Consider the following 57,671-nt stretch of genomic DNA (forward strand, 5'->3'; position numbering starts at 1 on the left):
ACATCCCGTTCTACTCGCTGTGCGAGCACCACCTCCTGCCGTTCTTTGGCGTGGCGCATGTCGCCTACCTTCCTGGGGAGGATGGGCGCGTCTGTGGCATCTCCAAGCTGGCCCGCGTGGTAGACGTCTTCGCCAAGCGCCCCCAGGTCCAGGAGCAGCTCACCCGACAGGTCGCCGACGCCGTGATGGAAGGTGTGGGTGCCTCGGGGGTCCTGGTGGTGATGGAGGCCGAGCATCTGTGCATGACCATGCGCGGCGTGAGGAAGCCCGGGGCCAAGACGACCACCTCGGCTGTCCGCGGCGCGTTCGAGCGTCACGACGCCACCCGCGCCGAGGCCATGAGCCTCATCTTCAACGGCACCAAGTAGCGGCTACAATCGTGGGGAGCAGGTGCGCGGCACAATCCGCGCACGTCCCCAGCACCTTGGGAGGTTCCACCCATGCTACGAGAGGACTACGCAACCTGGCGTTGCGGCAACCACGAGATATCGCTGGCCCGCCCACGCGTCATGGGCATTCTCAATGTGACCCCCGACTCCTTCTCGGACGGGGGAGAGAACCTCGATCCCCAGAAGGCCGTCGACCGTGCGCTGCAGATGCTGGACGAGGGTGCGGACATCATCGACGTGGGCGGGGAGTCCACGAGGCCGGGCCACACACCCGTCTCGCCCGACGAGGAGGCGTCCCGCGTCGTGCCCGTGGTGCGTGGGATCCTCGCCGCCGCGCCGTCAGCCGTCGTCTCCATCGACACCCGTCATGCCGGCGTCGCCAAGATGTGCGTGCGCCTGGGTGCCTCGGTCGTCAATGACGTGAGCGGCTTCACCGATTCCCAGATGGTCCAGGTTGCAGCCGAGTCTTCCTGTGGTTGCGTGGTCATGCATTGGAACAAGCTCAGCGGCGCCAGCTCGCGCCGCTCCGTGCAGCTCGATTCCGCGCGTCCCGTTCGGACCCGCGCGGCGCGCCCGGTGCCCACCAGCACCCGTCGCTTCACGCTGCCGGAAGAGGCGCCCATCATGCGCGAGATCATGGGCTTCTTGGGAGACCAGGCGCGCACGCTCATGCGTGCGGGGGTGAGCCACGATCGCATCTGCGTCGATCCTGGTCCTGGCTTCGACAAGAGCGCGGACCAGGACGTCGTGATCCAGCGTGCCACGAGCAAGCTGGTCTCCATCGGCTATCCCGTGCTGTGCGCCGTGTCGCGCAAGCGCTTCGTGGGGGCCGTCTCCGGCATCGCCACGTCCGACCAGCGCGATGCCGCGACCGTGGGCGTCACGCTCTCGGCCGTCGAGTCCGGCGCGCGCATCTTGCGCGTCCACGACGTCGCGGGAACGGCCCAGGCCCTCGACGCCTATTGGTCCGTCGCGAAGGCCGACGCACGCCAGGGCTTCGTGTCGCTGGGGTCCAACGTGGGAGATCGCCTGGGCAATCTGTCCCGAGCCGTTCGTCTGATGAGCGAGATCCCCCTGACGCGCGTGGTCCAGGTCAGTCGTGCCTACGAGACCGAGCCCGCCTATGGCATCGCGACCCCCGTGGCAAACGCTGTCGCCGAGATTCGCACGGAGCTGCACCCTCTCGTGCTGGTCGATGCCCTGATGGGCGTCGAGCGCCAGCTCAAACGCGTGCGAGACTCCAAGCAGGCTGGATGCGGACCCCGTACGATCGACTGTGACCTCTGCTGGGTCGAGGACGAGGAGCATGCTGGTCACAAGCTCACGCTTCCGCATCCCCATCTGGGCGAGCGCGACTACGTCCTCGTCCCCATGGAGGATCTCATGCACGACCCCGTCCGCTTCCTGATGCATGTCGGCGTCCCCGTCTATGCACCCGAGGACCGTGTCGGTCACGTGATCGGCGAGCTTGGCGACCTCGACTGGGAGTAGCTCCTCATGGGTGATGGTGCGATCGCCATGGCGCGTGGCGATTCGGGCGATGGCCACCAGGTGAATGCGGAGCGGAGGGACGAATCGGCCGGTCCTCGGAGCCTGTCGCTGGTGCTGCGCCTCGATGTACCGATGCAGATGTATGCCTGCCTGCCGGCCGTGCTGGCCCTCGCCGCTGCTCGCATGCTGCGGTCCGACGGCGTCGACGCCCGCGTGCTCTGGCCATCCGGCGTATCCGTCGCGGGCACCCCCGTGCTGCTCGTCTACGCGCATGCGGGCTATGACCAGGGGGTGTTCGCAAAGGTCGAGCTTGTCCCCCAGGGCATCGAGGGCGTTGGCCTTCTCGCCCGAGGGAAGGGCATGCTGCGCGATGCCCTCAGGGAGGGCGCCCGCGGCTGGGAGGTTGCGCTGCAGCGGGCGCGGGTGGTCGCCGGTCCCCTCGCGCCGCTTCTGGGTGACTACTTCGACCTGCTGGAACATGCTGGCGGTGAGGTCGAGGTCATCTACCCCAACGGTCGCCCTGCCGCGCGGGGCGTGCTTGCGGGTGTCGACGTCTGGGGCCGCGCGAACGTGCGCATCGCCTCGGGGCGTGTGCTCGAGCTCTCGCCGGAGCAGGCCAGCCTGCATGTCGCACGGGGGTGACGTCAGGGCGAGGGCGCGCCAGGATGACGCAATGCCGGGTCGCTGCATGCGCATCGCATGGCCCGACGATGGTCCAACCCGACGGCACCTAACCCCTTGCAGCCCGCTTCGCTGCGCGGTGGCACCAGATGCTGTAGATGCCACGGAGCGTGAGGTCGGGATCGATGGTGTCGAAGACCTTCGTCACGTGGGATATCTCTCGGACGAAGCCCCCCGTCCCCACCACGGTCGCGTCGGGCTCTCCCAGCTCCTCTCGTATGCGTGCGACGAGGCCCTCTGCGGCCGCTGCCGCGCCGATCACGATGCCTGACTGCACGGCGGTCTCGGTGGTCTCGCCCAGGGCGTGGTCGGGTGCGACCAGTGGTACGCTCGAGAGCTTTGCCGCGCGCGAGAACAGGGAGTTTGCAGAAAGCAGGAGTCCCGGCATGATGACGCCCCCGCGAAACGCGCCTCGGGCGTCCACGACGTCGACGTTGGTGGCGGTCCCAAAGTCCACGACGATCGTGGAGGGCCCGTAGGTCTCCAGGGCGGCGACCGCGTTGGCGATGCGGTCAGCACCCACCTGGTGGGGGTCGGGCATGTCGACGACGATGCCGCAGTCACGCGAGGCATCCACCAGGAGGACGTCCTCGGCGTTGAGGACGTTGGCCATCATGTACTGCCATTCTTGCGTGAGGATGGGCACTACGCTCGATATGGCGACGTCCGTGACCGAGCCCAGCGTCAGACCGAACATCAGGAAGTACCCAAATAGACGTTCGTGGAGCTCGTCGGCCGTGTCGGTCCGATCGGTTGCCATGCGCCATTGGCGTTGGCAGACGCCGCCCTGGGAAAACAGGCCGAGGGTCGTCTGCGTGTTTCCGACGTCGATGGTCAGGAGCATCTCGTCCTCCGGGAGCATGGTGGGACCGGCCTCCGCCGGGTGCGCGCCCCCAATGGACGCCGTGCCGATAGTGTAGCCAACGTTGCCGAGAAGGGCCCTCTCTCTTTTTGCTGAGGCCTTCCATTCCCCGTCGCGTCGTGCCAAAAGGCATCGTCCAACCGTGTGGGGGTCTCCATCCCATCACCACAAAAGCGCTCGTTGTGCGTGCCCGTGCATCTTTCCGAGCTGGTCCGTGCTACTATTCAAAAACTTGAGGCTCTGGTCAGAAACCAGGGCGTACCATCATCGGTCTGGTCGGAAACCAGACAGGCAGAAGGAGTCCCGACATGAAGCAAGGCATCCATCCCAACTACGTCGAATGCACCGTTCGCTGCACCTGTGGCAACACCTTCACCACGCGTGCCACCGTGTCCGAGATGACCATCGACCTCTGCGACAAGTGCCATCCGTTCTACACCGGTCAGCAGAAGCTCGTCGACACCGGCGGCCGTGTCCAACGCTTCTCCGACAAGTTCGGTGGCGCCGCTCAGGCCAGGCTCGATGCAGCCAAGGCCGAGAAGGCTGCCAAGGCCGCTAAGGCCGCAGAGCAGGAGGCCGCCCGCAAGGCCACCAAGGAGGCCAAGGCTGCCGAGAAGGCCAAGCGTGCCGCCGAGTACGCCAAGAAGGCCGAGGCAAAGGCTGCTAAGGTTGCCGAGAAGGCCGCCGAGGCTCCCGCTGAGCCCGAGGCCACCGAGGCCGTAGCCGAGACTCCCGCAGCTGAGTAACGCTCGCTCATAGCGCACCGCAAGAACGGGGAGGTCGACACCAGTCGGCCTCCCCGTTGCGTTGCTTGTGCGATTTTCTCCTGGGCTCGGAAATGGCGTCGGTCGTCGGTAAGGGACCGTTGAGCATCAGGAGCCTTCGACATCTTGGCATTCAGCCCTCTAGTCGTGGCATGAGTGCTCCATGCAGTAATTGAATCTTAGGTAGAGCGACCAACGACTCAAAATCTTTGTTGGAAACATGAAGGTGGTTCTGGTGCGTTCTCCCCTATAGTCTGGGGATATCATGTTCAAAACTTGTCCACTTCTCTATTGTTTGGCAGGCGTTCATGGCCACAAGAAGCCTTCTGGGAGATAACGATTCAGCTACGTTGACAGAAGCGCTCTTTACCCAGTTGGCATCCATTCTCAGGGAGAAGATTTATTCCCATGAATGGCAAAGTGGATCTCGGATACCTTCTGAGCACGACCTTATGCGCGAGTTCAGGCTGTCTCGTGGCACTGTTCGCCGGGCGATAGGGGTTCTAATCGAGGAGGGCAGACTCGTCCAACGGCGTGGCAAGGGCACATTTGTCACCGGGCCGGGCATTTCACACCCGGCAGGTGTAAGGCCGATTTCCTTTGCAGAGTCCTTGAGACGTCAAGGCAAGGATTTCGTTACGCATGTTCTAGTCAAGCAGGTAACATCTGCGCCCGAGAGCGTGGCGAATGAGCTAGATATTAAGGTAGGTGACCCTGTCATGTACATGCGCAGGGTTCGAACGGTGGAAGACACGCCTGTCATATGCCAGGAAAGTTGGACGAATCTCAACGAGTGCGAGGGCATCGAGGACATTGACTTCACTAAGGTCTCGCTATTTGATGCCGTCGAGAAGACATCAAAGCGTAAGGTCAAATACTCCGAAATGAAGTATGAGGCCCTGGTTGCGGGGTCTGAGCACGGCGCGCTGCTCGGCTGTGACGAGAATACGGCTGTTCTCCACCTTGAGCAGGTCATTCACCTTGAAGATGACGCCAAGATAGAGTGGAGTGTCACATGGCTGACTCCGGGCCAATCAATCGTGGGTACCGCATATCAGCCTGAGAGCTATAGCTAAGCTCCCCTACTAAAGGGCCTCCGCACCATTTGTCGGCACATACATGCCGTTCATGGACTCTTCATATCTATCTTAACTTGTACATTCAATACTGGACAAGAAGCGTGTTGTCCACTTTTTAGAGGACAACTGTTTGCTTCTGTGTCGTTGCAATGGTGAGTTGAGGAGAGAGTTTCATGGACAAGATTGTTCTCAGGCGCCCGTTTTTCGTCGTCAACCCCAAGTCCTACCTGTACGGAGAGAAGCTCCGCAGGCTCGCTCGCAAGACGGATGGGCTCTGCGAGCGTTACGGCTTCCAGTCCCTGTTCACCGCACAGCTCATCGATCTCGCTTGGGTTGCGGACAACTGCCCGCATCTCATCCCGTGCGCTCAGGCCATGGAGAGCCTCAGGCCCGGCCGCGGCATGGGGCACGTCCTCCCGGAGGCGCTCGCCGCCGCAGGGGTGCGCGCAACGTTCCTCAACCACGCCGAGAACCCCATGACGGTGGGCGAGCTCGCCAGGACCGTCGCGCGTGCCCGCGAGGTGGGCATCCTCACCTGCGTGTGCGCCGACTCCGTCGAGGAGGCCAAGGCCATCGCCGAGCTCCACCCCGACATCATGACGTGCGAGCCCAACAGCCTCATCGGCACCGGCCGCATCGCCGGCGGGGACTACATCCGCGCCTCCACCGAGGCCGTCAAGTCCGTCTCGCCCGGGACAATGGTCCTGCAGGCCGCCGGCATCTCCACCGGCCAGGACGTCTATGACGCCATCCACTACGGCGGCGACGCCACGGGCGGCACCTCGGGCATCGTCTGCGCGGGGGACCCCGAGGCGAAGCTCGAGGAGATGTTCGAGGCGCTCGGCCGCGTCCGCGCCGACATCCAGGGGGAGGCCCGGCCATGACGGTCTACAAGGGGCTGGTGAGGGTCGAGACGCTCGCCGGGAAGCCGACCTACGTCGACGTCACCAATGAGGTTGCCGACATCGTCTCATGGAGCGGCATCAGGGAGGGCGTCGTCCACTGCATCTCCTGCCACACGACCTGCGCCGTCTACTCCCAGGAGTTCGACCACGACATGACCCCGGCCGGCGACACCTTCATGCAGGCCGACCTCTCGGACGGCCTGGACAGGGTCTTCCCCGAGCAGCGCGACTGGAAGACGTACCGCTACCCCGGCCTTCGCCACTTCGAGGAGGTCGAGGGCTGGCCGGACGCGGAAGCCTACCTCCCAGGGGGCGACCGCACCCTGCTCTGGAACGGCGACGCGCACCTGCGCTCCGTGCTCGTGGGTGGCAGCCAGACCTTCGAGGTGGCCGGCGGCAGGCTCGAGATGAACGGCCTCGCGAGCATCTTCTTCGTCGACTTCGACCGCACGCGCGAGCGCACCCGCAAGCTTCGCGTCGTGGTGATGGGGGAGTAGCTGTTTCAAGTCTGTCGGTAGCGGAGCGAGTTATTCGTTCCTAGGTGAATTGGAGGATTACGATGGCAAAGATGAAGCACATTCTTCTCTCCTGCGGTTCAGGAATCGTCACTTCGACGGTAGCGAGGAAGAAGGTCGAGGCGCTTCTTGACAGCCATGGCTATAAGGGGCAGTACGAAATTACTCAGATTCCCTTGGCTTCGGCTCCGGAGAAGTCTCGAAACTACGACTTTATTGTTGCGACTTCGATAGCCCCTACTGAGCTCCACTGCCCCTATGTGAATGGGGTCCCGTATCTGATGGGCCGGGGGGCTGAGGAGACTGACGCTCAGATTCTAAAGCTCATGGAAGAGGATTAGCGGCTGCGCTTCTCTGCTCTCCAACAATTCAGATTGCTTATTTCACATTCCTCAAGGGGTATGTTGGGTGTTGCTTGCGCTGATGGGCGCATAGACGTTGGGCTAAGTATTTGAGGAAAGGAATGGAGATGAATGCTTTTCTTGGATTCTTCCAGTTTATTTCGGGACTGGGAGTGTCGGTAATGATGCCAATCGTGCTCACCATCTTGGGGTGTTGCTTGGGGGCCGGATTTGGTAAGAGTCTCCGCGCTGGTTTGACTGTCGGCGTTGGTTTCATCGGCCTTAACCTTGTCATTAACTCGCTGCTCGGCACGACCCTTTCTCCTGCCGTCCAGACCATGGTCGAGCGCTTTGGCCTGTCCCTTACGGTTGTGGACGTGGGTTGGCCTGCTGCTGCTGCAATCGCCATGGGTTCCACTGTTGGAATCATCATCATCCCGCTTGGCCTTGCAGTGAACATTGTGATGCTTCTTACCAATACGACCCAGACTGTTGATGTTGACATTTGGGACTACTGGCACTTTGCTTTCACAGGTGCCCTTGTCGCGATTGTTACCGACTCAATCGTTTGGGGCATTATTGCTGCCATCCTCAACATGATTATCATCATGGTCCTTGGCGACTACACGGCTCCTCTGGTTGAAGAGTCTCTCAACATGCCCGGTGTCTCTCTGCCTCACGGTTTTACGGCAGCGTATGCGCCAATCGCCATGCTCTTCAACTGGATTTTTGACAAGATTCCCGGCCTTCGTGATATCGACATCAACACGGATACCCTGCAGAAGAAGTTCGGTGTCTTTGGTGAGCCAATTCTCGTTGGTACCATGATTGGCCTTGTTATCGGCTGCCTCGCATATTGGGATCCCAGTGACATTGCCACTTCAATCACTCAGGTTCTGACCCTTGCTGTGTCCCTTGGTGCTGTGTTGGTTCTCATTCCCAAGATGGCCGCGCTGCTCATGGAGGGCCTGCTTCCAATTTCCGATGCCGCATCCACCTTTGTAGAGAAGCGTTTCAAGAACCGTGGCAAGATTTACATCGGCCTCGATTCCGCCGTAGGCGTTGGTCATCCCGTGACGCTTGCCATCTCGTTCGTCCTCGTTCCGCTCTGCATCTTCCTCGCCGTCATCCTGCCGGGCAACAAGGTGCTTCCCTTTGCTGACCTAGCTGTGATTCCGTGGATGTTCGTTCTCATCACCCCTGTCGTGCACAACAACGGCTTCCGCGGCATCATCATTGGTATCATCGTTCTTACTGTTGGTCTTTACATTGCTACTGACCTTTCGCCACTGATTACAACCGCAGCCGCAAACGTTCAGTTTGACATGGGTACCGCAACCGCAATTTCCTCTATTTGTGACGGCGCAAACCCGCTCACGTGGCTCATCGTCCGCATCGGCTCCTTCATGAATGGTATCGGCATGATCGTGATTGCGGTCCTGGCCATTGCCCTTGCTATCTGGAACCGCAAGCGCATTCTCAAGGAGGCTGCTGAGCTTCACGCTGCCAAGAGTGAGGAGTAAGTAGACAGCACGAGGTCTTGGTCCCCTGGGTCATTTCCTAGCATTCCTAACGCCGGGGCCACACTTACCTTTGTGCGGCCCCGGCGTGTTTGGAGAGTCATGAAGAAGTCTTTTGTCTACGAGCCACCATTTTACAAGATCGAGGTGACTTTCACTGGCGTGTTTTGCGCCGTGGTTTGCATCGCTTGCATCGCGATTGCGGTCCTTGATGCCTTCATCCCTCGTGGTCTCGCATTGATTTTTGGCGCTGTCGCATTCTACCAGGTATGGAATACGTTTGTTTCGCTTTCCAACCCAGAGCGAGTGGAGATTGATGAGGAGGGCGATTCCATCTCGTTCTCTGGCCTTGGGCGCGTGGACTCCTACAAACTCTCTGAGCTTTCGACTTTTCTAGTGAGGCCTTTTCCAAGTTCAGGAAAGACATACATACGCGTCCAGGACCACAACATCTTTAAAGGACGATACTGGGTCCCCACAAAGATGTTCTCAGATGGGGGAGAGCTCTTTGCTTACCTCGTCAATTTGGGCAACAAAGTTCACCCTAATTCGCTTCTTGCCCGTGCGCATGATGTAAATAAGGACTACTTAGAACATGCTGACCAGATTGAGGCCATCCGTTCACGGGAGAGGTCTGCGCAGCGGAGCAGAAGAACCACCAAGGCGAAAAAACTTTGATTCAGGCAGGCGAACACTGAGAGGAAAACCGGTGCCCACAACAAATCAGGGAGGCAAGTTCACAGTATGTTTGAATCTGAAAAGAAGGAAATGCTGGAATGTGCGCTCAAGCTCGATCGATATGGGCTAATCGCACTGTCTGGTGGCAATGTAAGCGTGCGTGCGGGTGATGACCTTTTCATCGTTACGCCGTCAGGTATGGTTTACGACGAGATGGTCCCCGAGGACATGCTTGTTGTTGATGGAAAGGGAAACGTCGTCGAGGGAATGCGAAAGGCTTCGGTTGACACTGCAGCGCTTCTCTACATCTTCCACCATATGCCTAAGGTCAACGCTGTAATTCATACGCATCAGCCCTATGCAACTGGTCTCGGCTTGGTTATGGATGAGATACCATGCAACCTCTCCACGATGGCGAATGCCGTAGAAGGGCCCTGTCATGTTGCTAACTACGGCAATCCGGGGTCACTGTCTATGGGTGCACAGGCGGTTGAATCCATTGGTGATCAGCTTGCTGTAGTGCTCAAGCATCATGGAGTCATTGCAGTTGGCAGGGACCTTCGCCAAGCGATGTTCTCTTGCGTCTACCTCGAGGAGGCAGCGAAGACCGTTTCCGTGGCGCTTTCTACTGGCAGGCCGATGGCCGAGATGACACAGGTGCAAATTGACGAGGCGGTCTCCGTTTTTCATCGGTATGGTCAGCATACGCTTGACGAGCAAGATGCAGAAGAGGCTGCAAGGAACTGAAATGGCCGACAGTACGATTGTCGTCAGGAGTAACAATGATTATTAATCTTCGTGATATATGCGCTGTGGCTGAACAGAACAATATGGCCATTGCATCCTTCAACGTCCCGAGCTTTGAAGCCCTGAGGGCTGCTATTGATGTTGCTGAGGAAACTGACCATCCCGTTATCCTGAGCCACGCTGAAGGACACGAACCTCTTGCGCCCCTAGATTCCATTGGGCCTGTCATGGTTGCACTTGCGGAGCGTTCGAGTGCCATGCTGTGTGTCCACCTGGATCACTGCGAGCATCTTTCTTACATGCGGCGCGCCCTTGAGATTGGCTTTACCGGCGCTATGTATGATGGGTCCTTCGAGCCGTATGAAGTCAACCTTGAGAATTCTCAGCGTGCCGCAGAAATGTGCTCTGGCTTTGACTGTGGTATCGAATGCGAGCTTGGCTCAATGGGATCGCGAGAGGCAGGTCAACGCGACGAGGGTGGCACTGCCGAGGAGTCGGGCGCAGTATACACAGACCCTGACCAGGCAGCAGACTTCATCGCATCAACGGGCACGGATATTCTTGCCTGCTCGTTTGGCACGGTACACGGGATTTACAAGGGTGAACCGCACCTTAACTTCAAGGTCCTTACTGACATCCGGGACCGCGTAAAGATTCCACTGGTCATGCATGGAGGCTCGGGCGTATCGGACGAGGACTATAAGAAGGCGATTGACTCGGGAATCCGCAAGATTAACTACTACACCTATGGAGTGAAGTATGCCGGCGAAGCCGCTTGTGCTGAGATGGAAGCCAAGCGCTCCAAGAGTGCTGACGCAATAGTGTACTGGCACGATTTAACAAGCGCTGCATACAGCCGTCTGGTTGAAGACTTCGACCACGTTGTTAAGGTTTTCGCAAACGGCGCCAAGCAGCTTGCTTAGTAGGACTCATCAGCAGCAAGCGAAGGGAATTCAATGGCAATACTCGACACTTCGCTCTTCAGCCCGGAGCTCGTGTTCTTTGATGCCACGGCGACCACTGGGACAGAGCTATTTTCTTGGCTTCGTGAGAAGCTGGCACCCATGGGGTACCTCGAGGACAGTTGGCTCCAGGCCATAATCACCCGTGAGAACAATTACCCAACGGGACTCGAGTCGGATAACATTTCTGTTGCCATTCCTCACGTCGAGCCCGAGAACATTGCTAAGCCCTACATTGCCGTAGTTAAACCCAAGAAGCCGGTGGCGTTTGAGCCTATGGCTGCCATGGTTGACCATCCCGTGCAGGCTGAGCTGATCATCAACCTTGGGCTTAAAGCGCATGATGAGGACCAAGTGGCAGTGCTTCAGAAGCTTATGAATGTGTTCATGGACGCGAGTGCGTGCGAGAACATTCTTTCTCAGACCACGGGGAAGGGGATGGTTGACACCATCGTAAAGCACTGCAAGGAGTAATCCCAGTTTTTCATCTTGGTGGCAACGGCCTTGAATGCCGTTTGGTTGGGGTCCCGATATGCGGGTTGGGCTTACTATCCGGTATCCAGCCAAGCGGCATTCTCGTCATTCCAGCAATACCTAGGTTCTCGGTAGTGTATACCCTCGGCGCCCCGCGCTGCAGAGCCTGCTGCTGCGCGCATCATCTCCTCTCGATGGCGCATGACCTCCACGACCTCCTCCATGCGCTTCTTGGCCTCGTCCTCGGTTGCCTGCACGTAGGTGCAGTTGCACTCAGCAACCACTGCCTCGAGAGCCTTCGTACGACGGGCCGCCTCAAATAGCTGATCCATCTGGCTCACCGCCTTCGCACGGGCGATGAGGGCCTGCGCGTCGGTGGGGGAGAGCTGCAGCAGGTGTGGCAGCTCGGTCTCGTCGACCTTGATGTTCTTCTTGCTTGTATAGGCGTCAAGCGCCGCCTCGTGCTTGACCTCCTTCGTGGCCACGGCCTGGAGCATCGCATCGAGCTGGTCGGACCGCACGCCCATCTGCGCGAGAACGGCTTCCATGGGCTGGCCGGTCGTGGCGACTTTCTGCGCGATGTCCTGGAACAGCGTGTCTTTCACCTGCGCCACCTGGGATGCCGGGACCGACTGGCACAGGCGCTCGGCGAGCGCGTCGAGACACGTGTCGGCCTTCTGCTCCTCGGCAGAGTCCTCGCTCAGGGAGCTGAGATACGCGCGGGTCTGCTCGCGCAGGCGCCGCTCGTTCTCGATGCCATCGAACTTGTCGGCTACCCATGCGGGATCGGCGAGGTCCTACTCGGTTCCGACGGCCTCTCGCACCAGGCTTCGTACGGCAAGCTCGACCTCCTCGTCCGTGGTGTGGACAACGTGCACCTGCACGTCAACCGGTCCGTACGAGGTGAGGGTGTAGAACGCCCTGTTCCCAATGACAAGCGGCTCGGACTTCTGGATGGTCATGAATCCTCCTGGCTGCGCGGTTGGCTCATGCGCGCAACTGACTTCTGGGCTGTATGCCCAACCAACGCCGAGAAAATCCGCGGCACCCCTTGACGCAACCCCTTGCCACCCCGCGCTCACCAGCTGCGCGAATTGGAGCAGAATGGGAGCGCGAGGATAACATGCCCACAAGAAGTGGCACCTCGTGGAGAGGAACAAGGGGAGCATGGCAGACACAACCACCACCATCCACACGGACGTTGCGATTGTCGGTGCGGGACCGGCGGGCATATTCACGGCGCTGGGGCTTATCGGCAAAGGGGACACGCGTTCCATTACCATCGTCGAGAAGGGACTGCCCGTCGAGAGGCGCAGCTGTCCCAAGGCCAAGGTGGGCCACTGCGTCCACTGTCAGCCGTGCCGCATTACCACGGGCTTCTCGGGTGCCGGTGCCTTCTCGGACGGCAAGCTCTCGCTTTCACGCGAGGTGGGCGGCGACCTGCCCGACCTTATCGGTCATCAGTTCGCGCAGGACACCATCGATCGCGTCGACCAGATGTACCTCGACTTTGGGGCCGATCCGCACGTCGAGGGCCTCGGACATGCAGATGACGTTGTCGAGATTCGTCGCCGCGCGATAAGCGCAGGCCTCAAGCTCGTGGACTGCCCCATCCGCCACCTTGGCACCGAGAAGGCCCAGCAGCTCTACGCGCGCATCGAGAAGCACCTGCTCGATGCCGGCGTGAACGCCCTCTTCGAGACCGAGTGCGAGGAGGTCGTGATCGAGGGCGGCGTATGCCATGGCCTTGTGGTGCGCAGTCGCGACGGAGAACGGCGCATTGTGGCTGGCGAGACGATCGTCGCCACGGGGCGCCGTGGCGCGAGCTGGTTTGGCACCATGTGTGACGAGCACGGCATTGGTCACGTGGCCGGCCCTGTGGACGTGGGCGTGCGCGTGGAGGTGCGCAACGAGGTCATGGAGCGCGTGAACGACGTGCTCTACGAGTCCAAGCTCATCGGCTACCCCAATCCCTACAAGAACAAGGTTCGCACGTTCTGCCAGAACCCCGGTGGCTTCGTGAGCCAGGAGAACTACGACGGAGGCCTTGCGGTGGTGAACGGCCATTCGTTCAAGGACCGCAAGAGCCCCAACACCAACGTGGCCGTGCTCTGCACGCTCAACTTCAAAAGCCCCTTCGACAAGCCCATCCTCTATGCGCAGCGCGTGAGCGAGCTCGTCAACATGCTGGGGGCCGGCCACATCTTGGTGCAGCGCTTCGGCGACATTCTCGACGGCAAGCGCACCTGGCCCAAGGAGCTCTCGCAATCCAACGTGGTGCCCACCCTGCCCGATGCCGAGGCCGGAGACATCACCGCCGCCATGCCCATGCGCCCCATGGTCGAGATCATCGAGTTCATCAAGGCCGTCGACCGCGTGGTTCCGGGATTTGCCTCCTACGAGACGCTGCTCTACGCGCCCGAGGTCAAGTTCTACAGCAACCGCGTCCAGATGGACGAGAACTTCGACACCAACGTGCAGCACCTCCACTGCCTGGGCGACTCTTCCGGCTGGACCCGCGGCCTCATGATGGCTTCGGTGATGGGCCTGCTCATGGGCGAGAAGCTTGCCGACAGGGGCAAGTAGGGTAGGGCGTAGGGCCCTCGCTGCGTTCGCCGCCACGTTGCTACCGCTTGCCGGCCAACCACGTGGCGGGGTTTCTCCACCCTAACTGTATTAAACTCACTAATACAGTTAGGACGGATGCCAAACGGCCGAGCGGCTCGGCCGTGCTGCCGTCCGATTGTCCACCGCGGGGACGGGAGGTGCCGTGATTCAGATTAGCTACCAGGACCCGCGTCCCATCTATGAGCAGGTGCGCGACGCATATCGCCAGCAGATCCTGGCGGGAGTGCTTGAGCCGGGGGTGCAGCTCCCCTCGGTGCGCGAGCTCTCCTCGCGCCTCGCCGTGAACCCAAACACCATCCAACGTGCCTACCGCGAGCTGGAGCAAGAGGGCTGCATCTCGTCGGTGCGGGGCAAGGGAAGCTTCGTCGCAGACGTCTCGGGCGCCGCGGAGGCGCGTCGGCGTGAGCTATTTGAGCGGTTCGACCAGCTTGTCCATGAGCTCGAGTCCCTGGGCGTGACGCCCGCGGAGCTTGGGCAAAGAGTCGGGGGAGGCGAGGGGTGATGACATCGGCCATTGAGGTCAGAAACCTACGGAAGGTCTTCGACGGCACGCCTGCACTCGACGGGGTGGGTCTCACCGTCCCCAAGGGCGCGGTCTTTGGGCTTGTGGGGCCAAACGGTTGCGGCAAGTCCACGCTCATCTCGCACCTTTGTGGTGTCATGTGCCCCACCTCCGGCGACGTACGTCCTGGGCGAGAAGGTCTTCGAAAACCTAGGCATCAAGGCTCGCATCTCCTGTGTTCCCAGCGAGCCCTACTTCATTGGTTCCGAGAGTGCGGACGGCATGGCGGGCTTCTACCGTGCGATGTTCCCCGCCTTTGACCTCGCACGCTACTTCGAGCTGGAGAAGCGCTTCGAGGTCGACCACACGAAGCCGCTCCGCAAGCTCAGCCGCGGCATGCGCGCGCAGGCAGCCATCTGGCTTGCGCTCTCCATTCACGCGGACGTCCTGCTGCTCGACGAGCCTATGGACGGTATCGACCCCCTCGCCAGAAGGCGCATGTGGCGCCTGGTGCTCGAAGAGGTCGCGGAACGCGGCCTTACGGTGCTCGTTACCAGCCACAACCTGAGCGAGCTCGAGGGCGTTTGCGATCACCTGGGGATTATGGCCAAAGGCACAATGCGCGAGGAGATCGACCTGTCCCAGCCTTTGGAGAGCGTCGCAAAGGTGCAGGTGATTCTGCCCGAAGGCGCATCCCTGCCTGCCGGCTTCAACGTTATCAAGAAGTCCAACGAGGGGCGCGTGCTCACGCTGCTCGTCCGCGGAAGCGTGGGCGAGGTGCGAGAGGCGCTTACCGCCCTGCACCCGTCCTATCTCGAGGTTCTTCCACTCTCGCTTGAGAAGCGGTTCATCTGCGAGCTTGGAGGCGATGACGATGGCATCATGTGAGATGTACGAGGGGCATCGCGCTCCCTCACCGGTGGTCGGGCTCTTTCTCGACACCTGCCAGCGGTATGCATACTTGGGGGGTGGGCTACCTTATCGTCTGGCTCTTCTGGCTGGTCGGTCTGGCGCTGAGAATTGCTGGGCATACACCGCCCGCAGACCCCGCGCAGGAGCTTGCGCAGTCCGGCGTGGGTGTACTGGTTCTCTCCGTAGCCGTCTCGTTCGCGGCTGAAAATGGGGCCTTCTCGTGGATCTTTGACCGCAGGGCGGTGCAGCTCTATGGCATGCTTCCGGTGCGGAGAGAGGCGGTCTTCCTGGCAGTTGCCCTGGCGGGCGTGATTCCTCTCCTCGTCGCGGTGGGCATTTCGGGCTTTGTGTTTGCCGCGATACTCGGCTTTGGGCAGGACGCGGCCGCGATACTGCCTTGGATGGCAAGACATGCCCTGCTCATCGTGGCCTTTGGTGGCATTTCTGCCCTGTGTCTGCAGTTGGCGGGCTGGCCTGCCTTTGCCCTGCTGTGCTACCTCCTGGCAAATCTCTACGCGTTTGCCGCGCAGCAGATTGCGGAGTCCCTCTACGCCATGGTTGCGCCAATGGTGGTAAACGCATCCATTGGAGGGATTGATTGGGCAAGTCCGCTGGTGCATCTCTTGAGGGTCGCCATCTCGTGGTCGAGCACATGCCCCTTCCCAGACCCTGGTCTTGACGCGGCGCTGACGCAGGCCGTGACCGTATATGCGCTTGTGGGGCTCGCGTGCGTGGCGCTTGCGATGCTGCTCTTTGCCCGTCGCAACCTTGAGCGCGCAGGCGACCCCTTTGTGAGTCCTGTCGTGCGCAACGTGGTGAATGTGCTTGCCAGCGCGATTGTGGGATTTGCCATTGCAGGACTTGTGCTCGCGAGAACATCCCCGGTCCGTTATGGGGCATCTCCTCAGCTGGCATGTTCATTGCCCGTGGTCTTCTCGGTATTGGTGTATGCGGCGACCGAGGCCATCATGGGGCATGGCCTTGCCGTCCTGCGCAAGCGTTTTCCAGCGCTTGTGGTGATGGCAGGGGTGGCCCTTGTGGCGAGCATTGCCTGCGTTGCCCCAGCCGCAGGGGCCGCAGCCTTCATACCCAAGCCTGCAGACGTCAAGAGTGCGGCCATCTCTGACATCTCCGTGCCCTTTGAGGATGAGGAGGGCATCGGGCGCGTGTGCCAGCTGCACAGCGAGCTTGCAGACATTGCCGCTGCTGGCGGCGAGCCAATGGGTTCGAGCGTCTACACGGTGACTCTCACATACCAGATGAAGGACGGCAGGATGGTGCACGCAGTCGAGAGCCCTCTCCAAGATCCCATAACCGAGGAGGTGCTTCGCGGTCAGGTAGATAAGGTCTTGCGCAGCGCAGGCTCGTCGTATGTGGTCGTGAGCTACCAAGAGTGCGCGCCGGGCTTTCAAGGGGATGCACCCTGGCGGAGCGAGGTCGTCTCGTCCGGGGACTGCGTGGCGCTTCGCGAGGCGCTCGATGAGGATATCGCTGAGAACGGCGTGATTTGCGCGATGCCTGCATACCAGTTGACGGGAAGCCTTTACTACTCCGGCTACACCTACCAGGGCCAGGCTAGCTCGGGAAGCCTCTTGGGCGTGGCGGTCGATACGCCGTACCGTGCCAGCATTGGCCTCTATCCAACTGCAACGCTTGACGAAAACTCCAGCGACACGACCATCTACCTCAGCGAAGGTGCGACGTCCCACACCGTTGCCTGGCTGCGCTCCCGCTACGGCCTCGAGTTTGCCGAGTGGTGAGACAAGGGTGGGACAAAGGGACTGTCCCCTTGTCCCACCTGAATCGAAGCACCCCTGTGGTGGTAGACTTTGCAATGCTGACTAATCATGCCGCGTCACCGTACGGCATTCCGTACGCCGCGGCCCACTTGCAAGGAGAACTACCATGCGAGACAAGCTAGAGAAGCTCATCGCCGCGTACGAGGAGCTCGAGAAGAGGATGGTCGATCCCACCGTCGTCTCTGACCCCAAGGAGTACGCGCGCATCGCAAAAGAGCATGCCAGCCAAGCCGAGCTCGTCGCCAAGGCGCGCGAGTACGTCGGTGCCCTCGATGACATCGAGGTTGCCAAGGAGATGCAGCGCGAGACCTCGGATGCGTCCGAGAAGGAGATGCTCCAGGAGGACATCGGTGCCAATGAGGCCAAGCTGCCTGCCCTCGAGGACGAGATCAAGGTCATGCTGATCCCGGGCGACCCCAACGACGAGAAGAACACCATCGTCGAGATCCGCGCCGGCGTCGGTGGCGACGAGGCCGCCATCTTCGCCGGTGACCTCTACAACATGTACGCGCGCTTCGCCTCGACCCACAAGTGGAAGACGGAGGTCCTCTCGTCCAGTCCCTCCGAGGCCGGTGGCTTCAAGACCATCGAGTTCAAGGTCACTGGCGACAAGGTCTTCTCGGTCATGAAGTTCGAGAGTGGCGTGCACCGCGTCCAGCGTATCCCCAAGACCGAGTCCCAGGGCCGCATCCAGACCTCAACGGCCACCGTGGCCGTCCTGCCCGAGGCCGACGAGATCGACATCGAGATCAAGGACGAGGATCTGCGCATCGACACCTACTGTGCCTCGGGCCCCGGGGGCCAGTGCGTCAACACGACGTATTCGGCCGTTCGCATCACGCACCTTCCGACCAACACCGTCGTCCAGTCGCAGGACCAGCGCTCCCAGATCCAGAACCGTGCCGTCTGCATGGAGATGCTGCGCGCCCGCCTGTACGAGGTGGAGCTCGAGAAGCAGCAGGCCGAGCAGGGCGCCGCACGCCTGGGCCAGATCGGCCACGGCAGCCGTGCCGAGAAGATCCGTACCTACAACCAGCCGCAGGACCGCGTGACCGACCATCGCATTGGCTTCAACAGTACCTACAACGGCGTGCTCCTGGGGGACCGCCTGCCCGAGGTCATCGACGCCCTGGCTGCGGCCGAGCGTGCGGAGAAGCTCGCACGGGCCGTCTGATTATGGCCATGGAGCCCGAGGCCTGGACCATACGTCGCATGCTCGACTGGACCATCGGCTATCTCGAGCGGAGGTCCGACGGGCGACCCCGCCTCTCTGCGGAGTGGATGCTCTCCAACGTGACGGGCCTCAGCCGCGTCCAGCTCTACACCAGCTTCGATCGTCCGCTCTCTGCCGACGAGCTTGCGCGCATGCACGATGCGGTCGTGCGTCGTGGTGCCGGGGAGCCACTGCAGTACGTGACGGGCGAGATGCCGTTTCGACATATAGTCCTGCATTGTGAGGGGGGCGTGCTCATCCCGCGTCCCGAGACCGAGGTCCTGGTGGATGCCGTGCTCGCGCATGTGGACGTGGCCGCCGCAGCCGGCCATGACGCCCAGGTCCTCGAGGTGGGGACGGGAACCGGCTGCATAGCCTGCTCCATCGCGTCCGAGCGGCCGGGATCCCACGTCGTTGCCACGGACCTCTCGCCTGCGGCCGCTGCCCTTGCCATGCGCAACCGTGACGCCCTGGGGCTTGCCCGCGCGGTCGACGTCATCACGTGCGACCTCGCCTCGGGGGTTGACCCTGCGCTGAAGGGGACCTTCGACGTGCTGGTGTCCAACCCCCCCTACATCCCCTCGGATGTCGTGCCCACCCTGCCGCGCGAGGTCGTAGGCTTCGAGCCCCACCTTGCGCTCGATGGCGGTGCCGACGGCCTCGACGTCTTTCGCCGCCTGCTTGAGGTTGCACCGGACATGCTGCGTCCCGGCGGCATGCTCGCATGCGAGTTGTTCGAGACGAACGCGGAAGTCGCGGCCGAGCTCTGCCGTCGGCAGGGTGGCTGGGCTCGGGTGGAGGTCCGAGAGGACCTCACGCATCGACCACGTGTCCTCGTGGCCGTCCGCGAGGGCGACCTTGCGGCAGGGGGTGTCATGGTCCGGCCCCGCAAGCTGCTCGCGGTCGACCAGGACCGGCCGGAGCGCATGGTCGTCAGGGATGTCGCACGCGTCCTTCTCGATGGGGGCGTCATCGTGGTCCCCACGGATTCCGTCTATGGGATCGGGTGTGCGGCGACGCCGGGCAACCCAGGCCATGCCCGCACGTTTCAGATCAAACGCCGCGCCCTGTCCCAGACGCTGCCATGGCTCATCGCCGACGTGCAGGACCTGGAGCGCTTCGGCCACAGGGTGCCGAAGTGGGCCTACGCCCTCGCGCGGGAGTTCTGGCCGGGCGCGCTCACGCTGGTCGTGCGCGCAAGCCCACTGGTGCCTGCCGAGTACCGACGCTCGGACGACGGTACGATTGCGCTGCGCCTGCCCGACTCGAACCTGGTGCGCGAGATAGCGCGCGAGGTGGGTGCGCCCTTGGCGATCACCAGCGCCAACACGCACGGCGCCTCCTCCGCCACCAGCGGGGAGGGCATCGAGGGCCGCATCGCGGGCGAGGTCGACCTTGTGCTGGATGGTGGCCCGTCACCCCTCGCCGCCGCATCGACCATCGTGGACTGCACCGGGGCGGATCCGCGCGTCCTGCGGGAGGGGGCCATTCCAAGCGTGGGGATCATGCGTGTGGCGGACCCTGACGCCTGGGCGTAGAGCCCAGGGTCCGGGGACGGACGTCGATGGCGCCGCGGACAGCCCGAAGTGCGCATCGTCGGCGGCAGGACCATCGGAAGTGTGTGCCAGTGCACACCTCCAGAAATCTCAGCAAGCCCTGTACCTGCGGTGATGCCGAGAGTAGCGCGTCTGCCGGGTGCCAGGGGTCCCGGGGAGGCCAAAAAAGTACTCACTTCCAGGGGTGTGCGCCTCGGATGACCGGAAGCGTGCGCTTCTGCCGGCCGGAACTGCCGGCCGGAGTCGGCAGTTGGGAGCTGCGGCCTTCCTCCGCGCCGCACCCCTCCCGTCTGCCGTGCCATGTCCCTAATGCCCGCTGCCCGATGCCCGCAACGCCATGGGAGTGCTGACGGGACCTTGGGTGATAGACTGCCAGAGGACATCACGTTCCTAGATGAGACCACGGAACCTCTAGCACCGTTCAGAGAAGGGACCTCGCGCATGAAGATTGCCATGGCCTCCGACCACGCCGGCTTCGACCAGAAGCCCGCCCTGGTTGCGTACCTCGCCGGCCTCGGCCATGAGGTTGTCGACATGGGTCCGGCCTCGGCCGAGCGCTGTGACTACCCTGACTATGCCGACAAGGTCGCGCGCTACGTGGCGGCCGGCGGGGCCGAGAGGGGAATCCTCATTTGTGGCACGGGCATCGGCATGGCGATCACGGCCGACAAGGTCTCGGGTATCCGTGCCGCCGTCATCCAGACGCCCCAGTTCGCCCATCTCTTTCGCGAGCACAACGATGGAAACGTCCTGTGCATCTCGGGACGCTTCACGAGCCTCGCGACCAACAAGGAGATAGTCGACGAGTTTCTTGCCACCGAGTTCGGCGGGGGTCGCCACGAGGGTCGCGTCGCAAAGGCCATGCGCGAGGACGATCCCGGTTTCCAGGGCGTGGGGGAGGATCCCATCCCCGTCCGGTAGCCACTGGGACGGGCTGCGAGGGGGAGTACGACCGTCAGCACCACGCGCCGCCGCGCCGTGGCGGGGGGTCCTCTGGTATCGGCCGTGCAGCTGCTCCTGCCGGGTGCGGCCCGCTTTCTCCCCGTAGTGCGATACGGTAGAATCGGCCCGAATGACAGAGGGCGATGCACGCGAGCCGAGGAAAGGGATCCTGAATGGAGTTTGACGAGAAGCGCCTTACGGTTATCGATCATCCGCTGGTCCAGCACAAGCTGCATATCCTGCGCGACAAGTCAACGGGTACCAAGCAGTTCCGCGAGCTCGTGACCGAGCTCGCCATCTTCGAGGGCTATGAGGCCATGCGCGACTTCCCACTCGAGGACGTCGAGGTGGAGACCCCGCTGGAGAGGACCGTCTGCAAGAAGATCTCCGGCAAGAAGGTCGCCATCATCCCCATCCTACGCGCCGGCCTGGGGATGGTCGAGGGCATCCTCGAACTCGTGCCCTCGGCTCGCGTCGGGCACGTGGGCATGTATCGTGACCCAACAACCCACGAGCCCCATCAGTACTACTGCAAATTCCCGGATGACATCGAGAACCGCATCTGCCTCATCGTCGACCCCATGCTCGCCACGGGCGGCTCGTTGACGGCTGCCATCCAGTTCCTGCGGGAGGCGGGCGTCAAGGACGTGCGTGCCCTCACGTTGGTGAGCGCGCCCGAGGGCGTCAAGACCGTGCTGGATTTCGATTCCGAGGTCCGTCTCTACACCTGTGCCCTTGACCGTCAGCTCAACGAGAGCGCCTACATCCTTCCAGGGCTGGGCGACGCTGGCGACCGCATCTACGGCACGAAGTAGACCGGACGCGCACGATTCCGTAGGCGCACTCCAATAGATTGACGACATTCGTAGCGGCGAGGCCGTGCCTTGCCGTGTGGCCGTGCGTATCGCGATAATACGAAAGTCCTATCCCCCTGATGGCCCGTATTACTTTCTCAGGGGGAAGGGGACCGTGGCCTCGAAAAACCGTGAGTTCGGCCAATGTCGCTTTTCCTCCGAGCCGGATAGATTTGGCACCAATAAAGGCCTGTCGATCATCAGAGACGGTCGGCAGGCCGTGCCCGTTTATATCGGCAGGTAACTTGAAGGAGGAAACATGGAGGAGTCTCTGGTTCTCGAGATGCTGCAGACCGGTAAGACGGCCACGTGGCCGGCAAAGAATCAGCTGCAGGAAAGCGGCGAGGTCGTCGACAAGGAGGTCAAGGGCACTCCTTCGACCGACCGCACCAGGCGCATGAAGGAACGCTTCATGAATGCCAAGTGCAAGATGGACATGGAGGCGCCCATCGCATATACCAAGGCATGGCGCGAGCATGAAGGCAAGCCGCTTTATGTCCGCAGGGGGCTTGCCTATAAGTATATGCTCGAGCACCTCACGCCGGCTATCCGTGAGGACGAGCTCATCACCATGTCCAAGACGCGCTATGACCGTGGTGCCACCCAGGTCCCCCAATTCGCCACTGACTTCATGATCTCCTTCCTCACCCAGGCCGAAGACCAGAAGGAAGAGGCAAAGCTGTATTCCGTCGAGGGCAAGGATGAGGCCCATACGGTCGAAGAGGAAGGGTGGACCAAGGTCGGCCAGCTGTTCTCCATCCGCGAGGAGGAGGTCAAGCCGATGCTTGAGGTCCTCGAGTATTGGAAGACGCGCTGCGTTGAGAACGTGTCCGACGATTGGATGAAGACCTCCTTCCCCTACTACCAGGACTACGTCAACGCAAAGAAGGTCGGCCTCTTCCCGGGGTCGGGCCTGCATGCCGGCTGTGACGGCCGCTGGATTCCCGCCTATGACGTTGCCCTCGGGGGCCTCAACAGGGTAATCGAGGAGTGCCGCGAGAAGATCGAGAAGACCGTGGTGACCACCAAGGAGGTCGCCGACAAGGTCTTCTTCTGGCAAGGCTGCATCTATGCCTGCGAGGGCGCGATCGCCTGGGCCCACAACTATGCGGTCGAGGCCCGGCGCCTTGCCGAGACTGCGGTCGAGCCACGCAAGACCGAGCTTCTCGAGATGGCAGAACGCCTCGATCGCGTCCCTGCCGAAGCACCCCGCAACTTCATGGAAGCCGTCCAGGCCCTTTGGACCACCCAGATCCTCGTCATCTCCGACTCCCTTGCCCTCGGCGTCTCCCCGGGCCGTTGGGGCAAGTTCCTTGAGCCTTATTACGAGAAGGATCTTGCCGAGGGGCGCATCACCAAGGGACAGGCCCTTGAGGTCATGGAGCTGCTCCGTATCAAATTCTCGACTGAGGAGTACATCACCCCGTCCCTCTGGGCGGCCATGGCCTCCTCGAACTCGTTCATGAACCTTGCCGTTGGCGGCCTCGATCCCAAGACGGGCAAGTGCACCGACAACGAGATCGAGGACCTCATCCTCGAGGCCGGCATCAACATGCCCACCCCGCAACCGACCCTCTCGATCCTTCTCTCCGACAAGACGACAGACCATCTCGCCATCAAGGCCGCCGAGTGCACCAAGGCCGGCAACGGGTATCCCGCGTGGTTTAACTATGACATGATGGTCCAACACAACCTCGCTATGTATCGCGACGAGGGCATCACCCTTGAGGACGCCCGCAACTGTGCGCTCTCCGGCTGCGTCGAGAACGGCCTCGCCGGTACCGGTCACCCCATCGCCCACCCGGCCTTCTACAACGAGGGCAAGACCATCGAGCTTGCCTGCAACGAAGGCGTCGACCCCCGCACGGGCATCAAGGTCATGGATGGCATCGTCCCCATCAAGACGTACGAGGACCTTTGGGACAACTTCATCAAGATCCGCGAGCACTTCATGCATGTCTACATGCAGTACTGGAATGAGGTCGTCGCCTGCCAGCGCGACATCCACCCCAAGATCATGGGCTCCGTCCTCATGCATGACTGCATCGAGTCCGGCCGCCCGGTTGACAATCTCGGCTGCCGCTACAACGGTTCCGTCACGCTGCTCGACTCCGGTACAGTTAACGTGGTCAACGGTCTCGCGGCCATCAAGAAGCTCGTCTTCGAGGACCACAAGTACACTTGGGATGAGTTCAAGGAGGCCATGGACAATAACTTCGGTTTCGTGCTTGGTGCCGAGAAGGGCAACTTCTCCATGCTCAACCAGGAGATCGACCCTGAAAAGCACATGAAGTACGCCCATATCCACCGAGATGTCCTCAACGCACCCAAGTTTGGCAACGACGATGACTTCGTTGACGACATCTTTGTCGACCTCTGGCATGACTACGACCGCGTTACCGCGTCCGAAACCACCTACAACGGCTACCGCTGGATCACCGCCGCGCTTTCCATATCCGCCCATGGCCCGCATGGTCGTGTGACCGGCGCTACCCCTGACGGTCGTCTCTCCGGAGTGACGCTGTGCGACGGCATCCTGTCCGCCTCGCCTGGCACCGACGTGAACGGTCCGATCGCCCTCATCCGCTCCGGCGTGAAGCTGGATCCGACCGAGTTCGCCTCGGTGCAGCTCAATATGAAGTTCCATCCGACTGCCATCCGCGGTGACGAGGGCTCGAGGAACTTCGTGGACTTCATCCACAGCTACTTCCAGATGGGCGGCTATCACGTCCAGTTCAACATCGTGGATTCGAAGATGCTGCGAGACGCCCAGGATCATCCGCAGAACTATCGCGACCTGATGGTCCGTGTCGCCGGCTTCTCAGCCTACTGGAACGAGCTCGGCAAACCCATCCAGGACGAGGTCATTGCTCGTACCGAGTACGACGCTCTCTAGCAAGCATCTCCGCGCTTGATCCCCTTGAGGATTTAGTGACTCGGGAGGGGAAGGTGCCTAGCGGGAACCTTCCCCTCCGGTCTTGTACAGGACGCACGTCATGGACGTGCGCTCATGCGGCGCCCCTGCCGCTCCGTTGCCTTCATTTGTTTCATATCAAACGGCTAGAGGTGAAAAAAGGTGAATACGAATTCTGAGCATGACGCCGGAACCGCCAGGTTCTCCGGTTGGAGTGTGACCACTGCTGCCGTCGTCATTGTCCTCTGCCATATGATGGTGCGCGGCTCATTTGCCACGCTTATCCATGGCATGGTTGCCAGCACCGGTTGGTCCACCGGCGTCGTCTCGCTCGGCAGCTCCATCTTCATGGTCTTCTACGGGCTGTTTGCCTTCTTGACCGGTACGTATATCAACAAGCTGGGATGCAAGAAGACGTATCTGCTCCACGGCTGCATAATGGCCCTCGGGCTATTCCTCTGCAGCTTCGCTCAGGAACCGTGGCAGTACTGGCTCTTCTACGGCGTTATCGCCGGTATCGGCTCTGGTGCGTTTTGGGCACCCGTCACCTCAATGGTCCGGCAGTGGTTCATAGACAAACTTGGCATCGCCATGGGTCTTACTACGGGTGCCGCCGGCGTTGCCATGTGCCTCGGCCCCATAGTGTCCATGAATCTCATCGCAGGCCAGTCATGGCAGACAATGATGAGGGTCTTCGCAATCATCCTGATCGTGGGCATCGGCGTTGCGTCGCAGTTCACCGTCATGAGGCCCGAGGAGGTCGGTCAGAAACCGCTTGGCTACGACGCCTTTATGGAGCGCCAGGCCCGCAAGGCGGCTGGTGGGGATGATAAAAAGGCCGATGAGTTCTACGTGCCCTTCAAGTGGGCCGTTCGCCATAAGGCATTCTGGCTCCTTTCCCTCCTGTGGTTCTGCTCGAACTTCGCCGAGTTCATCGTCTTTTCCCATGCGATCAACTACACCACCACTGACTTGGGGTACGACAAAGTCCAAGCCACGTACATCTACTGCCTCATAGGTCTGGTCTTCATCTTCAGCGCAATCGGCATCGGAGGCTTTACCGACAAGCTCACCAAGCGTCTCGGTGATCCACTCAAGGCCCGCAAGCGCGTTCTGACCGTCTCCTATATAGGCTGCGCCGCCATGGCGCTCTGGCTCAACTACGGGGTCCGGCTCACTGCCGGTGGGGGAGAGACCATCTGGGCATTCATAGTCTATGCATTGGTCTTCGGCTTCTTCTACGGCATGTACATCCCGTCTGTGGCTGGCGTGGTGGGCGTAGTCTTCGGTCGTAAGGAGATGCCCCAGTGCTGGGGGCTCATCTCGCTGGTTGGCATGGCTGGCGGAGCAGGGCTCGGGCCGTATATCGCCGGCGCCCTCCGCGACGCCACGGGAAGCTACTTCGTGGCCATCTGGCTGGCTGTCGTTTTCTATCTGCTGGCATGCCTCTTCATGAACGTCGTCAGGCAGCCTTCGCGTGAGGAGGTCTGGGGTCGTTAGGGACCTATCTCATATGGTCATGCCCAGGTAAAGAGTTGATACCTGGGCATGACCCCATGTCGGAGTCGGGCCCTCTCGATGGGGGAGCCTCGAAAAAGAGACAGTCTACGTAGGGCATGTGGGTTTCGAAGGAAGTGAGCCGAAGCATGGACGGCAAGGGCAAAGAGCTCAGGGCCGTGATTTTCGACGTGCAGAGCTTTTCTACGCATGATGGACCTGGGATCAGGACGAACATCTTCTTCAAGGGGTGTGCGCTCAGGTGCCCTTGGTGCGCCAACCCCGAGTCGCAGAAGTTCAGCCCGCAGCTCCTTTACACAAAGATGAAGTGCATAGGGTGCATGTGCTGTGCCAGGGCATGCCCCCATGGGGCCGTGACGGCCTATACTGCGCCAGAGGACATCGAGCGTTATGGACACGTACGGTATGACCGTGGCAAGTGTGATAAGTGCACCACGCATGAGTGCGTGGACGCATGCTTCCAGGAAGCCCTCGCCGTCTCCGGGAAGGAAATGACCGTCGATGACGTAATGGATAAGATTCGTCGCGACTCTCCTGTCTTCCGGGGTAAGGGAGGCGTCACCGTATCCGGTGGGGATCCGCTGCTCTATCCTGAGTTCTTGGCCGAGCTGCTTGGTAGGTGCCGAGATGAGGGGTATAGCGTTGCCCTTGAGTCCGAGCTCTGCGTTCCCACGAGGAACCTCGAGACGGTCATGCCGTTCGTAAGCTACTACCTTACCGACTGCAAAATTATCGACTCCGCCGAGCACCGCAGAATCACTGGTGTGGACAATGAGATCATCCTCAGGAACCTGCGCCTGATTGGCGATGTATGCCCAGAGCGCATGTGCCTGCGCATACCGATCATACCTGGGTACACAGACTCCGACGAGAACGTTGGCGGTATCGCCGCGTTTGCCGCGTCGTGTCAATTCACAAAGATAAACATCCTGCCGTATCACAAGCTTGGCGTGCCCAAGCACGAGCGCCTTGGCACCGTCTATCAGCTACCTCATGTCCAGCCACCCGACGATGGGCATATGAGGCACTTGGCTGACGTCATAGAAGCCCATGGGATCGAGTGCGTTATCAACTGATTGGACCTTGATGGACTGCCGGATTGGAGGAGCCAGGGACCATCGTCAGCAAGCACGGCGGCGGTAATGCCATCGAATGGCAAAGCCATTGAGGAGACTGTGGCGCCCGCCCATACGACACTTCGGAGACAATCAACACCTCCTTAAACCTCTCGGCAATTGGAGCAGGTCGATGTCGCATCTTGAGGAAAATTCATCGAGTGCAATGGCGAAACTGCAGCGCCTGCAAGACGAGCTGTCCCAGTTCTTCTCCATCAGCATCAGGATTCTCAGTCGGGATGACCTCAAGTCGCTCACCGTGGAATCCAATGGGCATACGCGTTGCCTGACAAACCGAGGGGCACATCCTGACATCTGCGAACGATTCATACTCAGGGTCATCGACCTAGATCCGGGTGACGTCATGGTCTCGATGTGCCCCTTCGGCCTGCTCAGCGCCATCGTCCCGCTTGGCAAGTCAATGTGGGCGGGCTTACATGAAGAGAAGGCTCGCTATTTTTTTCTCGCCGTGCACAATCCGGCGTATGAAGGGGCGGGTGGCGTCGAGGTCGAGCAGAAGCGCACGGTCACCTCGATCGTCAGTGGCATGGACCTTCATGACAAGATCGAGTTCGAGGAGAAGGTACGTCTTGTCGCGAGCGTATTCGATCTGGTCTTCTCGATCCTTACAGAACAGGAGCAGCAAGACCTCATTGCCACGGGTGCCGTCGGCATGGCAGAGCTGAGAAGGCTCACAAAACGAGAGCGAGAGGTGATGCGCCTTGTGTGCGTGGGCATGTCGAACCAGCGAGTGGCCGAGGAGCTTTTCATCAGCGAGCATACAGTCAAGCTGCATGTGAGCAGTATTCTCAAGAAGCTCAACCTTGCGAACCGGACTCAGCTGGCCATCTATGGGGCTAAGGTGCTCTGAATGAAGCAACGGAAGATATCCACATACTTCAATACGGGCATAACGTGCATTCTCGCGACCATCTTCATACTGGTGATCGTCATCGGTGTGTGGCTCGCCCGTGATTCGACCATAAGCAGCGTGGTTGCCCGTTTGGATGTCTGCCTGCAGACGGCATACGACCGTCTCGATCTTGAGGACGCCATCGGACGCGCGAGGCTTCTTGAGGTAATCGAATACGAAGGCGTGGCCTCACTGATCGAAAACAGTGACGTCTCGCAGTTGAGCCGCGTGCTTGAACGCTGCAAGTTCGATATGGGGGAGAGCTATGCGGTTGCCGTTGACTCCAACGGAACGGTGATCGCCAGCAACGTACATGTTGCGGGAAGCAGCTGGCCCCTCGCGTACCTGCTGGATTCCGTAAAGCAAGAGGGCGAGACGATAACGACAACCGAAGTGATCGCCGCGGACAGGCTCAAAGACAGCCGTCAGTCACTGCGGGATGGAGCGCGAGTCATCATTGACCGAACAACGGCGAGAAGCCTGAATGATGCCTACGTGCACATTACCGTATGCCCCATATACAGCGGCGAGACCTTTGTCGGGGCCGTCGTCGAGGGCTATCTTCTCAACAACAACCATGAGTTCCCCACCGATTACACCAACGCCGTCCCAGGAACCTATCTCTCTGTGGGAACTACGGATGGGGTACGCATCTGTTCAAACATATCCTCCAATGGCTTCTCGTATCCTGCGGGAACCACCCAAAGGCGCGACTTCGTAGACGTCATCAACAAGGGAGGCATCTGGCGCGGGCAGGTATCCATGGTGGACGGTGGCGAAGGCGTCGTCGTTGCCGGCCCAATAACCGATTATTCCGGCCGAGTGATCGGCAACATCGGCGTAGGCTCGCCCATTTTCATGATCTCCGGTCTGTCCGCCAGCCACTACGTCCTGTTTGTTCTCGTCGCGGCCGCGTTCTTCATATGCGCGGCCCTTTTGGGACGCAAGCTCACCGCCATGATCACACGCCCCATTTCCGATCTTCAGGATATCTCGCGGACCATCACCAAAGGGGAGCTGCCCTCCTCTGACATGCTTCGAAGCAGGTCGAGCGTGCCCTCGGAGATCGTCTCCTTGGCCGATGACATGTATGTCATGGCCCGCAAGCTCACCGACAAGAACCAACGTCTTGAGGAGAAGGTGTCTGCACGTACCGCCCAGCTCGCCAATACGGTCGACGAGCTCAGGGCAGCCAACCGTCACAAGTCGCAGTTCCTGGCCAATATTTCGCATGAGCTGCGCACGCCGCTCAACTCAATCATCGGGTTCGCCTCTCTTCTCCAAGAGAATGTGGCGGGCGATCTGAACGCGACGCAGACGAGGTACGCAGAAATCATCATTGAGAGCGGGGGGCATCTCCTCGACCTCATCAACGACATCCTCCAGCTCGTAAAGCTCGACACAAGCGTTGACAAGCTCAAGCTCTCTCGGGTAAGCGTTATCGAGGCGATCAGGAACCCCGTCGATTTGATTCGTCCGCTTGCAGACGAGAGAGGGCAGGGACTCGAAGTCATCGTCGCGGACGAGCTGGATGGATACACGGCTTATTGGGATGAGCAGAAAGTCCATCAGATCCTGCTCAACCTGCTTTCCAATGCGGTGAAGTTCTCCCCTGACGGAGGCCGCATCCGAGTCAAGGCCTCCCTTGTGGAGGAGAACTTTGTGTTCATACACGTCATCGACAACGGCATCGGTATCAGCAACGACATGAAAGAGCGCGTCTTTCTGGCCTTCGAGCAAGCTGACAACAGCTATACGCGCATCTACAAGGGCGCCGGTCTCGGCCTTGCCATCACAAAGGACTTGGTCGAGATGCACAGCGGCCGCATTTGGCTTGAAGACGCGCCGGGGGGCGGCCTGGACGCATGCGTCGTACTTCCACTCTGCTCGAATAGGAAGCCTGACAAAAAGGATGGACAGGAGGCGGACTGATGAAGAAGATCCTGGTCGTAGAAGATGACCCTGCGAGCCTAACGCTTATTACCGAAATCCTGAAGGGGTACGACTACACTGTGGTTTCCGCGCTGGACGGTCGGTCCGCGCTGGACGTGAGCAAGCGCGAGAACCCGGACCTCATCATCCTCGACGTGATGCTCCCGGCCCTTAATGGCTATCAGGTCTGCGAGCGTCTGCGCAGCATGTCCCAGTTTCGCAACACCCCCATAATCATGCTCACCGTCCTCAATGAGGATTCCCAGCGCATCCGCGCCCTTGAGGCCGGTGCCAACGGGTTCCTCAGCAAACCGTTCAAGCGCGTGGAGCTCCTCACGCGCATCAAGGCGTTGCTGTCGGCGCAGGTGAACTCCGACGAGATGGTCTCGTTGAACACGGTGATCTCCTCCATGCTCACAGCCCTTGAGCTTAGGTGCGCGGGCTCGACCATGAGCAGCCGCCGATGCGCCGACCTTGCCGAGCGCCTGGCTGTGGTGATGGGCATTCCAAGCGGAAATGTCCGCGACCTGCGCAGGGGGCTCCTCCTCAGGGACATAGGCTACGTGGCTTGCAATGACGCGAGCGTTGCCGTCGAGAACAACTTCACGGCACATTCCGAGCATGCCATACGCAGCCTGCAGATCGTGGGCGCATTCGGTCATGAGATAATCGATGCGGTGGTGCGCTACCACCACTGCACCCTGCAGAGCGAGGACTATCCCGCAAATCTCAATACGGAGGTCCTTGCATGCGTCAAAGTCGCCATCGTATGCACTCGTCTCGAAGGACTGCTCTACGGAAACGAAGGCCTTTCGGTGCAGGCCGCATGTGCGACACTCACGAATGAGGTGTCGGCGGGCCTTCTCCCGTCCGAAGAAGTAGCCTTCGTCACGCGCCTCATCTCCACATAGCCACCAAAGAAAGGTGACCTGACTCGTATGGGCGATCGTCTGCCAAGGGAGTGAAGAGATGGTAGCTTGCTTTTCCGATGCGCCAGCTGATGCCGCGTGGACGGCAGGTGCTGATGTCGACTGCGACTTGGGCAAGGCCGTAGGCATGGAGCTTTCCGAACGGCTCTGGAGAGAACTTGTCGCTCCCCAGATCGAGCGGGAAATTCCCGGCGTGACCAGTCGTGTCGCGGTGGGCAGGGTCGGGGAGGGCTCTGAATGCTGGGGCACAGACGACGTGCTCTCACGTGATCATGATTGGGGGGCGGGGTTGTGCCTGTGGGTATCCGACGATGTCGTAGGCGCGTCAGAGCGCGAGCGGATGGGGGCCCATGTCGCTCGACTCGTAGCGCAGGCGCAGAAGACCTGCGACTATCCCGTGCTCCCCTTTGCGGGTCCACGGCTTGGCATCTTTGAGACGGGTGAGTTCTACCGACGCTTTATCGGATTGAATCATGTCCCGGCATCTATGGACGAGTGGCTGGCGACCCCCGTATATGGGCTGGCGGTCGCCGTCAACGGCCGCGTGTTCTCCGATGGACCGGGAAGGTTCACCGACTTTCGCAACGCGCTGACCGACGAGTGCCCGCAGGACATCTTCTTGCGAAGGATGTCAATTGACGCCTTTGGGGCAGGTCAGGCAGGACAATACAACCTGCTTCGCGCGCTTAAGCGGGGAAACGTGCCGACAGCCGAACTCATGCGCAGCTCCTTTTTGGTATGTGCGCTGCGCCTTCTGTTCTCGTTGAACGGGCGGCACTATCCGTTCAACAAATGGCTGTACCAGAAGGCCGGGCAGCTTCCTGGGGCGCATCCGCTCTGCCTTCGCATAGGCCAATTGGCCAAAGTGCATCTGGACGGAGACGATGCGCTCCTTCGCTGCGCTGATTTGGTCGACGAGATATGCGAGGCGCTCCTAGTCGCCTTCGAGTGCCACGGGCTACCGCGCGCCAACGACGGCTTCTTGGTTAGCGAGGCGGAGGGGCTGCACGAAACGATAGGCGACGCAACAGTGGCGTCCCTGCCCTACATGATGGCACGATAGCATCAAGTGCGCAGGCAGCGGGCATTTTTGGCTACGAGGAAGAGGGCTAACGCTTACATCGGCGAGGGGGAGAGATGGAAGGAAGTAGGGACGAGGCAATGCGGCAGACGCTCATCGCCGACATCGAATGCATGGAATGGGACATGTTCTCCAGCGTCAACAACATTGGGGGCAAGGCCGACTGCCAAAACGATCGCGACCAGTTCTCGGTCATGCGGGAGGCGTCGTATGCGACATGGACCTCGGAGATGCTTGAAAGCTATAAGGGTGACCTGGAGCGAGCGGCATCCCAGGGCGTAAACCTCATGAGTGAGAAATATGCCCGCATGATGGAGGTAACCATGCCCGGTGCCATCGACATGCCCCCGCTGCCCGATGCCCGCAGGGCGCTCATGGATGAGGCGATGGGCATTGTCATGCCGTGGGAGGAGGAGCTGTACGAGAGGTACGCACTCTTGCGACACCGTGCGCGCAGCCTTACGCAGGCATCTGAGGATGGGAGCGCGATTTCGGGCACGGCCTTCGATACCTATCTATACGGAGAGCTCTCCATCTATTCTGAGCGCACGCTTCGTCTGTATGTCGAGCACCTGCGCATGCAGAGGGCAGCGGGGACGAACGGGAGCATGGCGGTTTACGACAGGATGGCTCGCCTGCAGGGATGGGCCTCGTTCGATGCTGCCGACAAGGATTTCCGCAAACGCATGACAGAAGAAAACCATGCAGGGTAGAAGGCACTCGAGCGACGGGCCTGGCGTCGCATGCGGATTGGTAAGGAAAAGACTGTCGGACGGAGGTGGAGGCTGCCCGCGCTTTAAATGCGATGTGCCTGCTGCCCTGTGGTATCGCCACACCGGCCTCGCATTTTCTAGCACTTTTGGCGGCAAGCGCTATACTTGCGAACATGTGATTGCGGAGTGGCTCTTGCCCGGCTGGTTCCCCAGTCATATGATGCCGTGTGCAAAATGGATTACGTCTGCTGACAGAGATGGATTGCTGTGACATTCTGGGGGGATGATCTTTAGTGAACCCGCTTGACAAGCTCTCAGGGGAGATGGACGAGCTGCTCGAGGGCTTTATGTCCCATGCCATCGTGGGTGACACGACCGTTGGCCTCACCAACTACATCTTCTGGATGTGCGTTGCGCTGGCGCTCCTGCTCGCCTGTGTCCTCATGTTCAAGAAGAGGCAGGCGCGCGGCCTGGTTCCGCAGGGCATTTTTGTGAACGGCATGGAGTACGTCGTCGAGTTCGTTCGCGATGACATGTGCAAGTCCATCCTGGGCGACACCTGGAAGAGGCACTTCCCCTTCCTTGCAGCCATCTTCTTCTTCATCGTCTGCAACAGCATCGTGGGCGTCATCCCTGGCTGCCATCCCGGTACGGGCACCATCGGCGTCACTGCCGCACTCGCCTTCTGCTCCTTCACCTACTTCATCGTAGTCGGGTGCAAGCGTATGGGCATCCTAGGCTACATCAAGAGCCTTGCGCCCAAGGGCGTGTCGTTCCCCATGAACGTGCTCGTTTGGGCCATCGAGCTCGTCTCGACGTTCCTGCGTCTCATCACCCTCGCCGTTCGACTCTTTTGCAATATGTTTGCAGGCCATGTCGTCATGGGCACCTTTGCCATCCTTGCGTCCCTCTTTGTCGAGCCGCTCCTGCAGGGCTTCTCGGCGGCCGCCCTGGGACAGGCGGGCGCCTCTGTCTTCTGGGTCGTTCTTCTGATCATTATCTATCTGGTCGAGATTCTCGTCGGTATCATCCAGGCGTACGTCTTCACGCTACTCTCGGCCGTCTACATCCAGCTTGTCGAGAGCGAGTAGGACTGATCGATTGGCTAACTGCGGGGCCACGCCCGCTGTTGCATAGCAAGTCATGGAACTCGTCCTGCTAGGGGCGAATGACAAAGGAGGAAACGTGGGAGTCATTGGTTACGGTCTTGGTGTTATCGGTGCTGCTATCGGCATTGGCCTGGCGGCCTATGGCGCCACCACTTCCATGGCGCGTCAGCCTGAGGTCCAGGGTCGCCTCTTTACGACCTTCATCCTTGCGTCGGCTTTCGTCGAGGCGCTGGCGCTCATCGGCTTCGTCGTTACGCTCATCGCCTCCTAGGGATTTGCCTGTACACGGCGAGCACCATATGTTGGAGGAACCCATGAACAGGAAAATGAAGGGGATGGGGGTCAGGGGACGCGTTGCTGCCTCGGCGGCAGCCGCGGTGCTCCTTGCGCCGACGACAGCTCTCGCTGAGATCAGCGGCGCCGACATCCTACTTCCGAAACCCGCCGAGTTCGTCCCGGCTCTGCTGGCCTTCCTCGTTATCTGGATCGTCCTGGCCAAGTTCGCATGGCCTTCGATCCTGGGAATGATGGAGGAACGTCAGCAGAAGATCCAGGATGACCTCGAGGCGGCCGAGGAGTCCAGGGCCCAGGCAGCCGAGGAGGCCAAGAACTACACGGCCCAGATCACGGAGGCGCATCGCGAGGCCGAGGCAATCATCTCCAAGGCCAGGAAGGACGCCACCGAGGAGCGTACCCAGATCCTGGCCAAGGCCCAGCGCGAGGCAGCCGACATCATCTCCAAGGCGCACGGTGCCGTAGGCTCCGAACGCAAGAAGGCCATGATCGAGCTGTCTGGCCAGGTCGTCGACCTCTCCGTCGAGATCGCCGGGAAGATCATCGGCAACGACCTCAGCGAGGCCGAGCAGCGTAAGCTGGCCGAGAAGTACCTTGCAGAAGTGAGCGCTCCCCATGGCCGGTAAGCACAGTGACGAAGCCAAGGTCGAGGCCTACGCACGGGCTCTCATCGACGCCGGGAGGAGCGAGGGGAGAGCAAATGCCGACCTCGTGCAGTGGCGACATGCCTGCAAGTTCTCTCCCGAGGTCCTCGAGACGCTGACGGCCATGCGTGGGGGGGACGACATCTCTCTCGTGGATGCGGTGTCCAAGAAGTACAAGGAGATTCTCGACTCCGAGGACGAGACCGTCTCGGTCACGGTCACCACATCGGTGCCCATGGATGACAATCTGCGCGAGAAGGTACGCTCCAAGGTGGCGGCCGATATGCAGGTGCCTATCTACCTTGTGGAGAGGGTCGACCCCTCCATCTTGGGCGGTATCGTGATCGAGGCATACGGCAAGCGCTTCGACGCGTCCGTCCGGGCGCAGCTTGCCAACATCCGCAAGACGCTCGCCTCGACCTTCGTCGGAAGTGAAGAGCAATGACAGACAAGATTAGTTCGTCGAAGATCATGAGCACCCTGCGCGAGCGCCTCGCTCAGGTCAACGCGACGGTCGACGACCAGGAGGCGTCGGTCGTCACCGAGGTTGGCGACGGCATCGCCCACGTCTCCGGCCTCAAGACCGCCATGGCCGGTGAGCTCCTGGAGTTCACGAGTTCCGGAAGCGGGCGCAGCGTCTTTGGCCTTGCGCAGAACCTCGATGTCGACGAGGTTGGCGCGGTCCTGTTTGGCGAGGTGGATGCCGTCAAAGAGGGTGATGAGTGCCGCACTACGGGTCGTGTCATGGACATCCCGGTGGGCAACGCCATGTTGGGGCGCGTCGTGAACCCGCTCGGCCAGCCCGTCGACGGGCTGGGTGCCATCGACACCGACGCTCGTCGCCCCATCGAGTTCAAGGCCCCTGGCATCATGGAGCGCCAGCCGGTGTGCGAGCCCGTCCAGACCGGGCTCATCGCCATCGACGCCATGGTCCCCATCGGCCGTGGCCAGCGCGAGCTCATCATCGGTGACCGCAAGACGGGCAAGACCGCCATCGCCATCGACGCCATCGTGAACCAGCGCGACACAGACATGATCTGCATCTACGTCGCCATCGGCCAGAAGGCGTCGACCGTCGCCGCCATCAAGGAGACCTTTGCGCGCCAGGGCGTCCTCGACAAGACGATCATCGTCGCCGCGACTGCTGCGGATTCTGCCCCCATGCAATACATTGCGCCCATGGCAGGCGCTGCCATCGGCGAGTACTTCATGTACAACGACGAGAGCGGGAACCCTGCCGATCGGGATCATCCGGGTCGTCACGTCCTCGTCGTCTACGACGACCTCTCGAAGCAGGCCGTCGCCTACCGTCAGATGTCGCTCACGCTGCACCGCCCACCTGGACGCGAGGCATATCCTGGCGACATTTTCTATCTGCACTCGCGCCTGCTCGAACGCGCCTGCAAGATGTCTGACGCCAACGGCGGTGGGTCCCTTACGGCGCTCCCCATCATCGAGACGCAGGAGGGCGACGTCTCCGCCTACATCCCGACGAACGTCATCTCCATCACGGACGGCCAGATATACCTGCAGTCCAACCTCTTCTTCCAGGGCCAGCGACCGGCGGTCGACGTGGGCATCTCGGTGTCGCGCGTCGGCGGCGCCGCACAGATCAAGGCCATGAAGCAGGTGGCTGGCACGCTCCGCCTCGACCTTGCGTCCTACCGAGAGAAGCAGGCCTTCGCCCAGTTCGGCAGCGACCTCGACGCCACGACGCAGTATCAGCTCAACCACGGCGCGCACATGATGGAGATGCTCAAGCAGGGCCGCTATGCTGCCCTTGATGTCGCAGACCAGGTCATCTCCATCTACGCGGCGAAGGAGGACTTCATCGATGACATCGACCTGGACCATGTGACCCTGTTCCGTGATGGGCTCGCGAGGTTCATGGCCGAGAGGTACCCGCAGGTCCGTGTCGCGCTTCTCAACGGCAAGATCGATGACGCGCTGGGAGAGAAGATCAAGCAGGGTCTTTCCAGCTACAAGAGCGAGTTCCTTGTCGAGCATCCCAACAGGGCCAAGGCCGTGGATGTCGAGGAGATGGCCGAGGGAACGGTCGACCGCGACGCCGAGATTTCCGGGAAGGCTCAGGAGTAGTCGGCCATGGCGAACCTTCGCGAAATATCGAGGCGTATGGGCTCGATCAAGAGTACCATGCAGATCACGCGAACCATGGAGATGATCTCCACGGCGCGCATCCAGAAGGCGCTCGCCCGCGCCGAGGCGGCGTCTCCTTACAAGGATGCCATCACCAACATGCTCGCGAACGTTGCCGGATGCGGCTTCGATAGCTCGCAGCCGCTGCTCGCCCGCCATGGGCAGGAGAGACATGTCACCTTCATCCTCGTTGCGTCAGACCGCGGGCTTGCCGGGGGCTTCAACATTCTCCAGCAGCGTGCCGTCGAGCACGAGATGAGGGCCTTGGCCAAGAGCGGCATCAAGTCCTCGGTCATCACCTGTGGGCGCAAGCCAACGGAGTACTTCACGTACCGCAAGATCACCCCCGTCCTGTCCTTCGTCGGCATCTCTTCCGAACCCAACATGGACGAGGCGGATCGCATCGCCTCGTACGTGATGGACGCGTACACATCTGGCAAGACGGACCGTGTGATGCTCCTGTACTGGCATGCCAAGAACCGTGTCGACCAGACCCAGGTGACCGACCAGCTGCTTCCGATCACGCGCGAGCGGCTGATGATGCCCAACCGACCCCGTCACCTTGAGGCCATGTCCCAGGTGGAGCGCACTCGCGCTCCCGAGTACTCCTTCGAGCCCTCGGCGGCCGAGGTCATGGGCTATCTGATGCCGGCCTACTTCCGCACGGTCATCTTTCACGCCCTGCTCGACTCGGCAGCCGCCGAGCACGGCGCGCGGCGTCGCGCGATGCAGTCGGCGACCGACAACGCAAAAGAGGTGCTGGACTCCCTGAACCGAACCTACAACCGTGAACGTCAGGGCGCCATCACCACCGAGCTGAACGAGATCATCGGCGGTGCTTCCGCATTGGAGGACAACTAATGTCAGAAACCGCAGAGCAGATGCGCACCCCCCTCGAGGAGGCTGCCTACAACCACATGAACAGGAGCGTGGGCACGGGCACCATCGTCCGAGTCGTCGGTCCTGTCGTGGACGTCAAGTTCGATGGGCAGGTGCCGAGCATCTACACCGCCCTCACCGTGGATGACGACACCCCCGTCGGTAGGGTCCGCACCGTCCTCGAGGTGGAGTCCCAGCTTGCTGGAGGCGTCGTCCGTACGGTCGCCATGTCTTCGACGGACGGTCTCCAGCGCGGCCTCAAGGTCAAGGATACGGGACACCCCATGATGATGCCCGTCGGACCCTCGACCTTGGGGCGTGTCTGGAACGTCATGGGGCAGCCCGTGGACGGTGGCGAGACGCCTACGGACGTCCAGTTCTACCCCATCCACCATCCTGCCCCTGCCTTCGAGGAGCTCACCACCCAGACGGAGATCTTCGAGACGGGCATCAAGGCCATCGATCTCCTCGAGCCTTACGTGCGTGGCGGCAAGACCGGGCTCTTCGGCGGTGCGGGCGTCGGCAAGACGGTCCTGATCCAGGAGCTCATCAACAACCTTGCCCAGGAGCATGGCGGCACTTCGGTGTTCACCGGTGTCGGCGAGCGCACGCGCGAGGGTACCGACCTGTTCCTCGAGATGACCGAGTCCGGCGTCATCAACAAGACCTGCCTGGTCTACGGGCAGATGAACGAGCCGCCCGGAGCGCGCCTGCGCGTCGGCCTGGCTGGTCTCACCACGGCGGAGTACTTCCGCGACCAGGGGCAGGACGTCCTCCTCTTCATCGACAACATCTTCCGCTTCTCGCAGGCGGGCTCCGAGGTCTCCGCCCTTCTCGGCCGCATGCCCTCGGCGGTTGGCTACCAGCCCACGCTGGCCACGGAGATGGGTGACCTCCAGGAGCGCATCACCTCGACCAAGGAGGGCTCTATCACCTCGGTGCAGGCGGTCTACGTCCCCGCGGATGACCTGACGGACCCTGCCCCGGCGACGACCTTCACGCATCTCGATGCCACGACCGTGCTCTCCCGCTCCATCACCGAGCTGGGCATCTACCCAGCCGTCGATCCGCTTGCCAGCTCGAGCTCCGCGCTGGATCCGTCCGTCGTCGGCGAGGAGCACTACCGTGTCGCCATGGCCGTCCAGGAGACGCTGCAGCAGTATTCCGACCTGCAGGACATCATTGCGATTCTAGGCATGGACGAACTGTCCGAGGACCAGCAGCTCGTGGTCGCGCGCGCCCGCAAGATACAGCAGTTCCTCTCGCAGTCCTTCCATGTGGCGGAGAAGTTCACGGGCAATCCGGGCGTCTACTGCTCCGTCGAGGACACCGTTCGTTCCTTCGCGGCCATCGTTGACGGCAAGTGCGACGACATCCCCGAGCAGGCGTTCCGCTATGCCGGCACCATCGAGGACGTGCGTGAGCGTGCCGCTAAGATGTCGTCCGAGGCAAGCGCGGAGTAGGGAAGCTCACATGGCGGAACTCACCTGTCAGTTCGTACGTCCAGACAGGCTCCTCTTCGAGGGGCCTGTCGCGAGCCTTGTCCTGGTTACCATCAGCGGCGAGCTGGGCGTTTGGCCGGGACATGCCGCGGAGATCTGCGCGTTGGGCGACGGCGTCGTACGCCTGAGGCAGCGCGAGAAGGACGGGGGCGGCACCATCAAGGTGGTCATCTCGGGCGGTTACGCGGAGATAAACGACAAGGGCGTCATCATCCTCGCCGACCATGCGCGCCGTACCGATGACATCGAGGCGGACGTCGTCCGCGACACACGCGAGGCCGCATTTGACGCTCGGGACCAGCTGCCCGAGAATGACCACAGACGTGCGTACTACGACAGCAAGATCAAGTGGTGCAACCTGCTGCTCAAGCAGGTGTCCTCGGATTCAGAGGCCTAGCCGCACCCCCGGACATGGAGGCAGCTTGGAAGTCATAAAGGTCGAGGGTGGCCATCCCATTGGGGGCGAGGTGACCGTTGAGGGCGCCAAGAACTCGGCCCTCAAGCTCATGGCAGCGACCATCCTCGCCCCGGGCACCACGACGCTTGCCAACGTCCCCAACATCTCCGACGTCCACGTGATGGGCAAGGTGCTCAAGTACCTGGGCGCCCATATCGAGGTCGAGAATGAGCACACGCTCAAGGTCGACACCTCGTCGGTGGACAAGTGGGAGACGCCCTACCATCTGGTCGCCCAGATGCGTGCCTCCACTGCCGTGCTTGGCCCCTTGTTGGGGCGCTTCGGCAAGGCCATCGTCGCCATGCCCGGAGGCTGCAACATCGGTGCCCGCAAGATTGACATGCACATCCTTGGACTCGAGGCGCTGGGCGTCCGCTTCGAGGTCGACCACGGAAATATTCATGCGACCACTCCCAACGGCCTGACCGGCGGCATGGTCACCCTCGACTTTGCAAGCGTCGGTGCCACGGAGAACCTCATGATGGCTGCCGTGCGGGCGCGTGGCGTCACGACCATCGACAACGCCGCGCGCGAGCCCGAGATCGTCGATTTGGCCAACCTCCTGAACGAGATGGGCGCCAAGGTCAGGGGAGCGGGCTCACCAGTCATCGAGATCGAGGGCGTCGACGAGCTCCGACCCCTGGAGACCCACGCGGTTGTGGGAGACCGCATCGAGGCGGGGACCTTCATAGCCATGGCCGGCATCTGTGGGCAACCCGTCACGGTCAAGGGCTTCGAGCCCGCCCACCTGGGGCTCGTCCTCAAGAAGTACGAGCTCATGGGCCTCGACGTCGAGCGTGGGGCGCACAAGGTGACCGTCGCCCGCTCGCGGCCGATACGCTCCACCGACATCCAGACGCTGCCGTTCCCCGGATTTCCGACGGACATGCAGGCGCAGACTATGTGCCTGCTCGCCCTGGGTGACGACTCGTGCATCGTGACCGAGAACGTCTTCGAGAACCGCTTCATGTTTGCGAGCGAGCTGCAGCGCATGGGAGCGGAGATACGCATCGAGGGCCATCATGCCATCGTGCATGGCGTCAGGGGCTTCTCGGGAGCGGAGGTCAAGTCTCCCGACCTGCGTGGCGGCGCCTCGCTTGTGATGGCGGGGCTGGTTGCCGACGGGGTGACCACCGTCTCGGACATCCATCACATCGACCGTGGATACGAGGGGTTCGTGCCCAAGCTCAAGGCCCTGGGGGCGCATGTCGAGCGCCTCGAGGTTCCCGATGCCGAGGAGATGTAGGCCGCGGCGTCGTAGGCCTCAGCGGGGCTTCGACATCCCGGGCGAGAAGGATAGCCGTGTGCGGCACGTTCGCGTGCGGCACGCGCCCTTGCCGCGCCTTTCGCGAGGCGTTTCGTCCACATGGCGAAAACGTGACCTAGAATGTGAGGGTTCCTGTCCTCCTGATGGGTATCAGAAGATCGAGAGCGGAACCTATCCATGGCGTTCCGGCGGGGGGACGCGTCGTCGACTGGAGGACCAGATGCCTAGGCTCGCCGAAAACATGAGACACCAGCTGACAATGGCCAACGAGGATTATCTCGAATCCATATACAGGATCACGCAGTCGACGGGTGCCACGGACGGAATCCGCTCCGTCGATGTCGCCGAGCAGCTCGATGTCTCCAAGGCAAGCGTAAACAAGGCCCTCTCCACCCTGAAGGAGGCGGGCTTCGTCGAGCAGAATCGCTACGGCCGCGTTCAGCTGACCCCCAAGGGGCGCGACTATGCGAGCCTCGTATGGCGCTGCCACCGCGCGCTGCGGCTCTTCCTCGAACGTGACCTTGGCGTCTCCCACGAGGTGGCGGATGAGGAGGCGTGCCAGATGGAGCATGCCCTGTCGCTCGACACCCAGAATCGCCTGATTGCCTACCTCGACCGTCAGGGCATAACGGTCGAAGAGTAGGCTCCCGTCCCAGAAGGCTGCCTGGTAGGCAGGTTGGCGAAAGGAACGCATCCCATGAAGGCCATCATTCCCGCCGCGGGTCTTGGCACGCGCTTTCTTCCGGGCACCAAGTGCACTCCCAAGGAGCTGCTGCCGGTGCTCGACAAGCCCGTCATTCAGTACGTGGTCGAGGAGGCTCTCGAGCCGGATGGCGTCGATGGCGTCGTGATCGTGAACTCTCGCCTGAAGCCTCAGATCGAATCGTATTTCAGCGTGGATGATGCGCTCGAGGAGCACCTCCGTGCGCATGGTAAGGACTGTCTCGCCGACAAGGTCCGCGCGGCCGGGGAGCTTCCCGTCAGCTTCTGCTATCAGGATGAGGCTCGCGGCTTGGGGCATGCCGTGCTGTGCGCCGCCGACGACGCGGGCGACGAGCCGTTCTTCGTCCTCTTGGGCGACTACTTCGTTCCCGACCGCAAGATGTGCGTGAGGATGGCGGAAGTATCCGCAGCCCATGGAGGATCGTCCGTGATCGCGGTGGCGCCCGTACCCGAGGACCAGGTCAGCCGCTACGGTATCGTCGCAGGCGAGCGTTGTGGCGAGGTTGGGGGCCTCAGCCCCGCGGACGACGAGGCGGAGGGCGCGGTCTGGAAGGTCACGGGTCTGGTCGAGAAGCCCGCTCCAGAGGACGCCCCCAGCCATCTCTTCATAGTCGGGCGCTATCTGCTCACCCCGCGCGTGATGGAGCTGCTGAAGACCCAGGGCGCCGGTGCCGGCGGAGAGATCCAGCTCACGGATGCGATGGAGCGCCTGCTGGCCGAGGAGGAGATGTACGCCGTGGTCGTCGACCCCGCGGAGGGGTGCGATACGGGCACTCCGGCGGCATGGGCGGCGACGAACGCCCGCATGGCGCTCGGCGACGCAGCCCAGCGCGAGGCGTTTCTCGAGGCGCTGGGCGAGAGGGCAGCCAAGCAGCTGGCATAGCCATGCGCATCATTCACTTTGGTGCGAACGGCTGGTACGCCCGCTTCGACGAGGGCTTCGACGAGACGGGCGTGACGCGCGTGGCCGCTGCGGTCGGGTTGCTGTGGGGGGACACGTTTCCCGACGGGGTCGTGTACGTCTCGTATGACGTTCGTCCCCGGTCGGAACGCCTTGCAAGCCTGGCCGCTGCGGTGCTGGCTTCGTATGGGCTGCGTACCAGGGTGTCGAGCAGCGCCGCTCCCCTCCCCGCACTGGAGTGGGCCGTGGCCGCCGACGAGGAGGCCATTGGCGGCGTGGTGATCTCGGGATCCGATCTGTCATGTGACTACGGAGGCTTTCTGCTGCGTGGCCCAGATGGCGGTCCCGTCTCGGCTGACTTCGCGCTTCAAGTTGACCGCCACATCTCCGGTCGTGCCGACGAGCGGATGGGGACGGCAAAGTCCGTTGACCTCGTCTCTCCGTATGTCAGCGCACTCATGCAAGAGGTGGATCGGTCTGCGATCGGAGCCCGCCCGCTTAGGGTTATCGTTGACCCCCTTTGCGGATCGTCGCGGGGTCTGCTGGCGGACCTGCTGCGAAGCTGCGGTTGCGCGGTGGCGGAGATACACGATGGAAGACCCGACGCACTTGGGGACTTGCTCTCGCAACCCGTTGGGCCTTGGGTCGGAGACTGCGGGCGTGCGGTGGCAGAGCAGGGCGCTGACATGGGGATTGCCGTCGACGGGGATGGATGCCGCATTGCCCTGATCGATGAGCTCGGTCATCTCGTCGCTTCGCACGACCTCGTCGCCCTCATCCTGGAGCATCTGTCGGTTGCGAGAGGTCTGCGGGGCAGGGTCGTGGCGACAACGGCGACGTCGGTCCGTGTCGCCCGCCAGGCTGAGCGCCTGGGCTGCCCGCTGACCATCGTACCCGTGGGGTTCCAGCGCGTCTACGAGGAGATGCGGGAGAGGGACGTCCTTCTTGCCTGCGAGGAGTACGGGGGGATGTGCGTCCCCCAGCACCTTATGGAGCGCGATGGCATCCTGGCGGCGCTCCTTGCCGTCGAAATGCTCTCCACGGGTGCCGCAGGTCTTACAGGCGCGACGCCTGCCCCCAAGCTCAGCGAGATGGTCCGACGACTCGGACAAAGCCTTGGACACATGGACTACGCAAGACGGGACGTGCGCGTGGACGTCGCGACCATGCAATCGTTCAGGAACGTCCTGCCAGGCCTCAACCCCGAGACGGTTGCTGGCAGGAGGCCCTGCTGCGTAAGCCACGCCGATGGCCTGAGGCTCGGCTTCGATGATGGGGCATGGGTGATGCTGCGGCCATCGCGCACCCAAACACTCGTCCGCATCTATGCCGAGGCAGCGACCACGGCCGAGAGGGACCAGCTCCTCTCGTCCGCATGCGCTATCGTCAGGGCGCGCGGCCTGGAGATATAGTCAGTCCGTGGGAGAGCAGGACGCCGCTGACCAACGAGGGGCATTCCCGTGCCCCGCCCCCCGGTTGTGTGGGAATCGTGGAGGGCCCCGGGCGCGGCCCGCGCCCGGTCCCGGACGCGTATAGTTGTTTCCCGCGCCGCGACGGGCCCAGTCCCCGTCCGGGCGCGCAGGACCTTGAAAACCGGATACTGCGATCGAAAGATCGACGAAAGACAGCACAAGCGAAGTTCGAGTTAACTTGAACGTCAATTCGATACCAAGCGAATCCAGATCAGCGGGATCCAGAGACGGGCCTGCTCCGGATGGAAGGCAGAGCGGCCGGCGCGAGCCGGCCCCGCTTCGAACGGAGAGTTCGATCCTGGCTCAGGATGAACGCTGGCGGCGCGCCTAACACATGCAAGTCGAACGGTTAAAGCCCCTTCGGGGGTGCATAAAGTGGCGAACGGCTGAGTAACACGTGGGCAACCTGCCCCTCGCACCGGGACAGCCTCGGGAAACCGTGGTTAATACCGGATACTCCCGCACCCCCGCATGGGGGCGCGGGGAAAGCCCAGACGGCGAGGGATGGGCCCGCGGCCTGTTAGCTCGTTGGCGGGGTAACGGCCCACCAAGGCGATGATGGGTAGCCGGGTTGAGAGACCGACCGGCCAGATTGGGACTGAGACACGGCCCAGACTCCTACGGGAGGCAGCAGTGGGGAATCTTGCGCAATGGGCGGAAGCCTGACGCAGCGACGCCGCGTGCGGGAAGGAGGCCTTCGGGTCGTAAACCGCTTTCAGCAGGGACGAGGCCGCGAGGTGACGGTACCTGCAGAAGAAGCCCCGGCTAACTACGTGCCAGCAGCCGCGGTAATACGTAGGGGGCAAGCGTTATCCGGATTCATTGGGCGTAAAGCGCGCGTAGGCGGCCTGTTAGGTCGGGAGTCAAATCCGGGGGCTCAACCCCCGCCCGCTCCCGATACCGGCGGGCTTGAGTCTGGCAGGGGAAGGCGGAATTCCAAGTGTAGCGGTGGAATGCGCAGATATTTGGAAGAACACCGGTGGCGAAGGCGGCCTTCTGGGCCACGACTGACGCTGAGGCGCGAAAGCTAGGGGAGCGAACAGGATTAGATACCCTGGTAGTCCTAGCCGTAAACGATGGACACTAGGTGTGGGGGGACGATCCCTCCGTGCCGCAGCCAACGCATTAAGTGTCCCGCCTGGGGAGTACGGCCGCAAGGCTAAAACTCAAAGGAATTGACGGGGGCCCGCACAAGCAGCGGAGCATGTGGCTTAATTCGAAGCAACGCGAAGAACCTTACCAGGGCTTGACATCCAGGTGAAGCGGCGGAAACGCCGTGGCCGGAAGGAGCCTGGACAGGTGGTGCATGGCTGTCGTCAGCTCGTGTCGTGAGATGTTGGGTTAAGTCCCGCAACGAGCGCAACCCCCGTCGCATGTTGCCAGCGGTCCGGCCGGGCACCCATGCGAGACCGCCGGCGTCAAGCCGGAGGAAGGTGGGGACGACGTCAAGTCATCATGCCCCTTATGCCCTGGGCTGCACACGTGCTACAATGGCCGGCACAGCGGGCCGCCACCGCGCGAGCGGGAGCGAATCCCCAAAGCCGGCCCCAGTTCGGACTGGAGGCTGCAACCCGCCTCCACGAAGTCGGAGTTGCTAGTAATCGCGGATCAGCACGCCGCGGTGAATGCGTTCCCGGGCCTTGTACACACCGCCCGTCACACCACCCGAGTCGTCTGCACCCGAAGTCGTCGGCCCAACCCGCGAGGGGGGGAGGCGCCGAAGGTGTGGAGGGTAAGGGGGGTGAAGTCGTAACAAGGTAGCCGTACCGGAAGGTGCGGCTGGATCACCTCCTTTCTAGGGAGAGCACCTCTTCCAGAAGAGAAGACACCACACACGGACGGGTCCCGTCCATTCCCGCTGATGTGTCCTTTCGTCGCGCGCGAGCGCGCAGTGTCCGGTCTCCAGGGCCTTGCCCTGCCGTACCTTGAGAGCTGCATAGCGTGACAAAGACGATATTTTCTTTTAGAAGAAGATCGCATCTGATCGCACCGGCGGGAGACCGCCGGGGTGTATGTATGTACCGAAGCCATCGAAGAGAAGATGGTAAGGGCACACGGTGGATGCCTTGGCACTGGAAGCCGACGAAGGACGTGACAAGCTGCGATAAGCCGCGGTTAGGGGCACATGCCCGCTCGAGCCGCGGATCTCCGAATGGGCGAACCCGGCGGGGGCCATACCCCGCCGCCCCGCGCTGAACACATAGGCGCGGCGGAGGCAACCCGGGGAACTGAAACATCTAAGTACCCGGAGGAAGAGAAATCAAGCGAGATTCCCCCAGTAGTGGCGAGCGAACGGGGAAGAGGCCAAACCGGCGGCCGCGCAAGCGCCGCCGGGGTTGTAGGGCCGCTCACAGCGCAGTCAGAAAACCCCGCGGAAGCGGAACGGCCTGGGAAGGCCGGCGAGACAGGGTTAGAGCCCCGTACGCGAATCCGCGGGGACTGCCGAGCGGTTCCTGAGTACTGCCGGACACGTGAAACCCGGTGGGAAGCAGGGGGGACCACCCTCCAAGCCTAAATACTCTCCAGTGACCGATAGTGGACAAGTACCGTGAGGGAAAGGTGAAAAGCACCCCGGGAGGGGAGTGAAACAGCACCTGAAACCGTGTGCCTACAAGCAGTCGGAGCGGCCTTTCGGCCGTGACGGCGTGCCTTTTGTAGAATGAGCCAGCGAGTTACGGCGTGCGGCGAGGTTAAGCCAGCGAGCGAGCCGCAGCGAGAGCGAGTCCCAACCGGGCGCTCAGTCGCACACCGTAGACGCGAAGCCAGGTGAGCTATCCATGGGCAGGCTGAAGCGGGGGTAAGACCCCGTGGAGGGCCGAACCCACCTAGGTTGAAAACTGGGGGGATGACCTGTGGATAGGAGTGAAAGGCCTATCAAACCTGGAGATATCTCGTTCTCCCCGAAATAGCTTTAGGGCTAGCCTCGGACGTTTACCTGCGGAGGTAGAGCACTGAATGGACGCGGGGGCCTCACCGCCTACCAACTCCAATCAAACTCCGAATGCCGCAGGTCCTGAAGTCCGGGAGTCAGAACATGTGGGCTAAGCCGTGTGTTCGAGAGGGAAACAGCCCAGACCGCCCGCTAAGGTCCCGAAGTCCATGCTAAGTGGCAAAGGATGTGCGTTTGCTCAGACAACCAGGATGTTGGCTTAGAAGCAGCCATTCATTTAAAGAGTGCGTAATAGCTCACTGGTCGAGTGGACATGCGCCGACAATATACGGGGCTAAGCATGGCACCGAAGCGGCGGACCGGCCAAGGCCGGTGGTAGGGGAGCTTTCCGTGCGGGGCGAAGCGTCGGGACGACCCGGCGTGGACCGCCCGGAAGTGAGAATGCTGGCATGAGTAGCGAGAGGGGCGTGGAAAACGCCCCCGCCGTAAACCCAAGGTTTCCTGGGCAAGGCTAATCCTCCCAGGGTCAGTCGGGAGCTAAGGCGAGGCCGGAAGGCGTAGCCGATGCACAGCAGGTGGACATTCCTGCACCTCCGACGCGGCGCTTGACCGACGGGGTGACGAAGAAGGGTAGCTCAGCGGGGTTCTGGACGTCCCCGTGATGGGCCGTAGGCCGGGGGGCCGTGAAACGCGCCCCCCGCGAGGGCTGAGGGTCCGGACGAAACGACCGAGCGAAGTGAGTGAGCCCATGCTTCCGAGAAAAACCCCTAGGGAGCCGCGAGGAGCCCGTACCGCAAACCGACACAGGTGGGTGGGTAGAACATACCAAGGCGATCGGGAGAACTATGGTTAAGGAACTCGGCAAAACCGCCCCGTAACTTCGGGAGAAGGGGTGCCGGGCCCGGTGGAGGGGCTTGCCCCCCGAGCCGGGGCCGGCCGCAGTGAAGAGGTCCAAACGACTGTTTATCAAAAACACAGGACTCTGCTGAAGTCGTAAGACGACGTATAGGGTCTGACGCCTGCCCGGTGCCGGAAGGTCACGAGGAGCCGTTAGGAGCGATCCGAAGCGGCGAATCCAAGCCCCGGTAAACGGCGGCCGTAACTATAACGGTCCTAAGGTAGCGAAATTCCTTGTCGGGTAAGTTCCGACCTGCACGAAAGGCGTAACGATTTGGACGCTGTCTCAACCATAGACCCGGTGAAATTGCACTAGTCGTGAAGATGCGACTTACCCGCGGAAGGACGGAAAGACCCCGTGAACCTTTACTGCAGCTAGACATTGGCTGCCGGTTCGTCGTGTAGAGGATAGGTGGGAGACGCAGAACCAGGGACGCCAGTCCCCGGGGAGTCGCCCTTGGAATACCACCCTCGACGCTCTGGCATCCTAACCCCACGCCGTGACCCGGGTGGGGGACCGTGTCTGGTGGGTAGTTTGACTGGGGCGGTCGCCTCCTAAAGAGTAACGGAGGCGCACGTAAGGTCTGCTCAGGGTGGTCGGCAACCACCCCTCTGAGTGCAAGAGCGCAAGCAGGCTTGACTGCGAGACCCACAAGTCGAGCAGGTGGGAAACCAGGTTCTAGTGATCCGGCGGCACAGAGTGGAATGGCCGTCGCTCAACGGATAAAAGGTACTCCGGGGATAACAGGCTGATCTTCCCCAAGAGTCCACATCGACGGGAAGGTTTGGCACCTCGATGTCGGCTCATCGCATCCTGGGGCTGGAGCAGGTCCCAAGGGTATGGCCGTTCGCCATTTAAAGCGGTACGCGAGCTGGGTTCAGAACGTCGTGAGACAGTTCGGTCCCTATCCTCCGCGGGCGTAGGAGAACTGAGGGAGGCTGCCCCTAGTACGAGAGGACCGGGGTGGACGGACCTCCGGTGTGCGGGTTGTCAACCAATGGCACTGCCCGGTAGCTGAGTCCGGTCGGGATAACCGCTGAAAGCATCTAAGCGGGAAGCCCATCCCGAGATGAGTTCTCCTTCCGGTAAGGCCCCTCGTAGACCACGAGGTGATAGGCTGCAGGTGCAAGCGCCGCGAGGCGCTCAGCCGAGCAGTACTAATCGGCCGAGCTCTTCCCTTCGCGTCCGGCCTTCGGGTCCGGTGCGGTCCTCTTCTGGGGGCGTCGTCCGCGTCGCGCTGTGCGGCCCTGAGGGCACGGCGAGCCGTACCCCGGAACCGAATGCCCCTCGTTGGTCAGCGGCCATGGCAGGGGAGGCACACCTGGTCCCATCCCGAACCCAGAAGTTAAGCCCCCGAGCGCCGATGGTACTGCGGAGTCAGTCCGTGGGAGAGCAGGACGCCGCTGACCAACGAGGGGCATTCCCGTGCCCCGCCCCCCGGTTGTGTGGGAATCGTGGAGGGCCCCGGGCGCGGCCCGCGCCCGGTCCCGGACGCGTATGGGGAAGCTGCTACCGTTCGCCGAAATATTCCCCGTGCGCCGGATCTCACTTGGTAGGGGGAAGGCCTTCATCTAGATCCTCCAAAAGGCTGTTTAAGTGCATCGCAATGCTGCTTGCACGTAACTTGCAAAACATTTTGCTGCTTCTACCGAATCCTCCTGAGCTCTCATTCTATTCAGCTTTATTAAGTTGCATAACGGTCCCATACCGCAAATCGCTGGGAGCTACGGTTCCGGCAAGAGACGGGAGGGTTGTGCAATGAGTGGCTATGAGGTACCGATCGACGGGCGTTGCGAGTACATCGATTCCATCGACTCCGATATGTCCCTGCCAACGAACACGTTCCTTGTCAAGTCGCTCGGGCGCAAGAGGGATGAGTCGAGCCATCTGGTTGTATTGTGCGCCGAGCCAGGTGTTGGCAAGACTCATGCGATGAACGCCCTGTTGCAGTCTGAGCGGCAGCGTGGTGCGTTCACGCGCGTTCTCGACTTCTCGAGTGCGGGTGAGGACGAGACCCCCGCACGCCTCTCAAGGTCTGCGCGCGAGGTCCACGCACTGCGGGAGCGTTACGCGAGGGTTGCGGTTGGCATTGATGGACTCACTGCCGGAGATGAATCGGCGGTTGCGCGAGAGACTCGGGCGATTCGCAAGATGCTTGATGATGGCTGTACGGTTATCCTCTGTATCCGCAGCGAGTCTGCCGCCCTTGTCGAACAGCTTAGGGATCGTGCGGTAGTTGCCGGTTGTTTTGAGCTTACGGCGAGGGGATGGTATGGGAATGACCCCATCTCTCGACTGACACATGGCATTCCCGCGCTTTACGTTGCAGCCACCTCAGACGCACGCCAGGGAATTCAGGCATTTGAAGACGACTCTGCCTACGTGAGGGCACTACGGGAACAGATTGTGCTTGCCTTGCGAGAAACGCTTGCGGATGAAGAGGTCGAGCTCCGCCTGGCCCTCATGCTTCTTGGGAAGGGGACTCAGGGAGACCTGGCCGAGCTCCTCGACCGTCTCGATGCAGACGAGCTGTTCCTGATGGAGTCAACCGTCCCGCTCCTTGGTGTGACGTCCCATGGCGGCCGCTTCGGTGTCGCGGGGCTTTGCGAGATCGAGGGACTTCGTGCCACGCTCTCGAGCATCGAGCCTGTGGCTCAGAACTATACGAAGCTCGTGGTGCGCTCGGCGCGAGTTTTGGCGCAACGCGGGGAATACAGAAGGTCCGCCTTGGTGTGCGGGCTCTGCCACGACGTGCCCGAGCTGTACGAGATGGGATGCGAGAGCGGCTTTCAGTATGTGGTGGCGGGGGCGCCGTCATTGGTGGCGCGCTCCATCGGCTACCTCAAGGAGCGGGGACACGGGAGGGAGACGTACGTTCTCCTCGCGCAGCAGGCGCTCGATGAGGTGTTCGCCCGACGGAGTGTCTTGGAGAAGGGACGAGAGGCCTGCGTTTCGGCAAGGGGCCTCTCGAATGCGGAGTATGACGCGCAACGTATGGACATGATCCTCTCAAGCTGTCGCGACGGCCTTGATGCCATAGGCGGAGATGATAGGACGGTGGATGCCTCGGGCAGGGACATCGCGACTGCGCTGCGGCTGCATGCCGTCGCCCAGGCGGCGTTGTTTTCCGGGAGGTTCTCGAAGGCCTTCAATCTCCTGGTGGACCTACCGGCACGCAGGAACCCGGGGACGTTTGCGGCGGCACTGCTGAGCATGGACTTCTCTGTTGCCGAGACACTGATGGGCGAGGTGCCCGTCAGTCAGGAGCGCGTGGATCGGGAGCGGGCGCAGAGCATCATGCGGGAGCTTGGCGACAGTCGTATCGACGTCTACCGCAACGCACTTTCCGCAACGACAGCGATACTCATGGGCAGGGAATCCGATTTCCCCTGCGCCGAGGTGGCGATTGCGAAGTCAGAGGAGTACGGGGATGGCCTGTTGACGGCGGTCTTCCTGCTCGCTGCGGCGATAGCCGATCTGAGGAACTCGGCGATGGCGCGAGCGCACGTTCGGGCGAACAGGGCGCTGGGGTATGCGACCTGCCGCAGCGCCGACTACCTTGCACATGCGGCACGCCTCGTCATGTCCGTCATTGACATCAGGCTTGGCGGGGAGATCACCCCCGAGCAGGAGATGGCATGCGAGGGGCAGCTGGGAGACGTGCTGCGCATCCTGGCGTCCGCCTCCCGCGGCGAGACCCATGTTCCCGTGAGGCTTGATCACCTCTCCCGGTTTAACTGCAGCAGGGACGTCCTATGGGCCGTGAATCTGGTGCTGAACGATACGGGAGACCTCGCCTCCGAGGTCCATGGTCTGATTCCCGAGGGATGGAGGGGGCTCGTATCGACAGCCCTTGCACAATTTGAGGATGGGGCGCAGGCGGTGGAGGCGCACCCGCAAGCCCTGAGCCGCAGCCGGGGTGCGGATGGGGTCAAGCCCAGTCCGGCGGTGCGGGTATCCATCCTAGGAAACTTCGAGGTGTGGGTGGGCAAGCGCCGCATTCCCGCGGAGAGGCTCGTGCGTCGCCATGTAAGGGAAGTGATCGGGATGCTCGCCCTCGCAGTTGGGCATAGGGTGTCTCGTCGGGACCTGATTGCAAGCATTTGGGGTGAGATTGATTACGTATCAGGCCTGAAGCGGCTATACGAGTCGATATGCGCCTGCCGAAAGGCGCTGGGATCGAGGGAGCTTGGCACCAATCCCATCATATCGAACAAGATCGAGGGCATCGTCTCGCTCGATCCCGCGATCGTGTCCTGCGACGTGGACGACCTTGAGCGTTCCGCCCGTGACGCACTTGCGGTCGAGGGCAACGATCGTGACATGGTGCGCCTGGGCTGTAGGGCATGCACGATGTACGGGGGCGGAGTCGACTTTCATCCCATGGACGCCACTGGGCTGGCCGATGCCCGCACAGACGCGCTCCGGTCGCTCTATGTCGACGTGGCCTCGGCGACCGCCGCCGCTGCGCTGAGAGAGGGCAGGCCGCGTCTTGCGGCGCGGCTTGCGCGCGAGGCGTATGACGTGCAACCGGCACGTGAGGACGTGACGGTCTGCCTGATCGAGGGGCTTGCGGCGATAGGGAGGCTGGGAGAAGTCGTGGCGCTGTACGAGGACTATCGTCGGAGGCTGCCCCAGCTGGGATTGAGAAGACCTGCGGCCGGCGTGGCAAAGGCCGTCGAGGATGCCTTGACTCGCATGGAAGGGAGGGGCGAGGACATGGACGGCCCTGCGGCGATCGAGGCGTAGGACGGGCCACGGCGTGGGGAAGGCGTGCGTGCTCTTGACCGTGGTGCCGTTTTCGTGGTCGTGTCCCCTTGCCAACTGCGTGGTTTCACCAATTGATACAGTAGGAGGGCTATCGGAACGCGCAGGGGCTTTGCGTCCCCCACACTATCAAGAGGAATCCCATGCCAAACCTCTTCTCGCGCCTTCTCTCCAGAGGCGCCGACAAGCAGTTGAAGGAACTCGAGCAGATCGCCAGCCAGGTCAGCGGTTACGAAACCGCCATGAGGGAACTTTCGGACGAGGGCCTGCGGGCCCAGACGGAAAGGCTTCGGGCGCGCAATGCGGACGGGGAGACCTTGGATGACCTTCTTCCCGAGGCGTTCGCGACGGTGAGGGAGGCGTCGTCGCGCGTCTTGGGCATGCGCCACTTCGACGTCCAGATCATTGGTGGCATTGCGCTTCACAGGGGCATGATCGCCGAGATGAAGACGGGTGAGGGTAAGACGCTCGTCTCCACGCTCGCCGGCTATCTCAATGCCATACCGGGTGATGGGGTCCACATCGTCACGGTTAACGATTACCTCGCCAAGCGAGACAGCGAGTGGATGGGGCAGATCTATCGTTTCCTGGGCATGAGCGTCGGCCTCCTGCAAAACGGGATGAAGCTCAGCCTCAAGCGGCCTGCGTATGCGGCCGATGTCACCTATGGAACCAACTCGGAGTTCGGTTTCGACTATCTGCGTGACAACATGGTCACCAGGGCAAACATGCGTGTGCAGCGCGGCCATCACTTCGCCATCGTCGATGAGGTGGACTCCATTCTCATCGACGAGGCACGCACCCCACTTATCATCTCGGGGGCCGGAACCAAGTCGGCGAGCATCTACAAGGACTTTGCGCGTGCCGTCCGCGGTCTGACGCAGGACGTGGACTTCGAGATGGACGAGGCGAAGCACACCATAGCCACCACCGAGGTGGGCCTGCGCAAGATCGAGTCCAACTTGGGTGTGGATGACATCTACGGCGACATGAGCGGCCAGCTGGTCAACCATCTGCAACAGGCCCTGAAGGCGCAGTACATGTTCCACCGCGACCAGCAGTACGTGGTCGTGGACGGCGAGGTCAAGATCGTGGATGAGTTCACGGGCCGCATCATGGAGGGGAGGCGCTACTCCGAGGGGCTCCACCAGGCAATTGAGGCCAAAGAAGGCGTGTTCGTCCGCGAGGAGAACCAGACCCTCGCCACCATCACGCTCCAAAACTACTTCCGACTCTACGACAAACTCTCTGGCATGACCGGCACCGCCATGACCGAGGATGCAGAGTTCCGGGAGATTTACAGCCTGCCCGTCCAGGCGATCCCCTCCAACAAGCCCGTTATTCGCGAGGACCACGACGATCTCGTCTACCAGACCATAGACGCCAAGTTCAATGCGGTTGCCGACGATGTGACGAAGCGTCACTCACAGGGCCAACCCTGCCTGGTCGGCACGGTCTCCATCGAGAGTTCCGAGCGCCTCTCGCGCATCCTTGACAAGCGCGGCATCGAGCACGAGGTCCTCAATGCCAAATTCCACGAGCGAGAGGCGCAGATCGTGGCCCAGGCGGGTCGGGAGAACGCCGTAACCATCGCCACGAACATGGCGGGACGTGGAACCGACATCCTCTTGGGCGGCAATCCCGACGAGCTGGCGGAGGAACTCCTCCGCGAGGCGGGCGTCGACCCCGAAGAGGCCGATGGCGACCAGCGCGCGGTCGCCCTGGAGCAGGCCAAGGCGACCTGTGCGACCGAGCGCGAGCACGTGGTGGCTGCCGGGGGTCTCTGCGTCATCGGCACGGAGCGCCATGAGAGCCGTCGCATCGACAACCAGCTGCGCGGCCGCTCGGGCCGACAGGGAGACCCCGGCGAGACCCAGTTCTACCTGTCTCTGGACGACGATCTGATGAGGCTCTTCGGCGGCGACCGCATGGACCGGATCGCGGCGATGATGACAAAGTACGACATGCCGCCCGACATGCCCATCCAGGCGAAGATGGTCACCAAGGCCGTCGAGAGCGCCCAGCGCAAGGTCGAGGAGATCAACTTCTCCATGCGCAAGAACGTACTTGACTACGATGACGTCATGAACAAGCAGCGTCAGGTCATCTACGAGGAGAGAAACAAGATTCTCGACGGCAAGGACCTCGTCGAGCACATCGCCGACGTGACGTTCGAGACCGTCCAGCGCCGCGTTGCCGAGTTCTGCTCCGAGAGCGTCGACGTGGACGACTGGGATCTCAAGGGCCTGCGGAAGTGGGTTGCGGAACTCACGGGGCGCGCGGACCTGCCGCCCCTTCCCGAGAATGGTGACCAGCAGGAGATCGTCGAGGTGGTAGGCGACTACGTTGGGTCGTGCTACAAGGAGAAGTCCGATCGCCTTTCCAGCGAGATCATCCAGGAACTCTCGGCTCAGGTCATGCTGAGGGTCATCGACACGCGTTGGATGGCATACCTTCAGGAGATGGACTACCTCAAGACCGGCATCGGCCTACGTGGCTTTGGGCAGCGCGATCCGCTCGTCGAGTACAAGACGGAGGCGTATGCGGCGTTCACCGAGCTGGTCAACACCATGTACGAGGACTTCCTCCGCACCATCCTGCGCATCGAGCTCGCCCGCACCCCCGAGCCCACCGAGGACGACGGCCTGCGTGGGGCCAAGTTCTCCGGACCAGCCGAGGTCGACGGCGACCAGGGGGGTGCTCGCGCGGTGGCTCGCGCGCCCCAAGGCGGCATGGCGGTCCGAGGACGCGACGGCAAGTCCCCTGCGGCCTCGAAGCCCTCCACGTACCGCAAGTCCGACGATCCCGATCCATACGTGGGCATCGGCAGGAACGATCCCTGCCCCTGCGGCAGCGGGAAGAAGTTCAAGAACTGCCACGGCAGGAACCGATAGACGATGGACGTCTCCAAGGCAGACATCGAAGCACTTGCCCGACGTCTCGATGAGGTCGAGAGCTACCTCCATATCGACGAGCGTCGCCGGGTCGTGGCGGAGCTGGAGGAGAGGAGCGCACGCCCCGGATTTTGGGACGACGCGGACGCGGCAAGTCGATCTATGACCGAGCTTACGCGCGCCAAGGAGGATGTCCAGGGCATCGAGGATGCGCGCACGAGGCTGGGCGACGCGTCGGCGGCGCTTGAGCTTGGCCTGGAGACGGGTGACGGCGACCTTCTCGACGAGGCGGCCCGCATCTGTGGCGCCCTCGAGGACGAGCTGGGCGAGCTCGAGCTCTCGAGCTGGTTTGCCGACGACCTCGACCACGGGGACGCGATCGTCACGGTCACGCCTGGTCAGGGAGGGCTTGAGGCGCAGGACTGGTGCGACATGCTGTTCAAGATGTACCTGCGCTACTGTGACCGCCGGGGCTGGAAGGTGACCGTAAACGACGCGCCGGCTGCAGAGGCCATCGGTATCGACCGGGCGACGTTCACGGTGTCCGGGAAAAACGCCTACGGCATGCTCCGTGCCGAGCAGGGGGTCCATCGCCTGGTGCGCATCTCTCCGACAGATGACAAGAAGCGCCGTCAGACCACCTTCGCCGGCGTCGAGGTCCTGCCCGTCCTCCCCGATGACGTTGAGGTCGATATCGATCCGGGCGACCTGCGCATCGACGTATACCATGCGTCAGGCCATGGTGGGCAGGGCGTAAACACGACCGACTCTGCGGTTCGCATCACCCACCTGCCGACGGGCACGGTCGTCACCTGCCAGAACGAGCGGAGCCAGATACAGAACAAGGCAATCGCCATGGGAATCCTGCGCAGCCGTCTGTACGAGCTCGAGTTGGCGAAGAGGGAGGCCGAGATCGACGAGTTGCGCGGCCCCAAGCACGAGATTGGCTTCGGCAACCAGATCAGGAGCTACGTGCTCTACCCCTATCAGCTGGTCAAGGACCTGCGCACGGGGGTCGAGACCGGTAACGTTGAGTCCGTCTTGGATGACGGCGACCTGGACAAGTTCATCGTCGGCTACCACCGCTGGGCGGTCGGCGGGGGAGGGCGCCGATGACGGGAGACGCCCCGACGCGCATCGCCCCGCCGATGCGTGGCGGCCTGCCGTGGAGGAGGCTGCTGCGCGAGGGCTTCCTCATCATTCTGGGGTCGTTCGTCTATGCCGTCGGCATTGACTGCTTCGAGGTCCCCAACGGTCTGGCGGCAGGTGGGCTCACGGGCCTGGCGACGATCTTCTCGGCACTCGCCTCGACTGTCGGTGTGAGCTTGCCCATCGGCATCCAGACGATTGTGATGAACGGCCTGCTCCTGCTCTACGTCGTTTTGACGACGCATGACAGGAGCTACGTTGCCCGCAGCATCCTGGGCATCATCGTGAGCGGCCTGCTTACGGACGCCCTGGCCCCGATCCTGCCGGTGCCTGCCCAGGGGGAGCTTCTGCTGTCGGCCATATGGGGTGGCATCATCGTGGGTGCCGGCATAGGGATCGTGTTCCTCTCGGGCGGGAACACGGGTGGCACCGATATCGTCTGCCAGCTGGTCGCGAAGCGCTCGGGCCTGCCCGTGGGCATGCTGAGCATCATCGTGGATGGTGCCATCGTGCTCGCATCGATCCCCGTGTTCTCCCTGCGCAATGCCCTGTACGCCGGAATAGCCATGTACATTGCGGGGTGCGTCATCGACATGGTGGTCGACGGACCACGCACCGCGCGCATGGCGATGATCGTGTCGGATCGCCATGCGGAGATCGCGCAGGAGATCATGTATGGGTTGGGGCGAGGGTGTACCGAGCTCAAGGGCAGGGGCGTCTGGAGTGGCAACGACCGACC

The 57,671-nt window shown here is 61.8% G+C and carries 48 protein-coding genes, 3 rRNA genes and 1 pseudogene (2 of these 52 cut by a window edge); 49 read left to right on the top strand and 3 right to left on the bottom strand.

Annotated features, from left to right (window positions below):
• The 3 genes from folE to OLSU_RS08980 all read left to right on the top strand — a co-directional run.
• Positions 1-368: the 3' portion of a GTP cyclohydrolase I FolE gene (folE, locus tag OLSU_RS00525; protein WP_013250984.1), read on the top strand. Its footprint begins 235 nt before the window's first position; the window shows 368 of its 603 coding nt (coding positions 236-603); the start codon falls outside the window, past its left edge; its stop codon occupies positions 366-368.
• Positions 369-440: 72 nt separating this feature from the next.
• Positions 441-1,880, top strand: a complete 1,440-nt coding sequence (gene folP, locus OLSU_RS00530; RefSeq protein ID WP_013250985.1) for a dihydropteroate synthase — start codon at positions 441-443, stop codon at positions 1,878-1,880.
• 6 nt (positions 1,881-1,886) lie between these two features.
• Positions 1,887-2,522 carry a hypothetical protein gene (locus OLSU_RS08980; RefSeq protein ID WP_013250986.1) on the top strand — a complete coding sequence of 212 codons (636 nt, stop codon included), beginning with the start codon at positions 1,887-1,889 and terminating at the stop codon, positions 2,520-2,522.
• Positions 2,523-2,610: 88 nt separating this feature from the next.
• Here the strand turns inward: OLSU_RS08980 and OLSU_RS00540 are convergent, their stop codons facing one another.
• On the bottom strand, positions 2,611-3,405 hold the full coding sequence (locus OLSU_RS00540; RefSeq protein ID WP_013250987.1) for a type III pantothenate kinase: 795 nt from the start codon (positions 3,403-3,405) through the stop codon (positions 2,611-2,613).
• Between the two features lie 326 nt (positions 3,406-3,731).
• Between OLSU_RS00540 and rpmE the strand changes: the two genes are divergently transcribed.
• The 10 genes from rpmE (at position 3,732) to OLSU_RS00590 (ending at position 11,408) form a co-directional block, all read left to right on the top strand.
• Positions 3,732-4,169: a 50S ribosomal protein L31 gene (gene rpmE, locus OLSU_RS00545; protein WP_013250988.1), complete on the top strand. Its 438-nt coding sequence runs from the start codon at positions 3,732-3,734 to the stop codon at positions 4,167-4,169.
• Positions 4,170-4,495: 326 nt separating this feature from the next.
• Positions 4,496-5,263: a GntR family transcriptional regulator gene (locus tag OLSU_RS00550; RefSeq protein ID WP_049765125.1), complete on the top strand. Its 768-nt coding sequence runs from the start codon at positions 4,496-4,498 to the stop codon at positions 5,261-5,263.
• A gap of 176 nt (positions 5,264-5,439) precedes the next feature.
• A complete protein-coding gene (locus OLSU_RS00555; protein ID WP_013250990.1) occupies positions 5,440-6,150 on the top strand; it encodes a triose-phosphate isomerase in 711 nt (236 codons plus the stop codon).
• Complete coding sequence (locus tag OLSU_RS00560; protein ID WP_013250991.1) at positions 6,147-6,668, top strand: YjbQ family protein; 522 nt, start codon at positions 6,147-6,149, stop codon at positions 6,666-6,668. The genes OLSU_RS00555 and OLSU_RS00560 overlap by 4 nt, the downstream gene beginning before the upstream one ends.
• 62 nt (positions 6,669-6,730) lie before the next feature.
• Complete coding sequence (locus OLSU_RS00565) at positions 6,731-7,027, top strand: PTS sugar transporter subunit IIB (protein ID WP_013250992.1); 297 nt, start codon at positions 6,731-6,733, stop codon at positions 7,025-7,027.
• A gap of 128 nt (positions 7,028-7,155) precedes the next feature.
• Positions 7,156-8,550, top strand: coding sequence for a PTS galactitol transporter subunit IIC (locus OLSU_RS00570; protein WP_013250993.1), 1,395 nt, complete (start codon positions 7,156-7,158; stop codon positions 8,548-8,550).
• A 99-nt stretch (positions 8,551-8,649) separates the two neighbouring features.
• Positions 8,650-9,225, top strand: a complete 576-nt coding sequence (locus tag OLSU_RS00575; RefSeq protein WP_013250994.1) for a hypothetical protein — start codon at positions 8,650-8,652, stop codon at positions 9,223-9,225.
• Positions 9,226-9,291: 66 nt separating this feature from the next.
• On the top strand, positions 9,292-9,972 hold the full coding sequence (locus OLSU_RS00580; protein WP_013250995.1) for a class II aldolase/adducin family protein: 681 nt from the start codon (positions 9,292-9,294) through the stop codon (positions 9,970-9,972).
• A gap of 35 nt (positions 9,973-10,007) precedes the next feature.
• Positions 10,008-10,895, top strand: a complete 888-nt coding sequence (locus OLSU_RS00585; RefSeq protein ID WP_013250996.1) for a class II fructose-bisphosphate aldolase — start codon at positions 10,008-10,010, stop codon at positions 10,893-10,895.
• 33 nt (positions 10,896-10,928) lie between these two features.
• Entirely contained in the window at positions 10,929-11,408 is a 480-nt protein-coding gene (locus OLSU_RS00590) for a PTS sugar transporter subunit IIA (protein ID WP_013250997.1), read from the top strand.
• 74 nt (positions 11,409-11,482) lie between these two features.
• Here the strand turns inward: OLSU_RS00590 and OLSU_RS00595 are convergent, their stop codons facing one another.
• Positions 11,483-12,163: a trigger factor gene (locus OLSU_RS00595; protein ID WP_081439208.1), complete on the bottom strand. Its 681-nt coding sequence runs from the start codon at positions 12,161-12,163 to the stop codon at positions 11,483-11,485.
• A gap of 42 nt (positions 12,164-12,205) precedes the next feature.
• Positions 12,206-12,370, bottom strand: a complete 165-nt coding sequence (locus OLSU_RS09565; RefSeq protein WP_013250999.1) for a hypothetical protein — start codon at positions 12,368-12,370, stop codon at positions 12,206-12,208.
• A 205-nt stretch (positions 12,371-12,575) separates the two neighbouring features.
• Between OLSU_RS09565 and OLSU_RS00600 the strand changes: the two genes are divergently transcribed.
• From OLSU_RS00600 to OLSU_RS00770, 36 genes and pseudogenes are all read left to right on the top strand, one after another.
• Complete coding sequence (locus OLSU_RS00600; protein WP_013251000.1) at positions 12,576-13,994, top strand: NAD(P)/FAD-dependent oxidoreductase; 1,419 nt, start codon at positions 12,576-12,578, stop codon at positions 13,992-13,994.
• A gap of 184 nt (positions 13,995-14,178) precedes the next feature.
• Positions 14,179-14,538 (top strand): GntR family transcriptional regulator, encoded by a 360-nt coding sequence (locus OLSU_RS00605; RefSeq protein ID WP_013251001.1) that lies wholly within the window; start codon positions 14,179-14,181, stop codon positions 14,536-14,538.
• A pseudogene (locus OLSU_RS09865) lies at positions 14,538-14,684 on the top strand (ATP-binding cassette domain-containing protein); the annotation flags it as partial. The gene OLSU_RS00605 and the pseudogene OLSU_RS09865, both read left to right, overlap by 1 nt.
• Positions 14,685-14,691: 7 nt before the next feature.
• On the top strand, positions 14,692-15,426 hold the full coding sequence (locus tag OLSU_RS00610; RefSeq protein ID WP_244851754.1) for an AAA family ATPase: 735 nt from the start codon (positions 14,692-14,694) through the stop codon (positions 15,424-15,426).
• 80 nt (positions 15,427-15,506) lie between these two features.
• Positions 15,507-17,210, top strand: a complete 1,704-nt coding sequence (locus OLSU_RS00615; RefSeq protein WP_041548752.1) for a hypothetical protein — start codon at positions 15,507-15,509, stop codon at positions 17,208-17,210.
• 145 nt (positions 17,211-17,355) lie between these two features.
• The gene (prfA, locus tag OLSU_RS00620) at positions 17,356-18,423 is read left to right on the top strand and encodes a peptide chain release factor 1 (protein WP_013251004.1); all 1,068 of its coding nucleotides are present in this window, start codon (positions 17,356-17,358) and stop codon (positions 18,421-18,423) included.
• Positions 18,424-18,425: 2 nt separating this feature from the next.
• On the top strand, positions 18,426-20,000 hold the full coding sequence (prmC, locus tag OLSU_RS09840) for a peptide chain release factor N(5)-glutamine methyltransferase (protein ID WP_013251005.1): 1,575 nt from the start codon (positions 18,426-18,428) through the stop codon (positions 19,998-20,000).
• Positions 20,001-20,459: 459 nt separating this feature from the next.
• A complete protein-coding gene (gene rpiB / locus OLSU_RS00630) occupies positions 20,460-20,939 on the top strand; it encodes a ribose 5-phosphate isomerase B (protein WP_013251006.1) in 480 nt (159 codons plus the stop codon).
• A gap of 194 nt (positions 20,940-21,133) precedes the next feature.
• A complete protein-coding gene (gene upp / locus OLSU_RS00635) occupies positions 21,134-21,775 on the top strand; it encodes a uracil phosphoribosyltransferase (RefSeq protein WP_013251007.1) in 642 nt (213 codons plus the stop codon).
• A 298-nt stretch (positions 21,776-22,073) separates the two neighbouring features.
• A complete protein-coding gene (locus OLSU_RS00640) occupies positions 22,074-24,710 on the top strand; it encodes an indoleacetate decarboxylase (RefSeq protein WP_013251008.1) in 2,637 nt (878 codons plus the stop codon).
• A gap of 180 nt (positions 24,711-24,890) precedes the next feature.
• Positions 24,891-26,228: an MFS transporter gene (locus tag OLSU_RS00645; protein WP_013251009.1), complete on the top strand. Its 1,338-nt coding sequence runs from the start codon at positions 24,891-24,893 to the stop codon at positions 26,226-26,228.
• Between the two features lie 146 nt (positions 26,229-26,374).
• Positions 26,375-27,322, top strand: a complete 948-nt coding sequence (locus tag OLSU_RS00650; protein ID WP_013251010.1) for an indoleacetate decarboxylase activase — start codon at positions 26,375-26,377, stop codon at positions 27,320-27,322.
• Positions 27,323-27,494: 172 nt separating this feature from the next.
• Positions 27,495-28,232 carry a helix-turn-helix transcriptional regulator gene (locus tag OLSU_RS08985; protein WP_013251011.1) on the top strand — a complete coding sequence of 246 codons (738 nt, stop codon included), beginning with the start codon at positions 27,495-27,497 and terminating at the stop codon, positions 28,230-28,232.
• On the top strand, positions 28,233-30,206 hold the full coding sequence (locus OLSU_RS00660) for a cache domain-containing protein (protein WP_013251012.1): 1,974 nt from the start codon (positions 28,233-28,235) through the stop codon (positions 30,204-30,206).
• Positions 30,206-31,117 carry a response regulator transcription factor gene (locus OLSU_RS00665; RefSeq protein WP_013251013.1) on the top strand — a complete coding sequence of 304 codons (912 nt, stop codon included), beginning with the start codon at positions 30,206-30,208 and terminating at the stop codon, positions 31,115-31,117. The genes OLSU_RS00660 and OLSU_RS00665 overlap by 1 nt, the downstream gene beginning before the upstream one ends.
• A gap of 145 nt (positions 31,118-31,262) precedes the next feature.
• Positions 31,263-32,198 carry a DUF4037 domain-containing protein gene (locus OLSU_RS00670; protein WP_187287198.1) on the top strand — a complete coding sequence of 312 codons (936 nt, stop codon included), beginning with the start codon at positions 31,263-31,265 and terminating at the stop codon, positions 32,196-32,198.
• A 74-nt stretch (positions 32,199-32,272) separates the two neighbouring features.
• Positions 32,273-32,929 carry a DUF4125 family protein gene (locus OLSU_RS00675; RefSeq protein ID WP_081439211.1) on the top strand — a complete coding sequence of 219 codons (657 nt, stop codon included), beginning with the start codon at positions 32,273-32,275 and terminating at the stop codon, positions 32,927-32,929.
• A gap of 293 nt (positions 32,930-33,222) precedes the next feature.
• Positions 33,223-34,020, top strand: a complete 798-nt coding sequence (gene atpB / locus OLSU_RS00680; protein ID WP_013251016.1) for a F0F1 ATP synthase subunit A — start codon at positions 33,223-33,225, stop codon at positions 34,018-34,020.
• Positions 34,021-34,114: 94 nt separating this feature from the next.
• Positions 34,115-34,309 (top strand): ATP synthase F0 subunit C, encoded by a 195-nt coding sequence (atpE, locus tag OLSU_RS00685; protein ID WP_013251017.1) that lies wholly within the window; start codon positions 34,115-34,117, stop codon positions 34,307-34,309.
• Positions 34,310-34,352: 43 nt separating this feature from the next.
• Entirely contained in the window at positions 34,353-34,958 is a 606-nt protein-coding gene (gene atpF / locus OLSU_RS00690) for a F0F1 ATP synthase subunit B (protein WP_013251018.1), read from the top strand.
• Complete coding sequence (locus OLSU_RS00695) at positions 34,948-35,421, top strand: F0F1 ATP synthase subunit delta (protein ID WP_013251019.1); 474 nt, start codon at positions 34,948-34,950, stop codon at positions 35,419-35,421. The genes atpF and OLSU_RS00695 overlap by 11 nt, the downstream gene beginning before the upstream one ends.
• The gene (gene atpA / locus OLSU_RS00700) at positions 35,418-37,073 is read left to right on the top strand and encodes a F0F1 ATP synthase subunit alpha (RefSeq protein WP_013251020.1); all 1,656 of its coding nucleotides are present in this window, start codon (positions 35,418-35,420) and stop codon (positions 37,071-37,073) included. The genes OLSU_RS00695 and atpA overlap by 4 nt, the downstream gene beginning before the upstream one ends.
• Positions 37,074-37,079: 6 nt before the next feature.
• Positions 37,080-37,994 (top strand): ATP synthase F1 subunit gamma, encoded by a 915-nt coding sequence (atpG, locus tag OLSU_RS00705; RefSeq protein WP_013251021.1) that lies wholly within the window; start codon positions 37,080-37,082, stop codon positions 37,992-37,994.
• Positions 37,994-39,475, top strand: coding sequence for a F0F1 ATP synthase subunit beta (gene atpD, locus OLSU_RS00710; protein WP_013251022.1), 1,482 nt, complete (start codon positions 37,994-37,996; stop codon positions 39,473-39,475). The genes atpG and atpD overlap by 1 nt, the downstream gene beginning before the upstream one ends.
• Positions 39,476-39,485: 10 nt before the next feature.
• The gene (atpC, locus tag OLSU_RS00715) at positions 39,486-39,911 is read left to right on the top strand and encodes an ATP synthase F1 subunit epsilon (protein ID WP_013251023.1); all 426 of its coding nucleotides are present in this window, start codon (positions 39,486-39,488) and stop codon (positions 39,909-39,911) included.
• Positions 39,912-39,936: 25 nt separating this feature from the next.
• Positions 39,937-41,217, top strand: coding sequence for a UDP-N-acetylglucosamine 1-carboxyvinyltransferase (gene murA, locus OLSU_RS00720; protein WP_013251024.1), 1,281 nt, complete (start codon positions 39,937-39,939; stop codon positions 41,215-41,217).
• Between the two features lie 241 nt (positions 41,218-41,458).
• Positions 41,459-41,881: a metal-dependent transcriptional regulator gene (locus OLSU_RS00725; protein ID WP_013251025.1), complete on the top strand. Its 423-nt coding sequence runs from the start codon at positions 41,459-41,461 to the stop codon at positions 41,879-41,881.
• A gap of 54 nt (positions 41,882-41,935) precedes the next feature.
• Positions 41,936-42,844: a UTP--glucose-1-phosphate uridylyltransferase gene (locus OLSU_RS00730; RefSeq protein WP_013251026.1), complete on the top strand. Its 909-nt coding sequence runs from the start codon at positions 41,936-41,938 to the stop codon at positions 42,842-42,844.
• A gap of 2 nt (positions 42,845-42,846) precedes the next feature.
• Positions 42,847-44,274: a phosphohexomutase domain-containing protein gene (locus tag OLSU_RS00735; protein ID WP_013251027.1), complete on the top strand. Its 1,428-nt coding sequence runs from the start codon at positions 42,847-42,849 to the stop codon at positions 44,272-44,274.
• 340 nt (positions 44,275-44,614) lie between these two features.
• Positions 44,615-46,129 (top strand): 16S ribosomal RNA (locus OLSU_RS00740).
• A gap of 239 nt (positions 46,130-46,368) precedes the next feature.
• Positions 46,369-49,303 (top strand): 23S ribosomal RNA (locus OLSU_RS00745).
• Positions 49,304-49,415: 112 nt separating this feature from the next.
• A 5S ribosomal RNA gene (gene rrf, locus OLSU_RS00750) occupies positions 49,416-49,531 on the top strand.
• Together the 16S, 23S and 5S rRNA genes form the textbook arrangement of a ribosomal RNA operon.
• Positions 49,532-49,880: 349 nt before the next feature.
• Positions 49,881-52,871, top strand: a complete 2,991-nt coding sequence (locus OLSU_RS00755; protein WP_013251028.1) for an AfsR/SARP family transcriptional regulator — start codon at positions 49,881-49,883, stop codon at positions 52,869-52,871.
• 161 nt (positions 52,872-53,032) lie between these two features.
• The gene (secA, locus tag OLSU_RS00760; RefSeq protein ID WP_013251029.1) at positions 53,033-55,783 is read left to right on the top strand and encodes a preprotein translocase subunit SecA; all 2,751 of its coding nucleotides are present in this window, start codon (positions 53,033-53,035) and stop codon (positions 55,781-55,783) included.
• 3 nt (positions 55,784-55,786) lie between these two features.
• The gene (gene prfB, locus OLSU_RS00765) at positions 55,787-56,899 is read left to right on the top strand and encodes a peptide chain release factor 2 (protein ID WP_013251030.1); all 1,113 of its coding nucleotides are present in this window, start codon (positions 55,787-55,789) and stop codon (positions 56,897-56,899) included.
• Positions 56,896-57,671: the 5' portion of a YitT family protein gene (locus OLSU_RS00770; protein WP_013251031.1), read on the top strand. 139 nt of this gene lie beyond the right edge of the window; only the first 776 of its 915 coding nucleotides appear in the window; the start codon lies at positions 56,896-56,898; its stop codon lies off the right edge, out of view. Before prfB ends, OLSU_RS00770 begins: the two co-directional genes overlap by 4 nt.

This window comes from Olsenella uli DSM 7084 (genome assembly GCF_000143845.1).
Taxonomy (GTDB): domain Bacteria; phylum Actinomycetota; class Coriobacteriia; order Coriobacteriales; family Atopobiaceae; genus Olsenella; species Olsenella uli.

Bases quoted from the DNA above. Each gene is read 5' to 3' on its own strand.
- OLSU_RS00730 (WP_013251026.1), top strand. From the start codon at position 41,936: ATGAAGGCCATCATTCCCGCCGCGGGTCTTGGCACGCGCTTTCTTCCG.
- OLSU_RS00560 (WP_013250991.1), top strand. From the start codon at position 6,147: ATGACGGTCTACAAGGGGCTGGTGAGGGTCGAGACGCTCGCCGGGAAG.
- OLSU_RS00550 (WP_049765125.1), top strand. From the start codon at position 4,496: ATGGCCACAAGAAGCCTTCTGGGAGATAACGATTCAGCTACGTTGACA.
- OLSU_RS00585 (WP_013250996.1), top strand. From the start codon at position 10,008: ATGATTATTAATCTTCGTGATATATGCGCTGTGGCTGAACAGAACAAT.
- OLSU_RS00555 (WP_013250990.1), top strand. From the start codon at position 5,440: ATGGACAAGATTGTTCTCAGGCGCCCGTTTTTCGTCGTCAACCCCAAG.
- OLSU_RS00575 (WP_013250994.1), top strand. From the start codon at position 8,650: ATGAAGAAGTCTTTTGTCTACGAGCCACCATTTTACAAGATCGAGGTG.
- upp (WP_013251007.1), top strand. From the start codon at position 21,134: ATGGAGTTTGACGAGAAGCGCCTTACGGTTATCGATCATCCGCTGGTC.
- OLSU_RS00675 (WP_081439211.1), top strand. From the start codon at position 32,273: ATGGAAGGAAGTAGGGACGAGGCAATGCGGCAGACGCTCATCGCCGAC.
- atpF (WP_013251018.1), top strand. From the start codon at position 34,353: ATGAACAGGAAAATGAAGGGGATGGGGGTCAGGGGACGCGTTGCTGCC.
- prfA (WP_013251004.1), top strand. From the start codon at position 17,356: ATGCGAGACAAGCTAGAGAAGCTCATCGCCGCGTACGAGGAGCTCGAG.
- OLSU_RS08985 (WP_013251011.1), top strand. From the start codon at position 27,495: ATGTCGCATCTTGAGGAAAATTCATCGAGTGCAATGGCGAAACTGCAG.
- secA (WP_013251029.1), top strand. From the start codon at position 53,033: ATGCCAAACCTCTTCTCGCGCCTTCTCTCCAGAGGCGCCGACAAGCAG.
- OLSU_RS00755 (WP_013251028.1), top strand. From the start codon at position 49,881: ATGAGTGGCTATGAGGTACCGATCGACGGGCGTTGCGAGTACATCGAT.
- OLSU_RS00735 (WP_013251027.1), top strand. From the start codon at position 42,847: ATGCGCATCATTCACTTTGGTGCGAACGGCTGGTACGCCCGCTTCGAC.
- OLSU_RS00660 (WP_013251012.1), top strand. From the start codon at position 28,233: ATGAAGCAACGGAAGATATCCACATACTTCAATACGGGCATAACGTGC.
- OLSU_RS00640 (WP_013251008.1), top strand. From the start codon at position 22,074: ATGGAGGAGTCTCTGGTTCTCGAGATGCTGCAGACCGGTAAGACGGCC.
- prfB (WP_013251030.1), top strand. From the start codon at position 55,787: ATGGACGTCTCCAAGGCAGACATCGAAGCACTTGCCCGACGTCTCGAT.
- atpC (WP_013251023.1), top strand. From the start codon at position 39,486: ATGGCGGAACTCACCTGTCAGTTCGTACGTCCAGACAGGCTCCTCTTC.
- atpA (WP_013251020.1), top strand. From the start codon at position 35,418: ATGACAGACAAGATTAGTTCGTCGAAGATCATGAGCACCCTGCGCGAG.
- prmC (WP_013251005.1), top strand. From the start codon at position 18,426: ATGGCCATGGAGCCCGAGGCCTGGACCATACGTCGCATGCTCGACTGG.
- OLSU_RS00570 (WP_013250993.1), top strand. From the start codon at position 7,156: ATGAATGCTTTTCTTGGATTCTTCCAGTTTATTTCGGGACTGGGAGTG.
- folP (WP_013250985.1), top strand. From the start codon at position 441: ATGCTACGAGAGGACTACGCAACCTGGCGTTGCGGCAACCACGAGATA.
- OLSU_RS00580 (WP_013250995.1), top strand. From the start codon at position 9,292: ATGTTTGAATCTGAAAAGAAGGAAATGCTGGAATGTGCGCTCAAGCTC.
- OLSU_RS00590 (WP_013250997.1), top strand. From the start codon at position 10,929: ATGGCAATACTCGACACTTCGCTCTTCAGCCCGGAGCTCGTGTTCTTT.
- OLSU_RS00600 (WP_013251000.1), top strand. From the start codon at position 12,576: ATGGCAGACACAACCACCACCATCCACACGGACGTTGCGATTGTCGGT.
- OLSU_RS00695 (WP_013251019.1), top strand. From the start codon at position 34,948: ATGGCCGGTAAGCACAGTGACGAAGCCAAGGTCGAGGCCTACGCACGG.
- OLSU_RS00540 (WP_013250987.1), bottom strand. From the start codon at position 3,405: ATGCTCCTGACCATCGACGTCGGAAACACGCAGACGACCCTCGGCCTG.
- OLSU_RS00650 (WP_013251010.1), top strand. From the start codon at position 26,375: ATGGACGGCAAGGGCAAAGAGCTCAGGGCCGTGATTTTCGACGTGCAG.
- rpiB (WP_013251006.1), top strand. From the start codon at position 20,460: ATGAAGATTGCCATGGCCTCCGACCACGCCGGCTTCGACCAGAAGCCC.
- OLSU_RS00665 (WP_013251013.1), top strand. From the start codon at position 30,206: ATGAAGAAGATCCTGGTCGTAGAAGATGACCCTGCGAGCCTAACGCTT.
- OLSU_RS09565 (WP_013250999.1), bottom strand. From the start codon at position 12,370: ATGACCATCCAGAAGTCCGAGCCGCTTGTCATTGGGAACAGGGCGTTC.
- rpmE (WP_013250988.1), top strand. From the start codon at position 3,732: ATGAAGCAAGGCATCCATCCCAACTACGTCGAATGCACCGTTCGCTGC.
- OLSU_RS00725 (WP_013251025.1), top strand. From the start codon at position 41,459: ATGCCTAGGCTCGCCGAAAACATGAGACACCAGCTGACAATGGCCAAC.
- OLSU_RS08980 (WP_013250986.1), top strand. From the start codon at position 1,887: ATGGGTGATGGTGCGATCGCCATGGCGCGTGGCGATTCGGGCGATGGC.
- OLSU_RS00670 (WP_187287198.1), top strand. From the start codon at position 31,263: ATGGAGCTTTCCGAACGGCTCTGGAGAGAACTTGTCGCTCCCCAGATC.
- atpG (WP_013251021.1), top strand. From the start codon at position 37,080: ATGGCGAACCTTCGCGAAATATCGAGGCGTATGGGCTCGATCAAGAGT.
- OLSU_RS00565 (WP_013250992.1), top strand. From the start codon at position 6,731: ATGGCAAAGATGAAGCACATTCTTCTCTCCTGCGGTTCAGGAATCGTC.
- atpD (WP_013251022.1), top strand. From the start codon at position 37,994: ATGTCAGAAACCGCAGAGCAGATGCGCACCCCCCTCGAGGAGGCTGCC.